58 protein-coding genes and 3 pseudogenes (1 of these 61 cut by a window edge) are annotated in these 54,296 nt (G+C 67.4%); 26 read left to right on the top strand and 35 right to left on the bottom strand.

Going from position 1 to position 54,296, the window contains the following annotated elements:
• Both BKE41_RS07625 and BKE41_RS07620 read left to right on the top strand, forming a co-directional pair.
• Positions 1 to 253, top strand: the end of a protein-coding gene (locus BKE41_RS07625; protein ID WP_070998987.1) for an EVE domain-containing protein. 554 nt of this gene lie to the left of the window's left edge; only the last 253 of its 807 coding nucleotides appear in the window; the start codon falls outside the window, past its left edge; the stop codon is at positions 251 to 253.
• A 131-nt stretch (positions 254 to 384) separates the two neighbouring features.
• Positions 385 to 1,200, top strand: coding sequence for a DUF429 domain-containing protein (locus tag BKE41_RS07620; protein WP_070998985.1), 816 nt, complete (start codon positions 385 to 387; stop codon positions 1,198 to 1,200).
• Here the strand turns inward: BKE41_RS07620 and BKE41_RS07615 are convergent, their stop codons facing one another.
• From BKE41_RS07615 to BKE41_RS07600, 4 genes are all read right to left on the bottom strand, one after another.
• Entirely contained in the window at positions 1,201 to 1,734 is a 534-nt protein-coding gene (locus BKE41_RS07615; RefSeq protein ID WP_070998983.1) for a GrpB family protein, read from the bottom strand.
• Between the two features lies 1 nt (position 1,735).
• Positions 1,736 to 2,248, bottom strand: a complete 513-nt coding sequence (locus tag BKE41_RS07610) for an AAA family ATPase (RefSeq protein ID WP_070998982.1) — start codon at positions 2,246 to 2,248, stop codon at positions 1,736 to 1,738.
• A 33-nt stretch (positions 2,249 to 2,281) separates the two neighbouring features.
• On the bottom strand, positions 2,282 to 2,710 hold the full coding sequence (locus tag BKE41_RS07605) for a GNAT family N-acetyltransferase (protein WP_070998981.1): 429 nt from the start codon (positions 2,708 to 2,710) through the stop codon (positions 2,282 to 2,284).
• Positions 2,711 to 2,771: 61 nt separating this feature from the next.
• The gene (locus tag BKE41_RS07600) at positions 2,772 to 3,437 is read right to left on the bottom strand and encodes a DUF2268 domain-containing putative Zn-dependent protease (RefSeq protein WP_070998979.1); all 666 of its coding nucleotides are present in this window, start codon (positions 3,435 to 3,437) and stop codon (positions 2,772 to 2,774) included.
• Positions 3,438 to 4,250: 813 nt separating this feature from the next.
• Here BKE41_RS07600 and BKE41_RS07595 point away from each other — a divergent pair.
• Together BKE41_RS07595 and BKE41_RS07590 are read left to right on the top strand one after the other, a co-directional pair.
• Entirely contained in the window at positions 4,251 to 4,685 is a 435-nt protein-coding gene (locus tag BKE41_RS07595) for a tautomerase family protein (protein WP_070998977.1), read from the top strand.
• Between the two features lie 24 nt (positions 4,686 to 4,709).
• Complete coding sequence (locus BKE41_RS07590) at positions 4,710 to 5,846, top strand: serine hydrolase (protein ID WP_070998976.1); 1,137 nt, start codon at positions 4,710 to 4,712, stop codon at positions 5,844 to 5,846.
• Positions 5,847 to 6,129: 283 nt separating this feature from the next.
• Here BKE41_RS07590 and BKE41_RS31115 read toward each other — a convergent pair whose 3' ends face one another.
• The gene (locus tag BKE41_RS31115; protein ID WP_159392735.1) at positions 6,130 to 7,008 is read right to left on the bottom strand and encodes a hypothetical protein; all 879 of its coding nucleotides are present in this window, start codon (positions 7,006 to 7,008) and stop codon (positions 6,130 to 6,132) included.
• A 319-nt stretch (positions 7,009 to 7,327) separates the two neighbouring features.
• On the opposite strand from BKE41_RS31115, the gene BKE41_RS31110 reads away from it, so the two are divergent.
• Positions 7,328 to 8,755, top strand: coding sequence for a hypothetical protein (locus BKE41_RS31110; protein WP_159392734.1), 1,428 nt, complete (start codon positions 7,328 to 7,330; stop codon positions 8,753 to 8,755).
• 165 nt (positions 8,756 to 8,920) lie between these two features.
• Complete coding sequence (locus tag BKE41_RS30095) at positions 8,921 to 10,165, top strand: DNA methyltransferase (RefSeq protein ID WP_245295967.1); 1,245 nt, start codon at positions 8,921 to 8,923, stop codon at positions 10,163 to 10,165.
• A 194-nt stretch (positions 10,166 to 10,359) separates the two neighbouring features.
• Here BKE41_RS30095 and BKE41_RS07575 read toward each other — a convergent pair whose 3' ends face one another.
• From BKE41_RS07575 to BKE41_RS07570, 5 genes are all read right to left on the bottom strand, one after another.
• Positions 10,360 to 10,950, bottom strand: a complete 591-nt coding sequence (locus BKE41_RS07575; RefSeq protein WP_070998971.1) for a recombinase family protein — start codon at positions 10,948 to 10,950, stop codon at positions 10,360 to 10,362.
• A 237-nt stretch (positions 10,951 to 11,187) separates the two neighbouring features.
• The gene (locus BKE41_RS31995; RefSeq protein WP_107645335.1) at positions 11,188 to 12,504 is read right to left on the bottom strand and encodes a glycoside hydrolase family 19 protein; all 1,317 of its coding nucleotides are present in this window, start codon (positions 12,502 to 12,504) and stop codon (positions 11,188 to 11,190) included.
• 11 nt (positions 12,505 to 12,515) lie between these two features.
• Positions 12,516 to 13,199 (bottom strand): hypothetical protein, encoded by a 684-nt coding sequence (locus tag BKE41_RS31105; RefSeq protein WP_159392732.1) that lies wholly within the window; start codon positions 13,197 to 13,199, stop codon positions 12,516 to 12,518.
• A complete protein-coding gene (locus tag BKE41_RS31100) occupies positions 13,200 to 14,354 on the bottom strand; it encodes a hypothetical protein (protein ID WP_159392731.1) in 1,155 nt (384 codons plus the stop codon).
• Between the two features lie 90 nt (positions 14,355 to 14,444).
• Positions 14,445 to 15,884, bottom strand: coding sequence for a hypothetical protein (locus tag BKE41_RS07570; RefSeq protein ID WP_159392730.1), 1,440 nt, complete (start codon positions 15,882 to 15,884; stop codon positions 14,445 to 14,447).
• A gap of 519 nt (positions 15,885 to 16,403) precedes the next feature.
• Here BKE41_RS07570 and BKE41_RS07565 point away from each other — a divergent pair.
• From BKE41_RS07565 to BKE41_RS07550, 4 genes and pseudogenes are all read left to right on the top strand, one after another.
• On the top strand, positions 16,404 to 17,009 hold the full coding sequence (locus tag BKE41_RS07565; protein WP_245295918.1) for a transporter substrate-binding domain-containing protein: 606 nt from the start codon (positions 16,404 to 16,406) through the stop codon (positions 17,007 to 17,009).
• An 87-nt stretch (positions 17,010 to 17,096) separates the two neighbouring features.
• Complete coding sequence (locus BKE41_RS07560; RefSeq protein WP_070998966.1) at positions 17,097 to 17,540, top strand: DMT family transporter; 444 nt, start codon at positions 17,097 to 17,099, stop codon at positions 17,538 to 17,540.
• Positions 17,541 to 17,549: 9 nt separating this feature from the next.
• Positions 17,550 to 17,861: pseudogene (locus BKE41_RS07555) on the top strand (IS3 family transposase); the annotation flags it as partial.
• A gap of 401 nt (positions 17,862 to 18,262) precedes the next feature.
• A complete protein-coding gene (locus BKE41_RS07550; RefSeq protein WP_070998964.1) occupies positions 18,263 to 19,033 on the top strand; it encodes a response regulator transcription factor in 771 nt (256 codons plus the stop codon).
• A gap of 602 nt (positions 19,034 to 19,635) precedes the next feature.
• Here BKE41_RS07550 and BKE41_RS07545 read toward each other — a convergent pair.
• Positions 19,636 to 20,127, bottom strand: a complete 492-nt coding sequence (locus tag BKE41_RS07545) for a hypothetical protein (RefSeq protein ID WP_159392729.1) — start codon at positions 20,125 to 20,127, stop codon at positions 19,636 to 19,638.
• 490 nt (positions 20,128 to 20,617) lie between these two features.
• Positions 20,618 to 21,448, bottom strand: a complete 831-nt coding sequence (locus BKE41_RS07540) for a porin family protein (protein ID WP_012318281.1) — start codon at positions 21,446 to 21,448, stop codon at positions 20,618 to 20,620.
• Between the two features lie 479 nt (positions 21,449 to 21,927).
• Between BKE41_RS07540 and BKE41_RS31570 the strand changes: the two genes are divergently transcribed.
• Positions 21,928 to 22,065, top strand: a complete 138-nt coding sequence (locus tag BKE41_RS31570; protein ID WP_175654128.1) for a hypothetical protein — start codon at positions 21,928 to 21,930, stop codon at positions 22,063 to 22,065.
• 520 nt (positions 22,066 to 22,585) lie between these two features.
• On the opposite strand, the gene BKE41_RS07535 is transcribed toward BKE41_RS31570, so the two are convergent.
• Positions 22,586 to 22,816 (bottom strand): hypothetical protein, encoded by a 231-nt coding sequence (locus BKE41_RS07535; RefSeq protein WP_024830639.1) that lies wholly within the window; start codon positions 22,814 to 22,816, stop codon positions 22,586 to 22,588.
• Positions 22,817 to 23,311: 495 nt separating this feature from the next.
• Between BKE41_RS07535 and BKE41_RS30090 the strand changes: the two are divergent.
• From BKE41_RS30090 to BKE41_RS07515, 5 genes and pseudogenes are all read left to right on the top strand, one after another.
• Positions 23,312 to 24,204: pseudogene (locus BKE41_RS30090) on the top strand (IS3 family transposase); the annotation flags it as partial.
• A 68-nt stretch (positions 24,205 to 24,272) separates the two neighbouring features.
• The gene (locus BKE41_RS07520) at positions 24,273 to 25,304 is read left to right on the top strand and encodes an IS110 family transposase (protein WP_070998962.1); all 1,032 of its coding nucleotides are present in this window, start codon (positions 24,273 to 24,275) and stop codon (positions 25,302 to 25,304) included.
• Between the two features lie 239 nt (positions 25,305 to 25,543).
• Positions 25,544 to 25,762, top strand: a pseudogene (locus BKE41_RS30085) (transposase); the annotation flags it as partial.
• Between the two features lie 683 nt (positions 25,763 to 26,445).
• Positions 26,446 to 26,622, top strand: coding sequence for a hypothetical protein (locus BKE41_RS31095; protein ID WP_012318279.1), 177 nt, complete (start codon positions 26,446 to 26,448; stop codon positions 26,620 to 26,622).
• Between the two features lie 213 nt (positions 26,623 to 26,835).
• Positions 26,836 to 27,105 (top strand): hypothetical protein, encoded by a 270-nt coding sequence (locus tag BKE41_RS07515; protein ID WP_024830641.1) that lies wholly within the window; start codon positions 26,836 to 26,838, stop codon positions 27,103 to 27,105.
• Positions 27,106 to 27,563: 458 nt separating this feature from the next.
• Here BKE41_RS07515 and BKE41_RS07510 read toward each other — a convergent pair whose 3' ends face one another.
• From BKE41_RS07510 to BKE41_RS07485, 6 genes are all read right to left on the bottom strand, one after another.
• Positions 27,564 to 28,430 carry a porin family protein gene (locus BKE41_RS07510; protein WP_012318277.1) on the bottom strand — a complete coding sequence of 289 codons (867 nt, stop codon included), beginning with the start codon at positions 28,428 to 28,430 and terminating at the stop codon, positions 27,564 to 27,566.
• Positions 28,431 to 28,742: 312 nt separating this feature from the next.
• Positions 28,743 to 28,937, bottom strand: coding sequence for a hypothetical protein (locus BKE41_RS07505; RefSeq protein WP_070998960.1), 195 nt, complete (start codon positions 28,935 to 28,937; stop codon positions 28,743 to 28,745).
• Positions 28,938 to 29,346: 409 nt separating this feature from the next.
• Positions 29,347 to 29,556 (bottom strand): hypothetical protein, encoded by a 210-nt coding sequence (locus BKE41_RS07500; RefSeq protein ID WP_029359298.1) that lies wholly within the window; start codon positions 29,554 to 29,556, stop codon positions 29,347 to 29,349.
• Between the two features lie 134 nt (positions 29,557 to 29,690).
• Positions 29,691 to 30,011, bottom strand: a complete 321-nt coding sequence (locus BKE41_RS07495) for a polyhydroxyalkanoic acid system family protein (protein ID WP_012318274.1) — start codon at positions 30,009 to 30,011, stop codon at positions 29,691 to 29,693.
• Between the two features lie 99 nt (positions 30,012 to 30,110).
• Positions 30,111 to 30,422 carry a hypothetical protein gene (locus tag BKE41_RS07490; protein ID WP_012318273.1) on the bottom strand — a complete coding sequence of 104 codons (312 nt, stop codon included), beginning with the start codon at positions 30,420 to 30,422 and terminating at the stop codon, positions 30,111 to 30,113.
• An 81-nt stretch (positions 30,423 to 30,503) separates the two neighbouring features.
• Complete coding sequence (locus BKE41_RS07485; RefSeq protein WP_012318272.1) at positions 30,504 to 30,734, bottom strand: hypothetical protein; 231 nt, start codon at positions 30,732 to 30,734, stop codon at positions 30,504 to 30,506.
• Positions 30,735 to 31,177: 443 nt separating this feature from the next.
• Between BKE41_RS07485 and BKE41_RS07480 the strand changes: the two genes are divergently transcribed.
• Both BKE41_RS07480 and BKE41_RS30770 read left to right on the top strand, forming a co-directional pair.
• The gene (locus BKE41_RS07480; protein WP_070998959.1) at positions 31,178 to 31,492 is read left to right on the top strand and encodes a hypothetical protein; all 315 of its coding nucleotides are present in this window, start codon (positions 31,178 to 31,180) and stop codon (positions 31,490 to 31,492) included.
• Between the two features lie 443 nt (positions 31,493 to 31,935).
• The gene (locus tag BKE41_RS30770; RefSeq protein WP_012318269.1) at positions 31,936 to 32,112 is read left to right on the top strand and encodes a hypothetical protein; all 177 of its coding nucleotides are present in this window, start codon (positions 31,936 to 31,938) and stop codon (positions 32,110 to 32,112) included.
• On the opposite strand, the gene BKE41_RS07475 is transcribed toward BKE41_RS30770, so the two are convergent.
• Positions 32,109 to 32,351 (bottom strand): hypothetical protein, encoded by a 243-nt coding sequence (locus BKE41_RS07475; RefSeq protein ID WP_012318268.1) that lies wholly within the window; start codon positions 32,349 to 32,351, stop codon positions 32,109 to 32,111. The genes BKE41_RS30770 and BKE41_RS07475 overlap by 4 nt on opposite strands.
• 31 nt (positions 32,352 to 32,382) lie before the next feature.
• Positions 32,383 to 32,637, bottom strand: coding sequence for a hypothetical protein (locus tag BKE41_RS07470; RefSeq protein WP_012318267.1), 255 nt, complete (start codon positions 32,635 to 32,637; stop codon positions 32,383 to 32,385).
• Between the two features lie 442 nt (positions 32,638 to 33,079).
• Between BKE41_RS07470 and BKE41_RS07465 the strand changes: the two genes are divergently transcribed.
• On the top strand, positions 33,080 to 33,895 hold the full coding sequence (locus BKE41_RS07465) for an SDR family oxidoreductase (protein WP_070998957.1): 816 nt from the start codon (positions 33,080 to 33,082) through the stop codon (positions 33,893 to 33,895).
• A gap of 57 nt (positions 33,896 to 33,952) precedes the next feature.
• On the opposite strand, the gene BKE41_RS07460 is transcribed toward BKE41_RS07465, so the two are convergent.
• From BKE41_RS07460 to rclC, 4 genes are all read right to left on the bottom strand, one after another.
• Positions 33,953 to 35,203: an ATP-binding protein gene (locus BKE41_RS07460; protein ID WP_012318265.1), complete on the bottom strand. Its 1,251-nt coding sequence runs from the start codon at positions 35,201 to 35,203 to the stop codon at positions 33,953 to 33,955.
• Positions 35,204 to 35,322: 119 nt separating this feature from the next.
• On the bottom strand, positions 35,323 to 37,569 hold the full coding sequence (locus tag BKE41_RS07455; RefSeq protein ID WP_070998955.1) for a molybdopterin cofactor-binding domain-containing protein: 2,247 nt from the start codon (positions 37,567 to 37,569) through the stop codon (positions 35,323 to 35,325).
• A gap of 11 nt (positions 37,570 to 37,580) precedes the next feature.
• Positions 37,581 to 38,027 carry a (2Fe-2S)-binding protein gene (locus tag BKE41_RS07450; protein WP_070998953.1) on the bottom strand — a complete coding sequence of 149 codons (447 nt, stop codon included), beginning with the start codon at positions 38,025 to 38,027 and terminating at the stop codon, positions 37,581 to 37,583.
• A 280-nt stretch (positions 38,028 to 38,307) separates the two neighbouring features.
• The gene (gene rclC / locus BKE41_RS07445; RefSeq protein WP_029361143.1) at positions 38,308 to 38,931 is read right to left on the bottom strand and encodes a reactive chlorine resistance membrane protein RclC; all 624 of its coding nucleotides are present in this window, start codon (positions 38,929 to 38,931) and stop codon (positions 38,308 to 38,310) included.
• Positions 38,932 to 39,326: 395 nt separating this feature from the next.
• Here rclC and BKE41_RS07440 point away from each other — a divergent pair, with 395 nt between their 5' ends.
• Positions 39,327 to 40,709 (top strand): mercuric reductase, encoded by a 1,383-nt coding sequence (locus BKE41_RS07440; RefSeq protein ID WP_070998951.1) that lies wholly within the window; start codon positions 39,327 to 39,329, stop codon positions 40,707 to 40,709.
• A 27-nt stretch (positions 40,710 to 40,736) separates the two neighbouring features.
• On the opposite strand, the gene BKE41_RS07435 is transcribed toward BKE41_RS07440, so the two are convergent.
• Positions 40,737 to 43,256, bottom strand: coding sequence for an MFS transporter (locus BKE41_RS07435; RefSeq protein ID WP_029361145.1), 2,520 nt, complete (start codon positions 43,254 to 43,256; stop codon positions 40,737 to 40,739).
• A 321-nt stretch (positions 43,257 to 43,577) separates the two neighbouring features.
• Here BKE41_RS07435 and BKE41_RS07430 point away from each other — a divergent pair, with 321 nt between their 5' ends.
• From BKE41_RS07430 to BKE41_RS07410, 5 genes are all read left to right on the top strand, one after another.
• Positions 43,578 to 44,240, top strand: coding sequence for a response regulator transcription factor (locus tag BKE41_RS07430; RefSeq protein ID WP_012318259.1), 663 nt, complete (start codon positions 43,578 to 43,580; stop codon positions 44,238 to 44,240).
• Between the two features lie 327 nt (positions 44,241 to 44,567).
• Complete coding sequence (locus BKE41_RS07425; RefSeq protein WP_012318258.1) at positions 44,568 to 44,939, top strand: response regulator; 372 nt, start codon at positions 44,568 to 44,570, stop codon at positions 44,937 to 44,939.
• Positions 44,940 to 45,110: 171 nt separating this feature from the next.
• A complete protein-coding gene (locus tag BKE41_RS07420; protein WP_012318257.1) occupies positions 45,111 to 45,851 on the top strand; it encodes a HAMP domain-containing sensor histidine kinase in 741 nt (246 codons plus the stop codon).
• Between the two features lie 246 nt (positions 45,852 to 46,097).
• A complete protein-coding gene (locus BKE41_RS07415) occupies positions 46,098 to 46,391 on the top strand; it encodes a hypothetical protein (protein ID WP_012318256.1) in 294 nt (97 codons plus the stop codon).
• Between the two features lie 73 nt (positions 46,392 to 46,464).
• A complete protein-coding gene (locus BKE41_RS07410; protein ID WP_029361146.1) occupies positions 46,465 to 46,740 on the top strand; it encodes a hypothetical protein in 276 nt (91 codons plus the stop codon).
• Between the two features lie 27 nt (positions 46,741 to 46,767).
• Here the strand turns inward: BKE41_RS07410 and BKE41_RS07405 are convergent, their stop codons facing one another.
• From BKE41_RS07405 to BKE41_RS07370, 8 genes are all read right to left on the bottom strand, one after another.
• Positions 46,768 to 46,980, bottom strand: a complete 213-nt coding sequence (locus BKE41_RS07405; RefSeq protein WP_029361147.1) for a hypothetical protein — start codon at positions 46,978 to 46,980, stop codon at positions 46,768 to 46,770.
• Positions 46,981 to 47,047: 67 nt separating this feature from the next.
• Entirely contained in the window at positions 47,048 to 48,367 is a 1,320-nt protein-coding gene (gene rfbH, locus BKE41_RS07400; RefSeq protein ID WP_029361148.1) for a lipopolysaccharide biosynthesis protein RfbH, read from the bottom strand.
• Between the two features lie 146 nt (positions 48,368 to 48,513).
• Positions 48,514 to 49,053 (bottom strand): dTDP-4-dehydrorhamnose 3,5-epimerase, encoded by a 540-nt coding sequence (rfbC, locus tag BKE41_RS07395; RefSeq protein ID WP_043343568.1) that lies wholly within the window; start codon positions 49,051 to 49,053, stop codon positions 48,514 to 48,516.
• Entirely contained in the window at positions 49,053 to 49,961 is a 909-nt protein-coding gene (locus BKE41_RS07390; protein ID WP_159392728.1) for an NAD(P)-dependent oxidoreductase, read from the bottom strand. The genes rfbC and BKE41_RS07390 overlap by 1 nt, the downstream gene beginning before the upstream one ends.
• Positions 49,946 to 50,716 carry a glucose-1-phosphate cytidylyltransferase gene (gene rfbF, locus BKE41_RS07385; protein WP_024830654.1) on the bottom strand — a complete coding sequence of 257 codons (771 nt, stop codon included), beginning with the start codon at positions 50,714 to 50,716 and terminating at the stop codon, positions 49,946 to 49,948. The genes BKE41_RS07390 and rfbF overlap by 16 nt, the downstream gene beginning before the upstream one ends.
• A gap of 58 nt (positions 50,717 to 50,774) precedes the next feature.
• Positions 50,775 to 51,869 (bottom strand): CDP-glucose 4,6-dehydratase, encoded by a 1,095-nt coding sequence (gene rfbG / locus BKE41_RS07380; RefSeq protein ID WP_012318249.1) that lies wholly within the window; start codon positions 51,867 to 51,869, stop codon positions 50,775 to 50,777.
• 36 nt (positions 51,870 to 51,905) lie between these two features.
• The gene (locus BKE41_RS07375; RefSeq protein ID WP_070998949.1) at positions 51,906 to 52,874 is read right to left on the bottom strand and encodes a glycosyltransferase family 2 protein; all 969 of its coding nucleotides are present in this window, start codon (positions 52,872 to 52,874) and stop codon (positions 51,906 to 51,908) included.
• A 211-nt stretch (positions 52,875 to 53,085) separates the two neighbouring features.
• On the bottom strand, positions 53,086 to 53,424 hold the full coding sequence (locus BKE41_RS07370) for a hypothetical protein (RefSeq protein WP_012318247.1): 339 nt from the start codon (positions 53,422 to 53,424) through the stop codon (positions 53,086 to 53,088).
• A 63-nt stretch (positions 53,425 to 53,487) separates the two neighbouring features.
• On the opposite strand from BKE41_RS07370, the gene BKE41_RS07365 reads away from it, so the two are divergent.
• Positions 53,488 to 53,820 carry a hypothetical protein gene (locus BKE41_RS07365; protein ID WP_012318246.1) on the top strand — a complete coding sequence of 111 codons (333 nt, stop codon included), beginning with the start codon at positions 53,488 to 53,490 and terminating at the stop codon, positions 53,818 to 53,820.
• Here BKE41_RS07365 and BKE41_RS07360 read toward each other — a convergent pair.
• A complete protein-coding gene (locus tag BKE41_RS07360; RefSeq protein ID WP_012318245.1) occupies positions 53,805 to 54,251 on the bottom strand; it encodes a hypothetical protein in 447 nt (148 codons plus the stop codon). The genes BKE41_RS07365 and BKE41_RS07360 overlap by 16 nt on opposite strands.
• Between the last annotated feature and the right edge of the window lie 45 nt (positions 54,252 to 54,296).

The raw sequence follows: 54,296 nt of genomic DNA, 5'->3' as shown, positions 1-54,296 counted from the left end.
GGCGCGCGGCTTCACATGCGAGGCGTGCGGCTTCGCCTTCGGAGACATGTACGGTGACCTAGGCTCGGAGTTCATCGAGGCTCATCATCTGCGCCCGCTTGCCAGCCTGAGCGAAGGCGAGGAGGCCGAATTCGAAATCGATGACTTCGCCGTGCTCTGCTCGAATTGCCACCGCATGATTCACCGCTGGCATGATCCCTCGGACATTGAAGGATTTGCGCAGGCGCTCACGCGTCGATGGCAGGCCCGCTGACTTGGTCCAGTCTGCGGGCGAGAGCTTCGTAAATGAGAGCTTGGCTGAACTGCGTCGTTCCGCGTCGTTCAGATCATCCGGCCTCAACCTATGGATGGCAGAGTAGCGCCTTATCGAAGAAGAGGGACACCGTGCTGCTCTCCAGAGGCTCCGTGCTGGGCATCGATGTGGGGTGTTCCCCGACTTCGAGGACGAGCGCCGTCTGCCGCCTCGACTGGGACGAGACCACCGTCTCATGGACGATCCAGCGCTTCCGAGCAGTGGAGCCGGAACGCTCTGAAACAATTTCCCGTGTCGCCGGTAGCGGCTCCTTGATCGCCGCCGCCTTCGACGGCCCACTTCGGCGAGGTCTCGACATCATCGGCCGATACCGAGCCGCAGAGCGCCTCCTGACCCGCCGTTTCCAGCCACTGATCGGCAAGCCCGGCCAGTCGAGCGCGCCAGTCGGCAGGCTGCTGAACGAGCATGCTAACGCCTGCGCTGAAGCCGTCCTGAAGGTCTGCCACATCGGTCCCACCACGCACGACGTGGGGATCGATGACCGGGCGATCGTTGAAGCCTTCCCGAGCGCGTTCCTGGGGATGCTGATCGATAACCCCGCTGCGCTTAACGCACGTCGAGGGGACCGCTCGGACACGTTCTTCTGCCATCTCGCCGAAACAGCAGGGCTGGAGCGCTTGGTCGAGCACCTCCTGCCGGGCCGCCGCCTTGCCGTGCCGTTGGCCTCGGTCACCAACCACGACGATCGTGCGGCCCTGGTCTGCGGGCTCACGGCGCTCTGCGTGGCTGTCGGCCGCTACACCGCGGTCGGCGATGCGGAGGATGGTTGGATTATGCTCCCTCCGGTTTCGCTACACGCCGCCTGGGTCTGGCCTTTGCTCGACCAGAATGCTGGTGAGGAGCGCGTCGGATGTGTGATCGACGGGGAGATCGCCCTGGCCGCGTGATCATGCACCGGGTAGTTCCGCCAGCGCGGCTGCCTCGACGGCGTCGATGAAAGCGCTCTTGCAAGCGCCATACTGATGCGAGTCGTCGGGGTGTAGTGCATGACACCGAACCTTTTCTCGCTCGTATGCGGCGGCTGTATCCAGCCTTCTTCGCAGATAGTCGCGGACAGCAAGGTGGCGGACGATCTCCGGCGAGCCGATAGCGTAGCAGTGCAGTTGCACGAGCCGCCGTCCGGACCGGGGTTCATCCTTGGTCGCGTAGCGCCGCCCCGGCAGCCCAAACTCGCCCCACCATGTGAATCCGACGCCTTCGAGATCGGTTTCGCGCCGATCCAATCCTCGCAGGCCGCTGACGACGGGCATGAGATCCAGGATGGGCTTCGCCTTCAGACCTGGGACAGCGGTCGATCCGATATGGTGGACGGCAAGCAAGATTGGGTCGAGCGCGGCGTGCAGGATCGCCGCCTCTGCCTCGGCCGCCCCAGCCCAGCGAGGGTCATGCTCGACCAACTCGACCTTGAATGGGGGTGGCATCTCAGACAGCGGAAATGGTGTCGATCACGGCCTCGACCTCGGCTAACGCGGCCTCGGGGCTGAGGAGCGCCGTATCGACCACCAACCTCGGCGAGATCCATGGGGCGTAGTCGTGGGCCTTGACCGATGACCACGAGGGAAGGGTGAACCCCGCTATGTCTGTGGTCCTGGTCGCGACCCGGTGCTCGTGCTCCCGCTCATCGCTACAGATGACCTCGACCTCTACGAAGCGCACCGCCGCTCCTCGCGCCACGTCTCGCCAACCCTGGCGGCTCTCCGGAACCGGATTGACGCTGTCGGCAATCACGAGATTGCCGAGCTTGAGGTTCGAGGCGGCGATGGCGAAGGCGACGATGTAGCCCGCCGGTCCGATGTCATGGCTCAGGCCCGTGGCGCTTCTCAGGGCATGCTCGATCTCGTCCACGCGGACATAGGTTCCGGAACGTTTAGAGGCCAACAGCTTCCCGATGGTAGTCTTACCCGTACCGGGCAACCCGCTGAGGACGACAAGCATGTAATCTCCTCGGCGTAGGGCTAAGGGGCGAAGTCAATCCGCCAGTGTCTTGATCATCCATATGTACGCATGGCCGGGAGGGACATCGAGCAACCGACACTCCTCCGCATATTCAAACTTCCTGTAGAACTCTGGGGCCTGAAACGTCATTGTCGCCAGCCGGACTCTGCGGCACCCATGATTGCGCGCCGCGTCTTCGGCCTCTCGTAACAGACGGCGTCCGATCCCCTGCCGCCGCTTGCCCTCCTCCACCCAGAGCATCAAGACGACGAACCAGTCCCACTGCATTAGGCCCTTGAGGCCCCCCGACACGTTTCCCTGCTCGTCACGGCATATAAGCCATAGGGGCCTGGTTTGGTCGGGGCCATTGTGAAGTTCGTTGAAGCGGTCTAGCCCATCCTCGACAATCTTCGCCGTTTCCGCATCGACCTCAGCGCTGACCGTGATGCGTTCGGGCGTCATGTGGGCAGCCTCCGGGTTGGATGGGTCGCCGTAGGGAGGTGCTGAGGCCCTGGCCTTGGCGTCAGATGTTCGACAACGTGCGCCCGCGCGCAGCGTCGATGACCTCGTGCGCGGGCACGTTGACCCAGGTGTCGCCACTGATGCTCGACCTCGCCGCCAGCCAGTCGCTCACAATGCGGTAACCGAGGGTGTAGCCGAGCCAGCGCGGATACCGCCCCCCGATGCCGTAGAACCACGCACGGTGGTCGTGGCCGTTGCTCACCAGCGTGGCATTGTCCGGTAGGTTGGCCGCCACCACCGCATCGGTGACGGCGCACTCCCAAGGCTCGGGAGGCGAGCCGAACAGGTGGCCGACGAACCGGCCAGCCAGCCCCTCGCTGACCAGGGCTTCGCCCAGCGTCCAGCCGTAGCCGGGTCCGGCCATGCGCAGGCAGTGGTGCGCCTCGTGCGCCACAGTGCGACGCAGGTCGCCGACGCTCAGCGAACGGGCGAAGTTCGGGTTGTCTGGGTCGAATGTGAGAGAGAACAGGCTGGCCCGATGGGCCCGACCCATCGTGCCGGTCTCCGGGATCACGGCGCCGGGGCCGCGCTCAACGAGGATGTCCAGGGCGGGCACCGGCAGCACGCCAGCGATGGCTGTCCGCGCGATCTCGATCTCTGCGGCGATGGTCTCGCGCCAGGGGCGCAGGTCGCCGGACGCCTCAAGCCAGTGCAGGTGCCATGTCATTGGGGGTGCCTTGCCGGACCTCTCAATCAGATTTTGTCGCCCGAGCGGCAGCGGGGCAACTTCGCCTACAGGTTGAAAAAATAGCGACCGAGAGGCGGCTTGGCGCTCAAGCTCTTACCAACGCTGACGCAGACCAACCGTTCGAGCAGCGCAGGAAGTTCAAGCCCAGCGCCATGAACGATGCTATCTTGGCGTTGTCCTTGCCGTAGCTATGTCCTCCGCTCGACGGCTCGTAGACCCGGACCTGACCCAGTCCTCGTTCTCGCTCGCGACCAACGCGTCGAGGTCGAGCAAAGCCTCCCAAGCGGGATCCCCGGCGCGATAAGCCGTCTGGTCCGTCCGCCTCCAGTGACCGCGAGGATGTTCTTCGTGCCGCCAGAAATTGCAGAGCAGGCTGCCGCGACGGCTCACGAACGGGACGCGGGCGGGCCGGTCGAGTAGGCCCCGCGCGCGGTCGTAGTCTCGGGTCTAGGCGGCGTCGCCGTAATGGGCCCGCGTCTCGGCGGTTCGGACGCTGACCCAGGCGATGGCGTCCGCCGTCGATTTCCTCCGGCCAGAGATTGGGGGTCGTCATCAGGCAGTATGCGGGCGGGCCTTGGGTCGAAAAGTGTCGCGGTCAATGCGCTCATGCCGATCAAGGTAGCCCGAGCGCCGGTCGGTCACGAATGGGGATCGGTGCGCCTGACGCGCAGCATCTGAATGAAGCGGCCCGGCATCTGCGCTCCGATCGTTATCAAACCGGATCCGGCTCGATCAGTTGCGCTGGCGCGAAATCGTCATCACCCTGCCTGCATCCAGGACCGGAGCACGGCGATGCCCACCTACGCATTCACGACGATGAAGCACCTGTCGCCAGAACAGCGCGGCAAACTGGTCGAGACCGTGACCACCATCCATCAGGTCGAGGCGACCGCGCCGCGCTACTTCGTCCAGGTGGTGTTCTACACGGTCGAACCCGGTTCAATGTTCATCGGCGGCGAGGCGGCGCCGGACGACCACGTTTGGGTCCGAGCCGATATCCGGACCGGGCGCACACGCGAGCAGAAGGCCGCGATCCTACACCGGATCATGCGGGAGACCGGCGAGATCCTCGGTGTCTCGACTGAGAGCGTATGGGTCTACATCTCGGACATCCCGGCTGAGGGTGTCGCGGAGTTCGGTAACGTCCTGCCGCAGCCCGGCGGCGAGGAGGCGTGGCTTGCGTCGCTGCCGAGCGCGTTGCGCGAGAAACTGATCGCAGCGTCCTGAGCGTCACACGAGGCTCACACGATCATGAGTGACGACCGCGTCGAACCTCCTGACGACAGCGCTGCCGCGCTGGAACGGCTCTTCCGAGAGACGCCCGTGCGCTCGGACTGGTTCACCGCCGCTTTCCTTGCGGGAGCGTCAGTCGCCGCGGTCACCTCGATCGTGGTGAAGCTGATTGATCGGTACGGCCCCTACCAGCACACGACCAAGGTCAACGATGGTTGGGTCGTGCGGCTACGAGACGCCGAAGTGCCCGTGCGATGCGCACTTGATGGGCACGGCAGATTCGCGGGCCTGCTGTTCCAACCCGCAGTGCGGACGACGGGCACCATCGAGGATCATGTCCGCACCATCGCGGCCTTGCCCGGACGATCGGCCGTGCTGGTGGCGACTGATGGGGGAACCCGTTTTGAGCACGAGTCGGCTGTTCCGCTGGCCGTCGGCTCCACGTTCAAGCTCGCCGTGCTGCACGCGGTCGCCATGGCTTGTGAGGGCGGCCAATTTTCATGGGATCGCGTCGTGCCGCTCGATCCTGCTTGGCTCTCTCTCCCGAGCGGCATCCTTCAAGACTGGCCTGAGGGAACACCGCTGACGGTCGCAGCGCTGGCCAATTTCATGATCTCGGTGAGCGACAACACCGCCACTGACGCCCTCATCCATCTCGTCGGCCGCGCGAACGTCGAGGCGATCTCGGCCCGCAACACGCCGTTTCTCTCCACACGCGAGGCGTTCATCCTCAAGGGTAGCGACAACGGCGCAATCCGGCGGGACTGGTTGGTGGCCGATGCGACCGGCAAGCGGGCCCTCCAATACCACCTCGCCGACATGCCCTTGCCCCGCACAGATGGGCTGGCTCGGGAGGTGACAGCGGAGGTGGAGTGGTTCTTCACCGCGCAGGAACTCTGCGCCTTGCTGCAGGCGACGCATCACCTACCGCCGTTTCGGATCAGCGCCGGGATGGTGCCCGGTCGCCAATGGAGCAGCGTCGCCTACAAGGGCGGCTCTGAAACGGGAGTTCTCAACCTGTCGGCCCTGGTGGTGACTCAGAGCGGCCAGCGTCACTGCGTCGTCGCGACTTGGAATGATGCCGAGTCTCTCAACCCCGAACGCCTGCTCGAACCATTCCGTGGCATCCTGCGTATCCTGGAGGACGAAGGCTGACGCGACCTGATGGTGGCTGTGACCCGCACGCTGCTCGACTGCATGTGTCACGTCATGAGCCCATAGCATCTAAGTTGATGAGTGGCTGAAGATGCTGCGGCATGGGCCTATCTCGTCGAAGCGGGGCCATATACCGCGTGATTAAGCCGAGGAATACTTCGGCGAGCGCATCGGAGGAGTACACGTCCGCTTGGCGTTGATCATCAGCTTTTTCGTAACAGAAAGTGGAGCGCTGGCGAAATGCTCACCCCGAGGGGCGAGCATTTCTAATGTACGGACGCGATCAGATGCACATCCGAACTGCAACGAGGTCGCTTGGCGTGTCAGCGTAGATATCCACACCCCAGCGAGATTCTCCAAAAATCGGCGGGACATCGAAGTGCAGGTTGGCGATGGCATCCCTGACATATTCCTCCCTAGCCCACACCCTCATTTTGAAGCGCCGCTCAACATGCGTGATGATTTCGACTTGTCCGCTGATAGCAAGACGAGGGTGAGCCAGAAGCTCGGTGGCGATAGTGTTGATCTCGCGAAATCGACCGCTGCCGTAGTGAAAATGCATCATGGCATCCTCGCCCTTCCAGAGTACCGGCAACTTGAACGCAGAATAGAAGTAACCATCATACGCAATCGGAGCTTCGAGGCCGTTAGGGAAGATCCTCACGCCGCAATCGACAGTGCGAGCCCGCTTCCAAATCTTGAATTTCATGGTGAAATGACTTTCTGGCAATCGCCAAGCCCAACAATTGGGCTGGCTTTCTCTTGATGCCAGATGCTGCTCGTTGAAGTCGAAATTATTCTTCGGTTGAAAAAACGCTGAGAATCGCGCGAAGGGCGAATGGGCTGAGCGTCCGGCTGAGATTCCCGTCACGAAGCCGGAGTTCATTTGGCGCTCTGGGATCTTACGGACGGCAAATACGTCCGATGCATGCCTGAGCGCGCCTGCGGCGCGTCGGGTTAAAAGAGGCGGCGAGATGAGCGATGAGGTAATTGGCGAGAAGGCGTGAGGTGTTGAGTTGACACCTCGACTTATGGAGATCTCGCTTTCAGGCCACGCCGCGAGTGCAGAGCGGGTGGGGCGAAGACCCAGCCGTGATGAGCGACGCGGCGAGAGATCCTGATGCGGCGCAGTCTGCGCCGCCTCGGGATTGATCCCCGACATGATTGCTACCCGCTGTGACAGGGCGGGCCCCGCCCGCCGCTGTACGCGCTCGTCCTTGCGCGCACGGGCGTAGCCCGCACCCGACAAGCACGGCGCGTTTTGAGAACAACGACTACCTCGTGGAAGTCAATATATTTCTCAATTACCTCATTACGGATGGATGCATGTAAATTCTGTCCAGTAATTTTATACTGGTTTCTTAAGCATGCATCGGACACATTTAATTTCGAGCGGCGCAAACGGTGCCGCTGAGGATTTCACACTCATCCTACTCACCAGCGCCCCCGGTGGAGGCAAGACTGAGACGATCATTAAGGAGATGGCCACAACGACCGCCATCTACCTGTTCGTGTTACCCCGTATCGACCTCATCAAGGAACAGGCTGCCCGGCTTCGAGCTAGGGCTGCGGCAGCAGGGCAATCGCCAACGGTCGTGCCGATCCACTCCGGCCTTCCCGGCGTGAAGCGTGGCGTTGTTCGCGCTCTGCGGGAAGCCATCGACAATGCCGCTGCGCCTCACACCGTGATGATCACCACACACGCCGCCGCGATGGGGCTTCATCCGGAAGAGTTCCAGGGACTGCACGTGCGCTGGGACGAAAGTCCCGAGGCTGCGACACCGTCAGGGACCATCGGCCTCGCGACCTCCTGGCCCGCGATGCATGCACGCTACACCCTTTCACCCAGTGAGGAGGCCGGGTGGTTCCGTGTGAGTCCGCGACCGGGCGCAGAACCGATCAGCCTGGGCCAGATCCGCGGCGATGTCGGTAGCGCCAAGCTCACCGAGTTTCACCGCCTTGCAAGCTCGGGGAGCCGAGTAGTTGAGGTTGATATCGCCGCCTGGGAGAATGCGGGTGTGCCCGGAGCGCCGCGTGTTCGGTGGCGGTCGATCTGGTCTCTCGCCGCGCTCGCCCCTGCTGCTTCAGTCAAGGTAGCTGCGGCCGGATACCGTGGCAGCCTCGCCGATCATGCCGTCCGGCGTGCGGGTGGCGTGCGCGTTGAAGCTGTTCGCGTCGGGGGTTCGCGCACCGGCCAGCCAAGGATCCGGATCCACTACTACACGCAGCATCCTGGCTCGACAGGCTGGTGGGCAAAGAAGGAAGGCCGCTCCTGCCTCGTGGCGATCTCCCGACACCTGGAGGCAGCCAAATTTAAGGGGTTCTGGGCCTCGAACTCCGACATTGAGAACTTCTTCTATGGCCGCTTCGACGGGGCAGATCAGGGCAGCCCGAAGATGGCCGGGACCAACAGCCTCCGCCATCACACCGCCTGCGCGATGATCTACTCCGCGAAGGCGACGCCGGATGACGAGGCCATCATCAAAGCTCTTAGGCTGGACCGCGATGACATCCGCGCCGTCCGTGAAGATGAGGACGTGTACCAATTCGTCTGCCGTGGGGCGATCCGGGACCCGAGCTACGCGGGCGGCTACACCGTGTACGTCTACGACATCGGGCAGGCGGAGCGCCTCAAAACCCGGTTGATCGAGGGCGGGTACACGGACGTGACCACTGAGCCAGTCGCTGAGGCTGGTATCCTCGATGTCGTGCGCCCGCTTGCCTCACTCGATGGGAGGTTCACCACGGAAAAGGCGACCGAGACGGCGACCGAGCGGGAGGTTCGGCTGAAGGCGCAGGACGCGCAACGGAAGCGCGACAGCCGAGGCGCTGTCAAAGCGGCTAAGATCGCGAATGGGACCTACAAGGGTAAGGGGCGCCCCAGGAGTTCTCCTAAGCCTCGGTCCTAATCCGCAGCCGTCCGCGCTCAGCGCCCTTCCGAAGGGTGCTGGCCGGGTCGCACCCGGACCCGCCTCCGTGCCATCCGGTGTATCCCCTATGTCGATCTGCTCTATATTCCTTGACCAAAATATGTGTGAATGCGTCCCATTTCGATCAAGATATCTGGGGTGAACATGACCGCCATTGGGGCTGCGATCGGCGCGATCCGTACCGAACTCGGTCACTCTCAAGAGGACCTCGCTACGCTGTCGGGCCTCAGCCCAAACACGATCGCTGGCCTTGAGCGAGGACGAGGCACCATCACCTCGCTCGACAAGGTGCTGCGGGCCACCGGCTATAGGCTCAAGCATCACTACGACGCTGCGATGAGCCTGGGGCAGCACGTAGCCACCCGGCGAGCGATGTCCCAGGAGAAGGTATCGTTACAGACGCTCGCCCAACTCACCGGCAAATCCAAACCCACGCTGATGAACGTCGAAAAGGACCGTGGCCGCATCGAGAGCCTCGCGTCCGCTTTGACCGCTCTCGGTCAGCCGATCGCCTTCGTCAAAGCCGCTCCGGAATGGCTGGCCGAGGCGGAAGCGCCTGTGAAGCCGCGATCGTCCATTCGACGCGTGATCGAGGGTGACTGCCTCAGCATCATGGAAACCCTGGATCCGGGCTCGATCGACCTCGTACTCACGAGCCCGCCGTACAATGCAGGCAAAGAGTATGAGAAGCGCCTCACCCGCCAGGGTTACGAAGATTTCGCGCGAGAGTGGACTTGTCACTTGCCCGGTCTGCTCAGCGACAAAGGCGCTGTCTGGCTAAATCTAGGCTACATGCTGGACGGGCGAAAGCTGCATCCGCTTGAATACATCTACCACCCAATCATGGAGGAGCTAGGCTTTCATCTCGTCCAGCCTATCACCTGGAGTTTCCGAGGCGGCATGACGTACAGGCGTCGATTCGCACATCGCACCGAGCGCTTGCTGTGGTGGGTCCGGGATCTTGATAATTACGAATTTAGGCTCGACCATGTACGTGACCTCTGCGAGAGAGTGACTGCCGATAAACGCAGCAACCCTCTCGGCAATAACCCTACCGATTTGTGGCCAGTCAAGCGTGTCGCCGGAGGTCCAGCCGCTGGTCCGGACAAAGTGCATCCTTGTCAGATGCCTGTTCCGATAGCGTCTCGCATTATAGAGACGAGTACGCGGGTCGGAGCCACCGTACTCGACCCTTTTGCAGGTTCGGGAACGACTGCTGTGGCGGCTCACGAGATGGGTCGTGGGTACATTATGATAGAACAGGAGAAGCGCTATATCCGCAAGATGAAAGATCGTCTTGCAAAAATCGAAGCGCAACACGATCCTTCCATGGCAATAAATACTCCTGTTGAAAAGGAGACCGATTGTGCGGATCAGGGAACTCGTTGAACGTCTGAAGAATCCGGCCCATCTTCCGGCGGCGAATGAAGCGCATCTTACCGTGCACGTCGATGACGAGTTTGTCCTGGACGACCTGCTGCGTACCCGCGGTGACGGTGAGATTGTCGAACGGCAGTCTCATTCCCTCGAAGGGCTCTCGACCGTCTACGTGCGCTGCGCCAACAACGACAGCGCGGGGCAGCTTATGGCTGCGTGGGTGCCTTATCTGCCGTATCTTCCACGCCTGCCCTCTGAGCTAATAATCGGAAGACCGACCGCTCGCTCATGCCGAGTTCGGCCGCGATAGCCGTTTTCCGAATGCCTCGATCAGCCAGCGCATAAACCTGCTCGGCCTTCCGGCGCGCAGTTGGGGCGCGGCCTTTGTAGCGCCCTTCGAGCTTGGCTTTGGCCACGCCCTCACGCTGCCGCTCCAGCATCATCTCACGCTCCCACTGCGCGATGGAGGCAAGTAGGTTGAGCATCAACTTTCCGGTCGGGTTGGCGGTGTCGAGGCCGAGGTTCAGCACACGAAGTTCGATCCGCTTCGCTGCGAGGCGCGCTTGGATACGGCAGAAATCAGGGACGCTCCGGGCAAGGCGCGAGAGATCGGTGATCGTGAGGGTATCGCCTTCGCGGCCGAACTCGATCGCAGCCTCAAGCGCCGGGCGCGGTCCGACAGAACTCGTCTGCTCGACAAACAGCTTCTCGACCCCGGCAGCGGTGAGCGCACGCTTCTGGGCGTCGAGCCCGGCCTCCTGTTCGAGCGTCGAAGTTCTCGCGAGGCCGATGAGCATGCGCTTCCTGCTGACACAAGGTTCAATGGGATTGTGACACGACCCTGCCATAGCTCGAAGGTGAAGCTTGTGGCAGGGTTAAATCCGCCTATTGGCGGCGCGGCGAACTCCGCCACTGAAGCAGGGTTCAATGGCGGTAGTCTGGAAAGACCGCAGCATCGCGTTGCCGGTCTTGCGAAAGAAGAGCGAATAATCGCCATAGTCGGGTTAATTCACGATGGATCAGGCTGTAAAAATTCAAGCTACGTCGCTGTTTTTGTTTGCCAACATTGCAGCTAGGCCATCGTTGTATGCTTTCTCAAAGGTCCGTAACCCGTTTTTTCCACCGTTTATAACCCTTCTGACGGCTTCTAAATCGTCGGTTTCGAGAGCTACTCGTATGCGCTTTTCATGGGTTTTCAAATATGCCGCGAGTAAACGACCGGCCGTTTCCGGCTCATTTGCAAGCTCAGGGTGATTGATTAGATCAATACCGATCATATCGCCATATTTTTTATAATTGCCGCGCCCGGTTAACTGAATAAAGCCGCGCCCATGAAACTTGCTCCCATCACCATCATAAATGTTACCTAAGTCTGCTCTGAACTCGTAACGGTCATATGGAAAAAACCGACTGTTAGACTCTCCTGCTACCTCATCTATAGGACGAAATGACGCCGTTTCAGTTCGAATAGTTCCGAGAGCTACCAGAGTCATTTTGTCATCATCTAGGCCGAATTCTTTCAAGCCGGAGGTGATGTGGGGCAAATATTTTTCAGCATTTGGAATGCTTTTATTGGAAAATATGCTCGCGGTTAATTCCATGGCAGAGTTGATAATATCACCTCGATCGGTAGGCGCTGTCAGAACGACCCCGTCTTCGATCTCCGGAGTTCCGACTAATTCTGCACTCTTCTCCATCCACCTCAGGTGACCGGAAGGAAGTTCAATTTTTAGATCTGAGGATTCGGCGTGATCTAAAATTGATCCATTCACAATCTCTCCGATGCGATGGAAAAAATCGAGTATGCCGGATAAAACTTGTTCAGATCCGAGCTTTGTCGGTGCGTTATTGAATATTCCAGAATCAAATTGGTCCGATTTTCCAAACAATGAAGTGATTTTATTAGTTGAAAATTCCTTTCTGAAAACATTATCCAGTTCTTCTTCGGAATTTGTCAGAGATTTTAAGTCTTCAATCGCAGAGTTCACGCTTAAGAAAGTTTCCTTTGCATAAGAACTGATACCGTCGGCAAGTTCTGTCGCTTCGACATTTAAATTCGCAGCGATGGCCGCGCTTGCTTTGACGGAAGCTTCGACGGCGGCATCTAGACCGTCTTTAACCGCCTTTATTGGGTCGCTTGCTACCCTTATTACCTCTCTGATGTTCTCTAGGTCTGCCCACGCATCTTTGGCGCGCTCAATTTCTTGTTTGGTCCATTCCAGCGCCTCAATTGTTGCATCGCTGTTCGCAATGGCTGCGCCTGCCGCCAAGCCGCCCACGGTACCAAGAGCGACCCTTACTCCTCCGCTGTTAACCTGAGGCCGAGCAGGTTTGGTTATGTTCATCGCCATGTCATTTCTCCTCACTTGTGTTGCGTCTTTTCAGTTTCCCAGGAATCTCCAGCCCGTTTGTTCGGATCTAACAGGCGTTTCTCTATAGCGCTTACTGCCCAGTACAAATACACAGAAAATATAATGTTGCAAATCACGCAAGTTAATGCGACTAAAGACAAAATATCTGACTGTGTCCTGTCGCCAAAGATTGAATGTGTTGGTGAAGTACTTTTTACGACCTCTGGATTTTCAAAAGGGATGACTTTGTTCGGCTCTAGATCGATCTTTAGTGGCGATGTTTGATGCTGATTGTCCGGATTTTCGGCAGTATGGATGCCCCAGCTTTTCAATATTTCGGCTTCAATTCCGATGAAATCGGACCTATATAGCGAAGTTTTTTCAACGAGACTCTGATCAGATGATGAAATCTGACGTGTCAATATGCCTACGCAGAATCTTAGCTTTCGACTACCGTCCTTAATCATCTCACCTGTCGCTGGATGCAGCATTTTTGTTATTTTATATGCGGTCTTAAATCTACTTTGGGACAGGGAGGATCTAGCAACATGTAGCTGATCATCGGCATTTTCCCACTCTGCATTTATTATGTCCTTGAGGCGGATTAACTCGTCATCAGTGAAAGAATCGGGACGAAGCACAAATCCATATTCACCTCCCTTGGGTTTTGCAATTACGAATGGGCAGCTTTCCATTTAACTCTCCAAATATTTCGCTAAATTGTTTCCGGGCATAAACTTATCGAGATTAGCTACCATTTCGCGTTGAACCGCGAGAGACTCGAGAAAAGCCTCCCGTCGGTTGGTCACTGCGGACTGCATTAGGTCAACTCGACTTTGTCTCGCCATTTGGCGCTGCTCTAAATATTGATCAATATTTTCTAGTATCTTCGTTAGCGCAAATTTTCCAGATCTGCGCCAGAAGATTATGCTCGGGACATTCTTGATGCGGGGCAATAGGTATCTCGGAGCAACTCGCGCAGCCTCCATGAGAGCGAGCACCATTTTGCTATCGTCAATCAGTTTCTTGACATGCTCGTGTTGCTTCTGGGAGGCCCTCCAAAAATGATCATGTATAGCAAGTGATAGGGCGAACTGGACGTTATGAGGGTTTATTGACCCCCCAGAAATTTTTTGCACTTCTGTGCCGTCTTCGGTTAGCTTGGCGAATTCAAATCCCACGGAGCTAATGGGTATCATTCTTACCATCGTTTCGTAATGTTTTTGAGCTTTGATGTAGTCTTTAAATGGCCTATAACCAAATAGTAAGTCTTGAATATCTGATAGCTGCTTATTGCCACCAGGGAGCAGGTCGGACTTTGATATCAAAAAATGAACAGGCTTGTCTGTGCCAATTATCAAGTTTAGGAACGGTAATATATAACTTAGGTCTTTGAAAATATCATCGTCTATAGTTTTTCCTTCAAGGGCCAGGCGAATCTTGCGGCCGTCAAGAAGGACTAGGATTGAATGCGCTTCTCTAACTCGCTTTTCGAGGGCGACATCTTTGAAGTCGCCTGCCCCACGCATTGCTGCTCCGAAATAGTCTAAATAATTGAATTTGCAAAATGTGATCGATCCATCCTTGGTTGGATGTAGGGCATTGAAAACATACTCGGTATGCTGCATGCTTCCGGCGGGCCAGTCAGTTTCTGGTCTAGAAATCCGATTGTACATTGCCGTAAGGTAGTATTTCTGGCTTTCATCTTCACACTGAAGTGAGAAGCCGTATGAAGGATTGTAAACTGAAAATTTATTATAGAGAGCGGACAGAAAAACTGTCTTTCCGGCCTCGTCTAGTCCCAAGGAAAGTATATTAAGAACAGGGATATCAAATTTCCTGTCGTCCATGGCCATTCTCGATCAGCACGCTATTGGTTTGGGCGTGACGTTCGCCGCTGCTGCATAATGCTGGCGTTGTTCGTGGATCGCAAGCTGCAGTTAGCGGACGATTACAGCCTGCTTGCTGAGATCGAATTCGAGCTTTGGAACCTCCGTGCTCGACGACGAGGAGTTCCTGAGGCGCAGCGGATTCCGGGCATCGGCAGGCCGAAGCGCGCCTCGGATCTGTTCCGCGCGAAGATGGTTGTAGTGGCGGCTGATCATTTCGACCGAAGTGCCGCAGTTGATAGCCAGGATGTCGGAGGTGACACCCCGCCGCAATCGCTCCGTCAGATAGGTGTGACGACAGACGTAGAGGGCTTTGCTTGAGGCCGTCTTTTGGAAACCGAGGCGCCGAAGGACCGATTTGAAGCTCGTACCCATGTCGCGCACGACAACGCTACGGCGCGAGGGCCAAAGCGGCGCACGCCCCATGGTCGAAAAGCCAAACTCGATCAGAAGCGCGCGCAGGTCCGACAACACGTCCACTGCCTCAGGATCACAATTCACAATCCTCGGGCCTGTCTTGCCGTCGCCGCAAGGATCAATCACGACGATATCTTCGCCATGCTCGTTACGGATCTGTCTGATCCGATCCCAGGTCAGTTCGAGGATCTCGGCGCCGGGGCGCATTCCCGAGCACAGCAGAAGCCGCACATGCAGCGCCATCAGGCGACGGTCATAGTTCTTGCGCCGACCGCCCTCCCCCAGCTTCTTAACGCGCGTGCGTTCGGCATCCTCAACGCGGTCGAACTCCGCAAGAAGGGCGGCGACCTGCGCGCGCGAGAACGCATCGCGCCGGTCCTCAGCGGACCTCTGCTTCTTGGTCTCGCGCGGACGCGGTAGATGGCGGAGTTCGTGAACAACCTCGTCGCTAACGAGGGGCGTTGGCCGGTCGCTTGCCCACGCCATAGCCCGCACGAAATACTGCTTCTCGCGCCGAAGGGTCGTGGCAGACGGCGGCTGGAGGCTGCGTCCGACCGACACCGTCCGATCTCCGCGCCGATAGGGCGCGATGGCGGTCCCCTTCCCGCTCTGCTCCAGACGCCAGCGTTCCCAGGCGTAGAACTGCTGCCGACCAAGATCCGCCAGCGGCACCCGCTGCCAGAACGGCAGGAAATTACGGCGTATGACCGAGATTTCCGGTCCGAGCTTCCGCTCCCCGGCATTGAGGCGACGAACGAGGTCCTCAAGGCGGCGTTCGAGAATATCACCGACGCTCGGTCCGGTCAGAGAGATGGGCTGACCGGCCTTCACGCGGGCTTCCAGCGCCTTGCGGCGGCGATTCGCAACCGTCGCCGCCATCGCGAGGTCGGTCGTTTTGGTTGATTCGCGCACTCGATCGTTGGGGCCGAAGCGGTAGTCGGCGTAGATGAACTTCGAACGCGGGTGCCGATAAAGATTGACGCCGTGTCCAAGATCGAGACGCCCGAAGCGCTCGAAGGTGTCGAGGCGCTGATCGCGCAGGTGCGCACGGGCCGAAGTGCGAGGTGAAGGCATGAAAATCGTGAGCTTCGCGGTAGGTGTGCCAAAGGTGTGCCAAGCGGCGGACGCGCTGTACGGCGGCGGCCGAGTTGAGCGTTCCGGGCGGAAAAACGGCGGCTGACGCCATTTCCCTTGCGGAACAACACCTTGGTAACGACTGTCGCGCCACGATGCATTATTCGCGAGCGCTTGGACTGGCTAGTAAAAATCTATGGCGTACACTCCGAAGGCAAAGGTCACACGTTCGAATCGTGTCGGGTGCGCCAATCTTCCCAATGACGTAGTAAGGGTTAGGCCCCAGGCGGACATCGCCGGGGTCACCTTGGTCTCGCCCTCGCGATCCCGTTGCGCGTCGCTTCTCTGCCCCCTGCTCGCTTCCCCCTTCTCGCCCCTATGACGATTTCCCGCCCCGCGCAGGATGCTTCCGCGAAAGCGGAGCTGGCGCCGACCGGCACGCTCCGGGTCGGTCTCGTCGAGGCGCCGTCCGCCGGCCTGATCTTCGTCTGCCGCGCGGCCGATGGAGGGCTCGATGGCGTGACGGCCGATCTGGGCGCGGATCTCGCCCGGCAGGTCGGCCTGCCGCTGGCCGTCACCCTGTTCCCGAACTCGGGCGCCGCGGCCGCCGCCCTCCAGGCCGCGGCGATCGATGTCAGCTTCATGCCGGTCGACGCGACCCGGCGCCAGGTGATCGATTTTGGGCCGGGCTACTACGATCTGGAGAGCACTTATCTGGCCAGCGCCGAGTCGGGCATCACCGACGTGGCGCAGGTGGACCGGCCGGGACTCCGGGTCGTGGCGATCGAGGGCACGACGACGTTCCGCGCCTCCGCCCGCACGCTGACCCGGACGCAGCCCCTCCCCGTCCCGTCCGTGGCCGAGGCGGTCGCGCGCATGCGCGCCGGGCAGGCGGACGCCTTCGCGCTGTCCCACGACACGTTGCGGCCGGTGGTCCTGCAGGTCCCGGGCTCCCGGATCGTCGCGGGCGGCTTCCAGCAGACGCAGGTCGCCGTCGCCGTTCCGAAGGGCCGGCCCGCCGCCCTCGCCCGCGTCACGGCGTGGATGGATGAGGCGAAGCGCGCCGGGGTCGTCCGGCGCATCTTCGATGCCCGCGGCTTCCACGACGACGCGGTCGCGCCCTGACGAGCCGACCCACGCGAGGCGTTCCAGGGGACGTGGAAGAGACGCAGATAGCCCTACCTAGCGAGATCTCACCGATTGGATCTCGACATGTGGTACCTGTACGGCGCTGTCCTGCTGGCTGGGATCGCGAACGCCATCCAGCCAGGCCAGAACAGCACCCTCGCCAGAGGCTTCTCTCAGCCGCTCGTGGCGGGTCTGATCGTTGGAATCGGCACCGCCCTGACCGTCCTAATCATCGGCCTCATATCCCGTCGCTTGGCATGGTCGACAACCCAGGAGCTGTCGCAGGTGCCGTGGTGGGCATGGGGCGGCGGCTTCCTGGGCGGCGGAGTCGTGATCGCGCAGCTGCTGATTGCTCGGCACGTGGGAGCTGGGGCGTTTCTCGGGCTTCTGGTGACGGCGGGCGTCGTGACCTCCATCCTGCTCGACCATTTCGGCTTGGTCGGCTTTGAGGTGCATCCGGCCAGCCTCTGGCGGATCCTCGGTGGCCTGCTGATGGTGGCCGGTGTCGCGCTCGTCGCGCTCTTCTAAAGGCGGTCGCGTTTCTCCCGCACGGCTCGCGCCACCTTCGTGCTCGACGGTCTGGAGCAGGCCCTGCACGAGCGCCGGCCCCTCCAGGTGAGCGGGCTCGCGCACCACAGCGACAGGGGGAGCCGATACCTCGCTCGGCGCGACACGGAATGGCTGGCGGAGGCGGGCGTCGAGCCTTCGGTCGGCAGCGTCGGATACAGCGACGACAACGCCTCGGCCGAGACGATCAGCGGTCTGTTCAAGGCCGAGGTGATCCATCGGCGCGCGCCGTGGCGCAGCTTCGAGGCGGTGGCGTTCGCCGCGCCGGAAGGGGTCGATTGATCCTCTCGATCAGAAGGGTCCAAAGCCGGCCGGTCAGGTCAGGAGCGGCCGCGGAAGCGGGTCGGGCTCGGCGGGACGGCAGATACAGATGGGTCGCCCGCCCCGCGACATTCAACCACACACGCAGTGCCTAACTTGAGCTGTTTCCGGCCGAGCGTGTTGTTCAATTCGACAATTGTATATGGATCTAAACCGCTCTATCGCCAAACATTCACTTGAGAGCGACATTTGTGCTTTGGCTGAATGGCAATGATCGCCTTCGTGAGATCGTCGTGCGCGTTATGTCTGGATATCGGCTGAGCCATATATGGCGGAACGCAAGAAACATTTAAAAACTCCTCGCAAACCTTCTTCTGATCCCGGTTCGGCATATCGAACTGAGAGACAAAGGGTGCGAGGTCATGAGTACGACCGTCGGGGTCCTGATCCTGGATGACGCGCAGGACCTGAGCGCTGCCGCCCGCGCTGCTTTGGATCACTTGCCGGAGATCCGCCTACTCGGCGAGGCATGCCTGGACGAAGCCGAAGCCGAAGCCGATGTCGAGGTTGAGGTCGCTGTGGTCTGTCTCAGCTCGGACAAGCTCGCGGAGGGAATCGCGCGTGTCACCGGCCTGAGGGAGTGCCGGCCGAACCTGCGCATCCTGGTGACCTTCGACGCGCTGACAGCGGACCACTTCGAGTCTCTGCTGGATGCGGGTGCTGACGCCTTCGTCGGGCGCTCACATTCGCAGCAGGAACTCAGTGCGGCGCTGCTTGCCCTCGTGAAGGGAGCGGCTTGCCTCGTTCCTCCGAAGCGGCTGGGCGCCATCAAGGCGGGCCAGAGCTGCAACTTCGGTCTGTCCCCCCGCGAGATCGACGTCCTGCGCTTCCTCTGCGCAGGCTTCAGCAACAAGGAGGTCGCCCGGCGCTTGGCGCTGAGTGTGCGCACTGTGGAGACCCATCGGCTCAACCTGCGCCGCAAGACCCAGACCGGCCGTTTGAAGGAGCTCGTTTCGCTCGCCCACCAGCTTGGGCTGCCGCTCCCGTCTGCTGACGAGTGGGCTTCGCATGCCGACAAACGGTTCGCGTCAAAGGGAGGCTCTCTTTTCGAGGCCGTGACCGGCCCGGAAGGGCTTTCCGTCCGTGCCGACGTCGCTGGCCGTGCAGGAGCGACTTCCTTGAGGAAGCGTTAACGGCGCGAGGCGGTCGCTACGGATGGTGGCGGCAGCTCTCCTGCGCGTACTCTGCAGCGTCGCTACGGCTTCTGACAGGCGAAACCGAACGGCAGGCGGGCCGGCCCCTAGAGGGCTCGGCCCGCGCCTTTCGGGCCAGTGTGAACTGTTGCGCCGATCCTGACACTTCCGCCGTCTCGGGCAGGGACCCGGAACGACAACGGCGCAGCAACCCTGGAGGTCACTGCGCCGCGGGGTCGGGCTACTGAGGGGGCGATAGCAGCCACGAAGAAGGGCTGCGCGCGACGCTGCTACTGCGAGGTGCGCCTGAACACATCCAAGAGCATGTGGCTCGGCAGCGACAGAGGTCGGCCATCGCCTGTGGACAGCGCGAAGCGCCCTCGATCCGTCAAGGTTCAGGCGCGAGGGTGCTGACCCCTCTTCCGATCCGGCCTGCCATGTTCGCCAGCCCTCACGCTTTCGTCCTGCATCATCGCGAGCGTCTCGCCGTGCTCCTCTCGTCGGCCCTGTTCCTGGCCGGCGCGCTCCCGCTTTTCTGGGCGGTCGGGTGACGACCGCGGCGCCCCGTTAGTAGCAGCCGGCCGATGGCCGCTCAGGCGGTGTCATCCGATGACGGCTTGCGGCGCTCCGAGCCCGGCGGACGTGGCGTTGTGTTCGTCCAGGGCATCGTGCCATCCGGTCGCCGGAGCATCGACCTTGCCCTTCAGGTCGCCCTTCCGCTCCGGGCGGGGGGCCTTGCGACCGCCATCGCGCCATACCCGGAACTTGCGGCTGTCGACCCACTCCCTTCGGCCGTGCTCGGCGCGGACGATGATGTCGGCGATCACCCGGTTGGCCTCGTCCTCGTTGAAGAACGCCGACGCGAGCCGTCGGGTCGCACAGCGCCGCAGGGCCCGCGCCTCTCGAATGGCGGGACGTTCTTGCGGAACCCGCAACACCGCATGAGCATCGCCCGACCCACATCGTCCCGCTTCGGCGTGCCGGTCTTCAGGCGGTTCTGACGGCACTCGCACCAGGTCTCGACGCTGGCGTCGAGGCTGCGCTTCGGGCGCTTCGACATGCCCTTGCGGGATTTCCGGGCCGCAGGTGTCCAACCTGGACGTCTCGCGTCGAAGTCGGGGGGCTCGTTCTCGTCCGACAGAGGTGCGCCTCCATGTGAGGAGCCCCCTATCCATACCGGATCGACCCGAGACACAAACGGCCGAGCGGCGGCAGCGCCCTGGCACCCTCATCGGCTGATGCGGCCGGGTCATCGGATGATGACGGTCCGGTCAGCAGCCGGCGCTCGATGCGTTGAGAATTCAACTCGCCATGACCGTCACGCGCGTTGCGACGACGTCATGGCGAGCCATGGGTTGGGATGGGATCGGATCCGCTCGGACGGCCCTTCCAGAACGAAGAAACACCCCGGGAGCTTGCGCTCCCAGGGTGCTGCCGACCTCGCGGCCAGTTTGATCGGGCTGGGGATGCGAAGGTCAGCCGATCGGCTGCTCTTCGGCGGCGGAGAGCGATGAGGAGGACCAACTACCCCTCGCCCGCCGCCGCATCTCCCGGCACAGCCGCCGGGAGCAGCGCGACCGGATCTCAGTACGAGCCGAACTTGTAGTTCAGACCGGCGCGGACGACGGCGAACTCGTCGTCGCGGCGGCCGATGGCGCTGTAGGCGACCGGGACGAGGTTGGCGGCGTTGACCACCAGGGCGCCCTGGTTGCGGGTGCCGCGCTCCAGGTTCACGTACAGGCCTTCGACCTTCAGCGTCACGGCCGAGGAGCGGAAGAAGTTCAGGAACGAGTCGGTCGGCAGCGCGTACTCGATGCCGCCGCCGACGGCGTAGCCGGTGCGGAAGCTGTCGTTGCCGGCGTAGCCGCCGAAGGAGCGGTCGGCGCTGCCCGAGCCGTAGGCGAAGCCGCCGGTGGCGTACACGAGGGTGCGGTCGAAGGCGTAGCCGAGGCGGCCGCGCACGGTGCCGAAGTAGTCGAGGCTGGAGAGGCCACGCGGGTCGGTGACGTAGTAGCCGGGGGCGACGGCGCCGGAGATGAAGGCGTTGTTCCGGTTACGGCCGAAGTCGAGGTACTGGGCGTCGGCCTCGAAGCCGATCACGACACCCGAACCCGGGGTGATCTGCCAGTTGTAGCCGATCTGCGCACCGCCGGAGAAGCCGTCCTGGCTGCGGTCGCGGAAGGAGGCGACGGTGCCGGGGGCGGCGTAGGGGAAGGGCACCGCGAAGGTGTTGTTGGTGCGGCTGCTGGCGTCGAAGGCGTAGCCGGCGTTGATGCCGAAGTAGGCGCCGGTCCAGGTGAAGACCGGGACGGGGGTGAACACCGGCGGCGGGGCGGCGCGGCGCGGCAGGTCGGCGGCCGAGGCGGCGGCGGTCAGGGCCGTGAAGGCGGCCAGCGAGGCCAGGAGCTTGGTCATAACGGAAGGTCCAAATTTCGATCTGGGTGTATGGCTACCGGTCCGTGATGGAAATAGCTGTAGTTTTACGGACACACCATGCGATGATGAGGTAGGGCGGCTTAGTAAACCGAATATGAACGCACCCGAGATCGGCAAAATACATCGCCTGACACTCAGCCGGTCGCCACAACATCTCAGATGCGTTTTGGTTGCAGTCTGCCGCCACGTCGCTTGGTAGCTGTGGCCGCAGGGCTACAGGACGGGGTCGGCGGTTCGCTGCAGAGTAGGACCCTCACTGGGTTTTCAGCCCCACCATGCCGATCCGGCCCGAGGACCGCTACTTCTGTCCCGTCGATTGGGCGTAGCTCTCGGCCGTGATCCGGTATCGGCCAGGATCACGGCGCCGCGGCGCCGACACACCTATCCACCGCGGAACATAGCGCCACCGGAACAAGAACCGGATCTCGGCATTGGCGGCTCACATTGTGGAGACGACGATGACTGAAAAGAAGGGCAACGGTAGCGCGACAGCCAAGAAAGCGAATGCCAAGGCGAGCAAGGAGGGTAAATCCAACCCTCGTAAGTCGTCGGCGGCACAGGCCGAACTCGGCAAGAAGGGCGCTAAGAGCAAATAAGCGAAGCCTTCACCCCACTTAGACGGGCGCTTCGAGGGCTGGCAGCCCCCGGGGCCGGTGCCCCGCGGTCTCCGGTCTTGCCGCCTCGCACCGACCCTCGCACGACTGCTCGACCTGGGCTTCGCGGGGTAGATGCGGAGATCTGTCTGCACCAGCCTGTCATCGCGCGCCCGCCGGCAACAGCACCGTGTGGTGTCGCGAACGCCTCGGGCGCGTCGGCAGGGGGAAGCGTTACCGTAGCAGGTGTTCCGCGCAGAAAAAGGCCGCTCCCGAAGGAGCGGCCCGAAGTCTTGGGAGGAAACGCTCTCGGGGAGGGCTGCGAAACTGCGGCGCCGTCGCGGTCTCACGTGGCCCGCCTCAGCCTGCGCGGTCCGGCGCACAACTGCGGTCTGGCTTCGTCTCGTGCATAAGTGGCGCTAGACGCCCGCTCAGGTGCGCGTCCGCGCCGTGGCTCGGGCGCCCGGAACGTTCCGGGGCCGCGTCTCACCTAGCTTCGCGGGAGACGCAGTCGTGTCGGCCGTCAGCGGGCCAAAGCGTCGGCCGGGCCACCGGCATGCTGGCCCGAGTACCGGTAGGCCGGGGCGGTGCGATAGTGGGTCACTGAGATGTCCGGCAGGACCACCGAGGCGTTGCCGACGTAGCCCGGGTAGGCCGAAGCCGGATAGGGGCTGTGCCTGCTGTCGATGCCCTGCGCCAGGGCGGGCGTGGCGACGGCGACCAGGGCGGCCGCGGCGAGCAGATGCAGCTTCATGACGATCTCCATGCGGGTTCGTTCGACTTCACGGGGAAGCCATCCGGTCAGTCGGGGCGCGTGAGGAAGATCGTCGGTGCGGCGGTCTCGATCGCGGCGGCTGTGCTTGGCCGGCTGTGACCTCTCAACGGCGTATTCCGCCGATCGTTCGCCGGGTTTTGTGCGCCGCCACACAGGGGGCGCACCGAGACGGGCGATCTGTCCGTGGCCCCTCCCCGCCAATAACCCCCGACAAATCCCGACCGAGGTCCGAGGTTGTGAGCGGCTCGCTGCGCAGGCGCACGCCAGGATCAAACACCAGGATCAAGCATCCCATTGTTGACGAGGGCGTTGCGCGTGTAGCTGTGCCTCGGCTTGCTCGCGCTGCAGGATCTCATGGCGGAGCGCATCGTTCACGGATCGAAGTTCGCGGGCGCGATGCCGGTCGGTCCGAATGACCAGCCGGGACCAGAGGAGTCGGACATGCGGCGAGGTTAGAAGACGAGCGCGGAGCAGGTGGTACTGAAGCTGCGCCAGATCGAGGTGCAGACAGCACAGGGCAAGAGCTTGGCGCTGGCGTGCAAAGAGGCGGAGATCTCCGAGCAGAGCTATTACCGCTGGCGCAAGGAGTACGGCGGCCTCCAAGTCGATCAAGCCAGGAAGATGAAGGAGCTTGAGCGCGAGAACGCGCGGCTGCGGCGGCTCGTGGCCGATCTTTCCCTGGAGAAGCAGGTGTTGGCGGACGTGGCGGCGGGAAACTTGTAGTCCCCGAGCGACGCCGGCAGGCGGTTGCTGGCATCCGGGAGAGGTGCGGCCTCTCGGAACGTCACGCCTGCAGGATCGTCGGCCAGCACCGGGGGACGCAACGCTACGTGCCTACCGTGCCGGCCGACGGGGATGCGCTGACCCGAGCCATCGTCGCCCTGGCGTCCGAGTATGGGCGCTACGGCTACCGCCGCGTCACCGCGCTGCTGCAGGCAGACGGCTGGCCGGTGGGCAACGATCGGGTTCAGCGGATCTGGCGTCGCGAGGGGCTGAAGGTCCCGCAAAAACACCGGCCGCGCAGCCGTCTCTGGCTGAACGACGGCTCTTGCGTGCGGCTGCGTCCGCTCCACCGTAATTACGTCTGGAGCTTCGACTTCGTGCAGGCCCAGACCCCCGACGGCCGGAGCCTACGCATCCTGACGCTGCTCGACGAGCACAGCCGAGCCTGCTTGGCGTTGAAGGTGGCACGGCGCATCAACAGCCTGGGTGTGATCGAGGCGCTGGCCGACGCGATGTGTCTGCACGGCATCCCGGAGAACATCCGCTGCGACAATGGCCCTGAGATGATCTCGAAGGCGCTGCGCAAATGGGTCGCCAAGACCGGCTCGCAGATCCAGGACATCGCGCCGGGACCACCGTGGGAGATGGCGTAATCGGTCTTGAGTCGCGCAAGCTCGCCAGACCGATCCAACGATCCGGAAGGGCTGCTACCATGCTCCACTATGTTGGCCTCGATGTCTCCCTCGACCAAACCAGCCTGTGCATGCTCGACGCGACCGGCCGGATCGTGCGCGAGACCAAGATCGACACCGATCCCGACGTGATCGCCGCCTACCTCGGGCAAACTGCTCTGACCGTCGAGCGGGTTGGCCTGGAGGCGGGACCGCTCTCGCAGTGGCTGCACGCCGGCCTCGTCGCACACGGGCTGCCGACGATCTGCGTCGAGACCCGCCACACCAAGGCGGCGCTGGGCGCCATGCCGGTCAAAACCGACCGCGGGGACGCACGCGGCATCGCGCAGCTGATGCGTACCGGCTGGTTCAAGGCGGTACACGTCAAGACGCAGCAAGCGCAGGAGTGGCGCCTGCTCCTCACCCAGCATCGCCTGCTCGTCAGCAAGCTGATCGACGTCGAGGCCGAGATCCGCGGCACGCTACGCGGCTTCGGGCTGAAGATCGGGCGCGTGGGGCGCGCCGGGTTTGCGGTGCGCGTGCGCGAGTTGCTCGCTGACCGGCCAAGCCTCCTGCGGGTCGTCGAACCCGTTCTGCTCGTGCAGGCCGCGCTGCTGGCGCAGCGTGAGGCCCTGCATCGGATGGTCTTACAGACGGTCCGCGAGGAGGAGGTCTGCCGGCGGATGATGACGGTGCCTGGCGTCGGCCCGATCACGGCGCTGGCCTTCCGTGCAACGGTCGATCAGGCCGAGCGCTTCACCCGCTCGCGCGACGTGGGCGCCCACTTCGGTTTGACGCCACGCCGCTACCAGTCCGGCGAGACGGATCGTTCGGGCACGATCACCAAAACCGGCGACGCGCTCACGCGTCACGCACTGTACGAGGCTGCCACCAGCATGCTGGTACACGCCACAAAACCCTCGTCCTTGCGCCACTGGGCTCTGGCAATCGCCAAGCGCCGCGGGCTGCAGAAGGCGCGCGTCGCCCTCGCGCGCCGCTTGGCGGTCGTGCTCCACCGGATGTGGCGCGACGGCAGCGTGTTCCACCCGCAGGGACGACCTGCCATGGCCTGATCCGGCTGCCGACGAGATCCGCGCGCGTCGCGGAATGGTGTCCCCGTGGGGACGAGGGTTAGGCAAGGACGGACCCGTTCCTGTGCCCGGCATCTGCGGATGCCAAGGCCGCGTAAGGGAGATTGGTCCCGCCGCCCTTCAGCACCCCATCCTGAGGCGGTTGCATACCGACCTCGAAGAGAAGCATGAGATCCACGGGGGATCACCGCGTCCATTGACATGCGCGATATCGATTAGAGAAGAACGGGTACTGCGAAAGCTTCAACGGCAATCTGCGCGACGAGTGCCTGCGCCAAGAGATCTTCTACTCGCTCGAGGAAGCTCAGATCGTGATCGCTCTTTGGCAAAACACATACAACCGCGTCCGGCCGCACTCGTCGCTGGGCTATCGGCCGCCCGCGCCTGTCCGCTGCCCAGATCTGGCCTTCCGGCTACCCATGGCAGCGGTCATGCAGTAGCCTCTCACTCGGCTCGGTCCAAAATGCCGGTCAGGTCAGTCTCGGCTCCGGTCGATCCTCGAGGAATGACGACCTTGCGATCAGTGCCCGTTGTGTTGGGCTGAAGCTGGATGGCTGCGCCGCCTGATCGCGAAGTGCCGCCAAGCGCGATCGGCTGAGCTGACGCCATTCCTGAAGCCGTTGTCGCAAGCGAAGCGATCGGGACGGTCGACATGGCGCGTGTTGGTCGTCCTTTCAGGCGCGTTTCCTGAAGAAAGTCGTCGCTGGATCGAACTTTCCGGGCAAAAGCTCAGATAATATACGCCATATGAGAACGGCGGGTCGCGCGGTGATCGATCGCGCGGTGCATCCCTCGGTTAAAGACCGCAGGGTGCTGCTGGGGGCTTACTCTCTCACGCACCCGATCGGCCGGTCGTGGACTTCGAAGAGATCCCTCCGTCCATCAGTCAACTGCCGCGGGCAGCGGGCACGAGAAACCGCCGCGTCCATTGCCAACGGCACCGATGCCCGCCACCGATCCGCCCGGCCGGAGACCGGCGACCGACGGACACCCCGCGACGAACCGCGTTCGGCCGCGCGACCCCGGATCCCTGTCGGCGTCCGGCCGGTTTACCGGGGAGAGGGGCCGCGGGCCGATCCAGTCCGGCGCGCAGACCGCTCGAGGCAAGCCAAGAGGAGGCTTCGTGGACGGATCCAGGGAACGGGAAAAGCGCGACCTCAAGCCTCTGGTGATCGCGCTCGTCGTCGTGGGGCTCGTCTTCGCGGGGGCCATCGCGGGCTACTGGACCTGGCAGACCGGCAGCCAGCAGCATACCGCCTCGCGGCAGAGCGACGGATCGGCGACGGCTCTCCCGAAGTGAGCGGGCGACCCAGGCCATAGGTCGGGCGAACACCGTCATCGTCGGCGCGGTGGGCGCCTGAGCAGGTGGATCGGCAGTATCGCGGCGGGACTTAAAGGAAAGCTCCCGCGATACGGGCAATCAAAGCGGTCCGTGACACCCGGTCTTCAACGGAACCAGGTATTCGGGCAGCGCCGACGGAGGTCGGCTCCGCCAAGACCTGGAGATGGGTTGATGCTCAAGTCACTCGCCGCCGCGGCACTGCTCACCGTCGGCATCGCCGTGCCGGCCTCGGCGCTGCCAGTCCCGGGGTCGCCGCTCCCCGCCGCGCAGGACGGGCTGATCCAGCACGTCTACGGCGGCTGCGGGCCCTACGGCCACCGCGGGCCGTACGGCGGGTGCCGCGCCGGCGGCCAGTGGGGCGGGTATGTCGGTCGGGCCTGCCCGCGCGGCTTCCACCTCGGTCGCGGCGGGCGGCGCTGCTGGCCGAACCGGTACTGGTAGCGAGCGTCCCCGGCCCGTGTGGCGCGGCCGCGACACGGGCCGACGGACCCCTGTGGACGTCGCGCGCCGCCCCCGATCCGTCACGGTTCGGGGGCGGGCCTGACGTCCTCGCCCCCGCCCCCGGCCGTGCCCTGTTCGCCCGTTCCCGCGCCGTCGTTCTCGAGCACCGCGAGCGCCTCGCGGTGCTCGTCTCCTCGGCTCTGTTCGTGGCCGGCGCGCTCCCGCTGTTCTGGGCGGTCGGCTGATCGCCGCGGCACTCCGTACCGGAACGCAGGAACACCCCGGGAGCGTGCGCTCCCAGGGTGCTGCCGACCTCGCGGCCAGTTTGATCGGGCTGGGGATGCGAAGGTCAACCGGAAGGCTGCTCTTCGGCGGCGGAGAGCGATGAGGCGGACCAGCACCCTCGCGCCCGCCGCCGCGTCTCCCGGCACGGAGGCCGGGAGCGGCGCGACCCGATCTCAGTACGAGCCGAACTTGTAGTTCAGGCCGGCGCGGACGACGGCGAACTCGGTCTTGGCGGCGGCGCCGTTGAGGTAGGCGATGCCGTTCGGGGGCAGGAGGTTGCCGTAGAACACGCCGCCGGCCGAGTTCTTCTGGCGGTCGAGGCTGACGTACAGGCCTTCGACCTTCAGCGTGACGGCCGAGGAGCGGAAGAAGTTCAGGAAGGAGTCGGTCGGCAGGGCGTACTCGACGCCGCCGCCGGCGGCCCAGCCGGTGCGGAAGCTGTCGCGGAAGCGGTTGCCGGCGAAGTTCTGGTCGTCCTGGCCCGAGCCGTAGGCGAAGCCGCCGGTGCCGTACACGAGGGTGCGGTCGAAGGCGTAGCCGAGGCGGCCGCGCACCGTGCCGAAGTAATCCAGCCCGTTGCCGCTCGTGGCGACGAAGGCCGGCGGGTTGCTGAAGGCGACGCCGGGGAAGCCCAGGAAGCTGTAGTTCTGGGTGGCGTTGGCGCGGCGGGCGAAGTCGACGTACTGGGCGTCGGCCTCGAAGCCGATCACGACGCCGGAGCCCGGGGTGAACTGATAGTTGTAGCCGATCTGGGCGCCGCCCGAGAAGCCGTCGTTGTTGTTGCGGTTGCTGACGCTGACGACGCCGGCGGTGCCGGGCGAGTTGATCAGCGAGCCGCCGGGCAGGGCGTAGCTGGTGGTGTTGCGGCTGTTGGCGTCGAAGCCGTAGCCGGCGTTCACGCCGACGTAGAAGCCGGTCCAGGTGAACACCGGCACCGGCGTGAACACCGGCGGCGGCGCGGCGCGGCGCGGCAGGTCGGCGGCGGACGCCGCGGCGGTCAGGGCAGTGAAGGCGGTCAGGGAGGCGAGGAGCTTGGTCATCACGGGCGATCCGGGTTTCGATCTGGTGATAAGACTACCAAGCTCTGAGCAGAATAGCTGTAGTTTTACGGACACACAGCTTCGTCGTGTCGGAAAAATCGTGGTAAATGGCCGATTAACTTCAGTCGACTCGGTTAAATACTGGTGAAGTTCTGGCCGTATGCTCGGGGGCGTCCGGGCCGCGAGGCGGCCGCGTCGGCCTCCCGGAGCCGGACTCCGATGGGCGGGAGCGACGCGCAGACATTCGTCGGCGCGCCGCTCTCGGCCACTGGGGCGGGAAGGGTTCGTCGTCGCGGCGTCCCGCGCGCCGCCCTACCCCGTCCGGTCGCGCCGGGTGATGTGCTTGACCAGCTCGGCCAGCCTCTCCTCGGCCTTCTTCAGCGCCACGCGCGAACCGTGTCCGGGCGGCGTTCCGTCGGCAGCCGCGCGAAGCTTCGCGATGGTGGCCTGGGTGTCCTCGACCTCGGCATCGAGCGCGGCACGCTCATCGGATCTATCGATGGCCATATCGATCCTCCAGGTGTTCTGCCCCTGGCGGCCGCCAGGGCGCCACGTTCTGAGGTAGGCGGCAGGCCGACCCTGGCGAGCCTCGCGGGCGGTGCCGAGACCGGGCTCCCGGTCCGATCCGGGTTCGGCGACCCCGTCGCCGCCCGTGCGCCACGGCACGCCGCGGCGTGATCCCGGCGCCCTGGGCCGGCGTTCTACCGGCATACCCACCGGAGACGGCCGCCATGCTGATCCTCAACCCCCTCACCGGCCAGACGGTCGACGTGCGCGTACCCCGCCCGCAGCCCAGGAAGGCGTGAGCCCGCCCGGCGCGGGGTCTCGCCGAGGCACCCTCCCCGGTCGCGCCGCGGCCTCGGGCTCGCCCAGCCGCACGATCCCGGCACGCCGGGCCGCCGTGCGGCGCGACCGCTCACACGGAGCGCGGGGGCCGGCGCGCCAGTCGCTCGGCCTCCGCCTGCCACGCGTCGCGCTCGGCCTGCAGGGCCTCGATGCGGGCGTGGAGGTGGCCGGCGTCGATGGCGGTCTCCATCAGCATGTCCTGCGCGGTGGCGAGCTGCTGGCGCAGCTCGGCGTTCTCGGTCGCGAGCGCGAGGAGCAGGGCCGCCACGTCATCGCTCATCCTGGCCCCTGCGCCGCCACCGAGCCGGCGCGTTTAGCCCCGGCGCGACCGGGCCACAACCGCCCCGCCGGCGCCCACGGACCGGTCGCCGTCCCGGTCGGCTCCGCGCGGTCGAGCGATTGCCGCGTCGCGCGTCAGGCGGCCTCGTCGGACAGGAGGCGCCCGACATAGTGGCGCCCGACCGACTCGATGACGGGCGCGAACAGGCTCGCCATCCAGGGCACCAGCGCCTCGACCTCCAGCGCGTCGTCGGCCACCTGGATCGCGACGCGCGCCGTCTGCCCGTAGCCGCTGCCCGAGAAGGCGCGGCGATTGCCGAGCCAGTCCTCGGCCTCGACCCGGATCTTCTCCGCCTCCAGGCGCCGGAAGGCCCAGTCCATGTGCAGGTCGATGCGGCGCCGAACCTCGGCGGCCCCGAGGGCGTGCGGGACGGTGATGGTCAGGCGCTTCGGCACCGGGATCTCCTCGCGAGCAAGGCCCGTGAGGTGCGGCCGGACGGTTAACGATCGGTGATCGGCGCCGCCCGATCGACCCGTCGGGTGGTCCGTCGGCGCTCAGTACCGGACGGTGCGGACGCCGCCGGCCCCGCCGCCCACGACGCTCCGGATGACCTCCTTGGTCGACGGGCTGATCCCGCCGTCTCCGCGCAGCCGGCGCCCGTCCGCCCGCTCGAGGCGCGCGACGTCGTCGGAGCACCGGTCCAGGGCGTGGCGGACCTTCGCCGACAGCGGGCCGCCGCGTTCCGCCTGGGCGCCGCCCATCTCGAACCGCAGGCAGGACGCCAGGTAGCCTTTCAGGTCGTCGAAGGCGGCGGCCTGGGCCCCCGACGTCAGGACGATGAGCATCAGGGCGGATCGGGCGAGCATCACGCGCTCCAGGGCAGGCGGTCCGCGCGGATAACGCGCGAGCGGGGCGTTGGTCCCCGGGGCGGCGTCACGCCGCCACGTTCAGCCGCTGCGGCGCGGTGCCTGGGCGGCGTCGCGCCGCTGATCCTGGGTGCCCCGACACTGCACGTATTCCGGCGTTCCCGGCTCGGCGCCGTAGCTCCGGCAGATCGCGTCGTCCTTCGCGGCGATGTCCGCCTCGCTCATGAAGAGCTCGCCGCGACCGGGCCGGTTCGCCGCGTTGCAGGCCGTCAGGGCCGTGGCCGCGATCGCCAGAACGATGATGTGCTTCATGGGACTCCTCGCCGCCGATCAGCACCACAGCGCCGCGACGCTGTCGATGACGCCGCCGCGGCATCCACAAGCCGGCGGTCGCCATGGTTATCCAAGGATGGCCAGGGTTTAGCGCGGCGCCACGGTCCGGGCCGCCCGCCGCACGGGGCGGAGCTGTCCCGGCATGCAAGCGTAACGCCGTCGTGACCGGCAGTGCCCGCGTGGCCGGCATGTCGTGTCGCCGGTGCAGCCGCGGCGCAACGCCGGCTAAGCATCCGCCCCTGCATCCTCCCGAAGGCAGACCCACCTTCAGCCCCGCCGGCAGCGCCGCGCGGGGCTTTTTCGTGCGCCGGGCGCCGCCGGGCACGAAGGTGAGCGGCGTCGGAAACCCGGATCGCGCGCCCGCGTTCGGGCACGGAGGCCCGTGCGCGCGGCACAGTCAGGGCCGGGATGCCAAGGAGCACATGATGCGTCATGCCCTCTTCGCCATCTTCGCGCTGGTCGCGGCGTCGCCCGGTTCGGCGCAGACCGGCACCGGTCCCGCACCGATCCGACAGCCCGGACCGCCCCAGCCGGTGACGCCGGGCACCCCGGCCGGAACCGTCGTCGTTCCCGGCGGCGGCCAGAACAGCGGTCCGGGCAGCACCGCCGTCGTCGCGCCCACCGGGACGGGAACGGCGACCGTCACGACGGACTCGGCCGCGGGCGGAAATGCCGGCCAGCCGGAGCGCGGCGTACCTCAGGTCGGCAAGGGCGGCGAGGCCGGCGGCGGCAGCTGATCGCCGACTCCGCTTCCTGAGAGTCCATCCCGGCCAGGTCGGGGCGGGCCCGTGCGCCGTCCCTTCGCCGGTGTCCGGATGCGGCGGGCGACGGCGCGCGTGCGGGCACCGGGACGTGAGCGCCGCGCCGTTGACCCGCCTCGGAGCGGTGCGCCGACGCCGCCTTCAGTTCAGATGTCGGGCAAGTTCATGGCCGACCATCGAGTTCTGACCGCTCTCGCTATGTCAGGTTCTGAAATCAATCTAAAATAATCATAGACGTCCTTTCCATTGGTGCATTTATACCAGTAAAATTAAATTACAATTCGTTGATGCAGTTCTCGAATTGGCGCGCTATAGAGATGTCAAAGATTTGGCGCGACGACGCCGTGCGTCTGCCGGAGATTGCGTTGGCGGATCCAGAATTCGAGGATGAGAGAGGTAGGCCGAACGACAAGAGATCGATGCTCCGGCAGATCGCGCACGCCCTCGGAACGCCCGAAGACGCCTTTCTCGACGAATCCGAGGCGTTCGCCACGGTCGAGATGACGGGGGACTTGCTGCGCGTCTGGTCCGCGCTCACCCTGTCGGACCGCCGCTTGCTGCTGGAGATGGCGCGCGGGATGATCTCCCGCGGCTAGAACGGCCACGGCTCCTCCTGTGACCCCTTCCCTGCCCGCTCGCCCGGCGCCACGAGGTCCACGATCTCGTCGAGCGGCTGCGTCACCCGGATGGTCCGACCCGCCGCGGTGATGAAGGTCTCGTTGCGCATCAGGTCCGTGTCGCTCAGCGCCTGGACGCTGGTCACGCGCAGCAGGTGGCGGCAGCCGTCGCCGTCCTGCACCTGGAGGAAGTTCCCGACCCGCCGAACCGCCGACATGGCGCTCTCCCACCCCGCTGGTGATCTGGGCCTAGGCGCCCTGCAGGCTCTCGGCGAAGTCGTCGGGGATCTCGCCCCACTGGCCGAGGATCGTGACGCCCTCCAGCTCGCCGGTCTCGTCGTCGGCCACGACCTTCAGCGCCGCCGCGCCCGGCATCCGCTTGGCCATGTTCTCCGCCTTCTTCACCGCCCCGCTCTCGGTCTGCGCCGGCTCCTGCCGGGCCGGTCGCAACCGCTTCCGGTGCACCTCGAAGGGCTGCACCACGAACGCCGTCCTCATCGCCATCGCCGTCCTGTCCCCCGGTTTGTCACAGGTTCTCCACCGACCCTACCGGCCGGCCAAGGGCCGGCCGCGACAGGTGTTTTCGCGCCGTATTCACATTCGTCCACCGGCCCGGAAGAAACTTCTCGCCCGCAGATTGTGCCCGGCCCGCACCTGTGATTTGTTCCGCTTTCGTTCTAGCACGGCGAGGCGGCGGGCGCACCTCTCCCGGATCGGCGCGGCGGGGCCGGCGTGCCGATGCCGTCCGCGTGCCGCCGATCGGGCCGGGGTTGCGCCGGCCTCCCCGCGCCCGTTGGCGACCGCCCGCCGACGACTGCCTGACGCGCGCCGGACCGGCCGGCCAGGTCATACCAAGGTATGGCGTCGCCCCGCGTCGGTATAAATGTCCGGCTCCGTCCCGGTCGCTACACTTTCCGTCATCCAACAGCGCAGACGGAGAGTTGTCATGACGGATCGTGCCAAGGGAATTGCTCTGATCACCGGCGCTTCGGGCGGGATCGGTGCGATCTATGCCGAACAGCTCGCCGCGCGCGGCTACGATCTCATCCTGACCGCCCGGAACGCGGATCGCCTGGAGGCGGTCGCGGAGACGGTGCGTCGGGCCTCCGGCCGCACCGTCGAGGCGCTCGCGGCGGACATCAACGACCGGGCCGGTCTTCGGCGCGTCGAGGACCGGCTGCGGGGCGACGCGGCGATCACCCTGCTGGTCAACAACGCCGGCTTCGGCTCGGCGGCTCCGCTGCTCCAGGCGGATCCGGACGAGATGGAGCGCATGATCGGCGTGAACGTGACGGCCGTGACGCGCCTCGCCTACGCGGCGGCGCCGGCCTTCGTCGCGCGGGGGCACGGGGCGATCATCAACGTCGCCTCGACCGTCGCCCTCAATCCCGAGCTGCTCAACGGTGTCTACGGGGCCAGCAAGGCTTACGTCCTGGCCTTCACCCAGGCGCTGCAGCACGAACTCGCCCCCAAGGGCGTCCGGATCCAGGCGGTCCTGCCCGGCGCGACGGCGACGGAGTTCTGGGCCGTAGCCGGCGTCGGCGGCTACCGGAACCTCCCGGCCAGCATCGTCATGACGCCGGCCGATCTGGTCGCGGCCGCGCTGGCCGGGTTCGATGCCGGCGAGGTCGTCACGATCCCGCCCCTGGAGAACGGCGCGGCCTGGTCCGCGCTGGACGCCGCGCGCCTCGAACTCGCCGCCCAGCTCGGCGCGTCGGCGCCGGCGAGCCGGTACCGGAGCGCGCGCGCCGTCGCGGCCTGAGGCGCCCGCGGGGACGCCCCGACCGGGGACCCCTGCCCGCTCCCCGCGGCGGATCGGTCAGGCCCGGGCGAGCGGCAGGCGCACCGTGAACCGGGCGCCCGGCGCCCCGTCGCGGGAACGCGCGTCGATCGAGCCGCCGTGGGCCGCCACGATGGTCCGGCAGATCCGGAGGCCCAGGCCGAGCCCCTCGGGCCGCGTCGTGAAGAAGCCGTCGAACAGCCGGTCGACGGCGTCGGGATCGAGGCCCGGCCCGTTGTCGACGACGTCCACCGTGATCGATCCGTCCCGGCAGGTGGTCTCGACCGTGATCTCCGGCCCGGGCGTCCGCGCCTGCCGATGGATCTGGATGGCGTTCATCAGCAGGTTGACGAAGACCTGCTGCAGCTGGATCCGGTCCGCGGAGACCTGCGCGGCCGCGTCGGCCGGGACGACGGTGAGCCTGATCTTGCCGCGGTTCAGGTCGTGCGCCACGAACTGCGCGGCCTCGGTCAGGATCTCCGCCACGGAGACGGGCGCGCGGACGCTGTCGCGTTTCGCGGCCATGCGCCGGGTGCGATCGATGATGTCCCCGGCCCGCGTGACCTGATCGACGATGCGCTGGCATTGCCGCCGGAGCAGGTCGCGGTCGAGATCCGCGCGGTCGAGCAGGCGCAGCATCGCCCCGGCGGTCATGCCGATCGACGACAGGGGCTGCCCGATCTCGTGCGCGATCGACGCCGAGAGTTCGCCCAGCGTCGAGATCCGGGAGACGTGGGCGAGCTCGTCGCGCAGGACTTCCAGGGACATCTGCCGCTCGACGTGCTCGGTGATGTCCACGAAGGAGGCGAGCCACAGGCCGGAGCTGGCGCCGTCCGCCCGGGGGACCACGCAGAACAGCGTCTCGAAGCGCGAGCCGTCGAGCCGGACGCTGTGCGCCTGCTGCTGGAACGCGGTCGCGCCGGCCGCGAAGGCCCGGGCGGAGTTGACCTGGGCGGTGCAGAGGGGGTCGAAGAAGCGCTGCGTGCGCTGCCCGATCATGTCCGCGCGGCCGCCGGCGCCGAACATCCGCACGGCCGCCTCGTTGACGTCGAGGATGACCATCCCGTGCCGCAGGCGGTCGGCCACGTCCGGACGCGCGTCGAGATGGCCGGCGATGTCGGTGATCCCGGCCGCCCGGAGCGCGTCCAGGGTGGCGACCCGCTCGCGGGCATCGACGACGACGAAGCCGATCGTCGAGACCTTCATGCAGACGAGGTACCACGCGTCGTTCCAGTCGGCCTCGCTGGCCACGACGATCCGGTCGTCCGTCGGCGTCAGACCGATGCTCATGTCCACGGTTCCCGGGGCCGGCCCCAGTGCTAGCCCGCCGCACCCCCGGTATACGGCATGCGAAAATCCCGCTTCCAGTCGCGAAGCGGGACTTTCGGGGGGCGGCGGCCTCGCCGGCGTCAGGCCCCCGAGAGGGTCTCCTTGGCCAGGGGCAGGCTGCGCAGGCGTCGGCCGGTCAGCGCCGCCACCGCGTTGACCACCGCCGGCGGCACGCCGGGCAGGCCCGGCTCGCCGATGCCGCCCATCGGCGCCCCGCTCTCGACGATCGCCACGTGCACCCGCGGCATCCGCGCCCGGTCGAGGATCGGATAGGCGTCGAAGTTCCGCGCCTGCCGCTGCCCGCCCTCGTAGACCACCTGCTCCAGCAGCGTCGACGAGAGGCCGAGCGCCGCCGCGCTCTCGACCTGGCGCTTCACGATTGCCGGGTTGACCACCCGGCCCGGATCGATGGCGATCCAGAGATCGTGCACCCGGGCCTCGCCGTTCTCGAGCGACACCTCGGCGATCGTCGCCGTCTCCGACCCGAACGGCGAGGCCATCGACACGCCCCGCGCGCGCCGCGTGCCGTCCGCCGCCTGGAACGGCCCGCGCGTCCAGCCGCCGGCGAGGTCGGCCACCGCCTGCAGCAGGGTGCGGTGGCGGGCGCTGTCCTTCAGGAGCGTCATCCGGAGGGCGAACGGGTCCTGGCCGCCGGCCTGCGCGATCTCGTCGAGGAAGCTCTCGTAGAAGTAGTCGTTCATCGAGTGCCCGACCGAGCGCCAGAACGCGATGGTCACCGGGTGCGGCACCTTCACGTAGGTGAGCCGCCGGTTCGGGATGGCGTAGGGCTTCTGGTCGAGGCCCTCCACCACCGAGGAATCCACCGGCCCCTTGAACAGCGCGCCGAACCAGCGCCCGATCGGGCCCTCCCCCACCGCGGTGGTCTCCAGCGCCACCGGCATCCCGTCCGGCCCGAGGGCCGCCTTGAACCGGGCGAAGCTCAGGGGGCGCAGCGCGTCCATGCCGAACTCCTCCTCCCGCGACCACAGCACCCGCACCGGCCTGCCCGTCGCCTTCGCGAGCAGGATCGCCTGCGGGAACGGGCTGGCCGGCCCGTAGTGGAAGTGGCGCCCGAAGAAGCCGCCGAGCATCGGCGAGTGGATGCGGACCTGATCCGGCTGCAGCCCGGCCGTCTTGGCGGCGACCTGCTGGAACAGCTCCGGCATCTGGTTCGGCACCCAGAGGTCGAGGCTGCCGTCGGGGGCGAAGCGGGCCACCGCCGAGGGCGGCTCCAGCTGCGCGTGCGCGAGGTAGGGGGCGTCGTACGCGGCCTCGACGACTCGGGTCGCGCCCGCGAAGGCGGCGTCCGGATCGCCCGCCTGCTCGGCCGGAACGCCGGGGCCGGGCGCGTCCCGGAGGGCGGCCAGCATCGCGGCCGAGGAGAAGCCTGCCGAGACGGTCGCGACGCCCTCGGACGCCGGCCGGCTCCAGGTCACCTGCAGGGCCTCCGCGGCCGTGCGGGCCCGCCACCACGTGTCGGCCACCACCGCCACCGCGCCCGGCAGGCGCTCGACCGCCTGGACGCCCGGCATCGCCCGGACCTCCGCCGCGTTGGTGATCGCCTCCGGCTCGGTGCCGAGATGCGGCGCGTGCCGGATCGCGGCGTGAACCATGCCGTCGAGCCGGATGTCGATGCTGTAGACGGCCCGGCCGGTGGACTTGTCGCGCATGTCGAGGCGCGCCACCGGCTTGCCGATCCAGCGGAAGTCCTTCGGATCCTTCAAGGCCACGTCGTCGCGCGGCTGCAGCGCGAGCGCCGCGGCGGCGAGGACGCCGTAGCCGAGGCTCCGGCCCGAAGCGGCGTGGATCACGCGGCCGTTCCCGGTGGTCAGGCTGGCCTGCGGCACGGCGAGTTCGGCGGCCGCCGCCCGCAGCAGCATCTCGCGGGCGGTGGCGCCGAGGCGGCGCATGGCCTCGAAGCTCGAGCGGGTGGAGAAGGATCCGCCGGTCATGCGCAGGCCGTTGACGACCGCGTAATCGGGGCCGGGCGGGGCGCATTCCACCGCGAAGCGCGCCGGGTCGAGGTCGAGCTCCTCGCCGATCGTCTGGGCGAGGCCGGTGTTGATGCCCTGGCCACCCTCCACGAAGGGGCTGAGCAGGCGCACGCTGTCGTCGGGGCGGATCTCCAGGAACGCCGCCACGCGGGTCCCGGGTTTCGGGGCGACGGCCGCCGGGCCCTCGGCGCGGGTCTGGGCGGTGGCCGGCGCCAGCCGCAGGCCGACCCCGAGGACCAGCGCGCCCGACGCCGCCCCCAGGAAGCCGCGGCGGGAGAGGTTGCGGACCGGTTCGCGGCGGGCCGGGCGGGTGCGGGGCGAGCGGTCGGTCATCGTGCGCCTCCTCAGGCCGCGGCCTGCCGCACGGCGGCGGCGATGGCGTTGTAGGTTCCGCACCGGCACAGGTTGGTCATGGCGCCGGCGATGTCGGCCTCGGTCGGTTTCGGGGTCTGCTTGAGCAGGCTCGTGGCGGCCATGACCTGCCCGGACTGGCAGTAGCCGCACTGGGGCACCTCGATGCCGACCCAGGCGGCCACGACCCGGGCGCCGACCGGATCCAGCTCGATCGCCTCGATCGTGGTGATGGCTTGGTCGCCGACGCTCTCCAGCGGGACCTGGCAGGAGCGGGTCGCCGCGCCGTCGAGGAGGACCGTGCAGGCGCCGCACTGCCCGATGCCGCAGCCGTACTTCGTGCCGGTCAGCCCGAGGCTGTCGCGCAGGACGAACAGCAGCGGCGTGTCCGGTTCCGCGTCCACCGTGTAGCGGCGCGCATTGATCGTGAGCTGGACCATCGTTCGACCTCGTGGAATGGGGGACGGCGCGACGTGTCTCGGCGTGCGAACCGGCCGGGCGACGTGTGTCCGGGGGCGGCCGAAGGCGCGGCCTGTGTCGTGTGCTGTATCGCGAGAGGTACAGCCGCTCCCGGCCGCGCGGAATCATACGAAGGTTAGGGGTCGTCACCCGAAACGGTGCCTCTCTGCGGCCGGATCCGAGATCAGGGTCGGCCGAAGACAGTCCATCGTCCCGGGTCTCGGTCCTGAAAGCTTCCCGCGGCCGCACGTGGGCGGCCGTTCACGCCTTCGCGGCGAGGGCGGGCGCCGGGGCCCGGGCCGCCGGCGCGGACGCCTCGCGCAGGACGGCGCGGGCGCTGTCGGCGAGGACGAGCCAGGCGCCGGCCATGAGGGTGACGTCCTTGAGGACGAGGCGGCCCGCGCCCGACAGGTAGGGGAAGCCGTGCTGGGCATCGCCGAGCGCGGCGACCCAGGCCTCGGGGGTGGTGACGAGGAACGACAGGGTCACCACCGGGGTGAGGAAGGCGAGCACCGCCCCGGCCAGGCCCAGCCGCCGCGACACTAAGCCGGCGAGGACGAGCAGGCCGATCAGCAGCTCGACCGTGCCGAGGCCGCGGGAGAACGCGTAGGTGTGGTTGGCCGTCTGCCACGCGCGGGCGGCGAGGTTGAGCTCGCCCTCGTGGGTGAGGTGCTGGGCGTACCGGTCGGGGTGGGCGTAGAAGAACGCCATGACCGGGCTGTTGGCGACGAAGGGCGTGATGCTGTCGGCCTCGTAGGGCACGAACTTGAGCGCGCCGATCCAGAGGAAGACGACCGCGATGGCGACCCGCATGGCCTGGAGGCCGAGGCGGTTCGAGCCCGGCCCGGAGACGAGGCCGAGGACGCGGCGAACCTGCGTGTTCATGGATCTGTTCCTTCGAAGCTGAGGGCGCGGGACGGCTTGAGGCCTCCCTGCAGAGGCGCCGGCCGGGACGGATGATCGCGCGGCGGCGATGGGAGGAGCTTCGATGATGGGCCGATCCGGCTCAATCATACGCAGGTTTGGGTCTGATCATCCGATATTCGTCCGGAACGCGGCCGCGGGTTCGGCAAGACATCTGTGTTCCGAGGTCGAGCGCAGGCATGCGCGTCCGTGATCGACTTGCCGCCGGAAGCGATCGCGCCACGCGGCGCGGCCGCGGGCGCACCAAATCTGCGCGCCGGCCGGTCAGGGCCGGTCTATCATACCGACGCATGATATCCGGCCGATCGCGATGCCTTTACGTGTTTCCGAAATCTCGGATCCGCGGAGGATGGACGATGGACGACCACTACGATGCGCTCGTGATCGGCAGCGGCGAGGGTGGCAAGTTCCTGGCCTGGCACCTGGCCAAGGCCGGGCAGCGGGTCGCGGTGGTCGAGCGCCGCTGGATCGGGGGCTCCTGCCCCAACACCAACTGCCTGCCGAGCAAGAACGAGATCTGGAGCGCCGAGATCGCCCATCTCGCCCGGCACGCCGACCGGTACGGCATCGAGACCGGCCCGGTCGCGGTGGACATGGCCCGGGTGGTCGAGCGCAAGCGGGCGATGGTCCGCGGCCTCGTCGACATGCACCTCGACCGCTACCGCGACAGCGGCGCGGAGCTCATCATGGGAACGGCCGCCTTCACGGGTCCCAGGGCGCTCACGGTCGCGCTGAACGCGGGCGGGTCGCGCGCGCTGACGGCCGAGCGGATCTTCCTCAACCTCGGCACGCGCCCGACCATCCCCGACGTCCCGGGCCTGCGCGACGCGGAACCGCTGACGAATATCGAGGCGCTCGAACTCGACGCCGTGCCCGCCCACCTCGTCGTCCTCGGCGGCGGCTACGTGGGCCTCGAACTGGCCCAGGCCTACCGCCGGTTCGGCAGCGCGGTGACGGTGATCGAGCACGGGGCGCAGATCGCGGGCCGCGAGGATCCGGACGTGGCCTCCGCGCTCGCGCAGCTCCTCGAGGCCGAGGGGCTGGCCATCCGCACCGGCACGGAGGTCGTGCGCGTGCGCGGCCGTTCGGGCGACGCCGTGGAGATCACGGTGCGCGGCGGCGACGGCGAGGCGGTCATCGCCGGAAGCCACATCCTCGTCGCGGCGGGCCGGGCGCCGAACACCGACGGGATCGGCCTCGACCGCGCGGGGGTGGACCTCACCGAGCGGGGCGTGATCAAGGTCGACGACCGTCTGCGGACGAGCGCGCCGGGCGTCTGGGCCATCGGCGAGTGCGCGGGCAGCCCGGCCTTCACCCACGCCTCCGCGGACGATTTCCGCGTGATCCGCGACGATCTCGCGGGGATCCCGCGCTCGACCGCGGGGCGGCTGATGCCCGCCTGCCTGTTCACGGACCCGCCGCTGGCGCGGGTCGGATCGACCGAGACCGAGGCGCGCGCCCGCGGCGATGCCGTCCGGGTCGCCAAGCTGCCGATGGCGGCCGTGCTGCGCACGCGGACGACCGGGCAGACCGAGGGCTTCATGAAGGCCGTCATCGGACCGGACGATCGGATCCTCGGCTTCACGATGCTCGGCGCGGAGGCCGGCGAGGTCATGGCCGCGGTCCAGGTCGCGATGCTCGCCGGCCTGCCCTACACGGCCTTGCGCGACGCGATCCTCGCCCACCCGACCACCGCGGAGGGGCTGAACAGCCTGTTCTCGGCCGTGCCCGCCCCCTGACCCACTCCCTGACCCGCTCTCCGCGGTTCAGGCGCTCGCCGCGGCGGGTTCCGCCGCGCGGCTCTCTCGGTCCGGCTCGGCCGCCGGAAGATCGACCGCGAAGGTCGCGCCGGGACCGTCGTTGTTCCGGGCGGTCAGCGTCCCGCCATGGGACTCGACGATGGTCCGGCAGATCGCGAGGCCGATGCCCATCCCGTCGCGCTTCGTGGTGAAGAACGGGCTGAACAGCTTGGGCAGCTGCTCCGGATCGATGCCGGTGCCGCTGTCGGACACCGCGATCCGAAGCCGACCGGGCGCGGGAGCGCTGAGCGCGATCCGCAGCTCGCGGCGGGTCTCGGGCGCATCGCGCATGGCGTGCAGGCCGTTCGTCACGAGGTTGACCACGACCTGCTGCATCTCGACGCGATCGGCCAGGACGCGCGCCTCGGTCGCGGCGATCCGAGTCCGCACCGTCGCCCCGGCCGCCAGGATCTCCCGATCGAGGAGCGCCACGACCTCCGCGAGGAGGGGCTGAAGGTCGACGATCTCGGGCTGGCTCCGGTCGCGGCGGAGCTGCTCGCGCGTCCGCTGCACGATCCGGCTCGCCCGCATGCCGTCGCGGACGGCGCGCTCGGCCGCCCGCGCGGCCGCCTCCAGATCCGGCGTCTCGCGCCGCAGCCAGCGCAGGCAGGCCTCGGCGCTCATCACCATGGCGCCGATCGGCTGATTGACCTCGTGGGCGATGGAGGCGGAGATCGCCCCGACGGTCGAGACCCGGCCCGCGCGGGCCAGCTCGGCCTGGGCGGCGAGCAGCGCCTCCTTCGCGCGCTCCCGCTCGGTCACGTCGATCATCGCGCAGGCGACGCGGTCGAAGGCCGCCGGGTCGTCCGGCAGCGCCACGACGAGGATCACGGTCACCTCCCGCCCGTCGGCGCGAACGAGGCGGCCCTGCGCCTCGAACCGGCCGCCCGCCCGGTCGAGCCGCTGCAGGAGCGGCAGGACGAGATCGTTGCCCGGCGGCAGGAAGCGGCTCATCGAGCCGAGGACCGCGTCGCGGGACCGGCAGCCGAGGAGCTGCACCGTGGCGTCGTTGACGTCGACCAGCGCGATCTGCCGCGCGCAGGCGGCGGCGAGCGCGGCATCGGCCTGCCCGCGGAGGTCGGTCCCCGGCCCGGCGGCCCGCGCCTCGGCGAGGTGGGCCTGCGCCCCGGAGAGATCGACCTCGCACAGCGCGACGTGGCTCTGCTCGAACAGCGCGCGGTAGCGCCGCTCGCTCCGCGCCAGTGCCCCCAGCGCGCGCTGGCGGGCGCTCGTGTCGAAGGCGATCAGGCTGATCCCGCCGGTCAGCGCGAGGTAGAAGCCGACCGCGGTCAGGCCGCTGCGCTCGGCGAGCGCCTGCGCGATCATCGGCGAGAAGGCGCCCCCGATGATGCCGCCGACGTTGAACGCCACGGAGGTGCCCGTGTAGCGCACCTGCGGCGGGAACAGGCTCGGCAGCCACGCGCCGAGCGGCCCGTTGACGAAGCCCATCACCCACAGGGCGAAGGCCAGGAAGACGAAGATCGTCGCGAGGGAGCCGCTGCCGAGCATCGGCGCCAGCAGGATCCCGGAGGCGATCGTCCCGGCGCAGCCGACGATCAGGACGCGGGCCGGGTCGAGCCGGTCGGACAACCAGCTCGCGACGACGATGGCGGCGGCCATGAACAGGATCGCGCCGAGCTCGACCGTCAGGAACGAGGCCCGGGAATAGCCGAGCGTCGTCGTGCCGTAGCCGAGCGCGAAGGCGGTGGCGGTCCAGAACAGCGAGAAGCACGCGACGACGCCGAACATCCCGGCGACGACCTGCCCGGCATGGTGGCGCATCAGCGCGACGAAGGGGACGCGCGGGGGCTGCGCGTCCTTCACGGCGGCGGCGAACTCCTCGGTCTCGCCGAGATTGGTGCGGACCCAGAGCCCGAGCCAGACGAGCGGCACGCTGAGCAGGAACGGCACCCGCCAGCCCCAGTCCGCGAACTGCTCCGCGCTGAGGGTCAGGGTCAGGACGAGGAACAGGCCGTTGGCCACGAAGAAGCCGAGGGGCGCCCCGAGCGGCGCGAACATCGCGTAGCGCGCGCGCCATCCCGGCGGGGCGTTCTCCAGCGCCAGCAGGGCGGCGCCGCTCCACTCGCCGCCGAGCGCCAGCCCCTGCCCGAACCGGAGGAGGCAGAGCAGGACGGGCGCGAGCCAGCCGGCCAGCGCGAAGGTGGGCAGCAGCCCGATCGCCGAGGTCGAGAGACCCATCAGCAGGAGCGAGGCGACAAGCGTCGCCTTGCGCCCGACCCGGTCGCCGAAATGCCCGAAGACCGCGCCGCCGATCGGCCGGGCCACGAAGGCGAGGCCGAAGCTCGCGTAGGCGCTGATCAGCTCCGCCGATTGCAGCGCCGCCGGGAAGAACAGCGGCCCGAAGATCAGGCTCGCCGCCGTGGCGTAGATGTAGAAGTCGTAGAACTCGACCGTCGTGCCGATCAGGCTCGCGAGGAGGACGCGCGCCGTCTTTTGTCTGGGAGGCGCGTTGCTCACCGCAATCATCTCCGCGCCTCGCTCCGCAGCCTGCCATACGGGTGCACGGCCGGACGGGTCGCCCGCGAGCCGGGACATGCTGATCGCGTTTGAGGTTGAGCCAGTCCCGGGGGCAGTGCAACCGCTCATAGCCACAAGCTTGGCCGCAAGTCGATAGGTTCGGCCGGGTGCGGCCCCTGCGTCCGGCCCCTGCGCCCGGCCCCTGCGTCCGACCTCTGCGGACCGGCTGCGCCGTCCGAAGACGGTCGGCTTGATCGGGCGCGGATTCAACCTGTAAGCACTGTCCTCGCGGACAGCCTGGCAGGGGCGCGCGGGGGCTCGTCGATCACGATGTCAGGCAACGTCCGGGGTGGCGCGGCGAAAGCCGGCGCCGACACGGCCTCACCGCTGGTTGTCATCGTCGAGGACGACGAGGGCGTCCGGGAGGGGCTCCAGGATCTCCTGCGCTCCGTCGGCCTCGACACCCTCGCCTACGGCGCGACGAGCGAGCTCCTCGCGGCGACGCTGCCGGACCGCCCGGGCTGCCTGATCCTCGATGTGCGGCTGCCGGGATCCAGCGGTCTCGACCTGCAGGCGAAGCTGGCCGCGATGGGCAACCGCATGCCGATCATCTTCATGACCGGCCACGGCGACATCCCCATGACCGTCCAGGCCATGAAGGCGGGCGCGCTCGACTTCCTGACCAAGCCGTTCCGCGACCAAGACATGCTCGACGCCATCGCGGTCGCGATCGAGCGGGACAGGACCCGGCGCGCCTCGAGCGCGGGGGTCGCCGAACTCGAGGCGCTGGCCGCGACCCTGACGGCGCGGGAGGCCGAGGTGATGGCGCACGTCGTCAAGGGGCTGCTCAACAAGCAGATCGCCTACGCCCTCGGCATCAGCGAGATCACGGTCAAGATCCACCGCGGCAACGTCATGCGGAAGATGGAGGCCGGCTCCGTGGCCGACCTCGTGCGCAAGACCGAGCTGCTCAAGGCCCGGGCGACCGTCTGAGCCCGAAGCCCCCCGCAGCCGCCGGCCCGGGCCGGGCCAATCGGCGCGGAACGATGCCGGGTATCACCGCGTTGGCACCCGCACGGGACAGATTTCGTCGGCACGTTCGAGTCGGGCGTCGACGGAAAAGTCCCGACTAGATTCGCCAAACCCATGTCTACCGGCTCGCGTCGCGGCGCTCCGAGGCCTGCTTTGCTGTGGCGGGACTCGGTTCATCAGGATGTGCGTCCGTCGCGCGCATCAAACCATCGTATAATATCGTCGGCGCGGCCGCTGGCCCACACAGGTGGGATCGACGCGCCTCCGAGAGGCTCCGGAGGGAGATTCGTGCCGGTCGGGAAGAAAGCGGTCGCGGTCGTGGACGACGACGAGGCGGTTCTGGACGCGACGTCCAGCTTCCTCGAAGCGTTGGGCTACGACGCGCGGGCCTTCAACTCGGGCGAGGCCTTCCTGGCCTCCATGGCCGGCAGCGACGTCTCGTGCCTGCTGACGGACGTGAACATGCCGGGGATCAGCGGCATCGAGTTGCAGGACCGCGTCCGGCAGCAGCGCCCTGCCCTGCCGGTCATCATGATGACGGCGCTGACCGACGACGCGCTCCGGCGTCGGGCCCTCGCCGGCGGCGCCCGCGATCTCCTGCGCAAGCCCCTCGTGGCCGACGAACTGATCCGCTGCCTGGAAGAGACGATCGGCGCCTGAGGATCGGCCGCCTGAACGTCGGCCGGGCTGCGCGCGGCCGTCACGCGCGTGCGCGCCCGGACGATCCGATTAGGACATCAAACCTCCGTATGATTCCGGCGCGAACGGCCACGGTGCAAGGTCGCGCCATGGAAGGGGCGCGCCGCACGCGGGCCGGACGAGGAGGTGGGGATGGGACTGACGATGGCGAGCCGGAGCGGTGCGGGGTCGGACGAGGCCGTGCTGCGCGCGGAGACCGCCCGCAGCGCCATGGCCCGGCTCCTCGCCGTCGCCGGACACGATCTCAAGCAGCCCCTGCAGGTGGCCCTCATGGCCATCGACCGCGCGGTCTCGGACGGCGTCGGCCCCCGGGCCGCGGCCCGGCTCGGCCTCGCCAGCGACGCGCTGGTGCGGCTGGGCCGCGAACTCGACGACTTGGCCCGCTCCTCCCAGACCGGCGCCGTGCCGCCCCGGCTCGGTCCCGTCGCCCTCGTCCCGCTCCTGGAGGCGGTGGCGGCGGAGTGGCAGCCCTACGCCGACGCGGTCGGAGTGCGGGTGCAGGTCTGCGCCACGGCGCTGACGGTCCAGAGCGAGGCCGCCATGCTGACGACCATCCTGCGCAACCTCGTCGGGAACGCCGTGAAGTATGCGGGCCCGGGCGGCCGCGTCGTCGTCGGATGCCGCCGCCGGCAGGGGCGGGTCACGATCGAGGTACACGATGACGGTCCCGGCATCGCGCCCGAACGGCTGGCGGGCATCTTCGACGCCTTCGACCGCGCCGGGCGCCGGGACGGGGCCGGTCTCGGGCTCGGCCTGCACATCGTCCGGCAGACCGCCGCGGCGCTCGATCACCCGATCACCGTGCGATCCCGGCGCGACCGGGGCTCCGTCTTCGGCGTGACCGCGCCCCGTCACTGTCCGGCATCCGCGTAGATTTCCCGGGTCGATCCCGACGGCGCTGCCGCCGCGGAGCAGGTCCGCCGTCCCGGCACTGGAGGCCGCGAAACGCCCGGACCGCGTGCGCAGCCCACCGAAATCCGCGGCGTCCACGGCGACGCAGGCGTGCCGCGCCCGCACGGCTTGCTCGCCAGGGTTGCTTGTGGAACCGTGTCGGCCTGAGACCCCGAAGAGGCGACGGATGCTCCGCACCGTGCTTTCGCAGACGGAGCGTGACCTGACATGACGGCTGGCGATCCGCCCAACAAGATGGCCGAAGTCGCCGGACTGGCGGCCGCGATCGCCGACCACATCCTCGCGCAGCACGAGGCAGGGACGACGATCCCGCCGGACCAGTTCCGGATGCTGGTGAGCGCCGCCCGGATGCTCCTGGACAACGGCGTGCCGTGGCCGCCGTCGGTGACCTACCTCGTCATGGAGGTCGCCCGGCGGGTCGAGGAGGCCGAGCCGCCGCCCAAGGGCGACGAGGTCGTGGAACAGCTGACGCAGGCCCTCGACGCGGCCAGACCCACCTGAGACCCACCTGAGGCGGACCGTCACGCCGCGGGCGCGCCGATTTCCCGCGGGATCCGCGCCCTATATGGGCCCTATGCCCACACTCGGCCTCAAGCTCCCGCTCCGGATCTGCGTCCTCGAGAACGCCGCCTGCGTCGAGGATGCCGGCGGCCGGCGCACCGGCTACGTCTACTGGGACGAGGGCCGGCCGGGGGGCGGCGACAGGCCCTTCACCCGCGCCGAGGCCATCGAGCAGGTCCGGATCATCGCGGGCGCCTGGGCCGGCGCCCTGGTCCACAGCGGCACCCTCGACACCGGCCCGGCGCCCGAGCCGGGTGCCGCCGCCGCCGAGCCGTCTCCGGAAGGCTGACCCGCCCCTCGCGGGGAGGGATCGCCGCTACAGGCCGGTGCCGCTCGCGTACGGGACCGGCGCGCCCGGGCCCGAGCTCGTCGCGGAGGCCGCGACGGTGGCGGCGATCCAGTCCCCGTCGCTGGTCCCGGACACCCGGCACGCCCGCGCCAGGGCCCGCACCTGGCGGCGCCAGAGCCAGAGGCGGAGGGTGTGGATGAGGTCGTACATGGTCGGCCCCGCGCTGTCGCTCTCGTCCATGTGGGGCCCGCGCGCGGCCCGCTCAAGCGCGCGGCCCGCGCGCGCGGCCGCCGTGGCCGGAGGGGCGTCAGCCGGCGCCGAGTTCCCGCGTCACCGCCGCCAGCGTGTCGGCCATGTAGTCGAGCATCGGGTCCGTCAGGCCGGGCCAGACGCCGATCCAGAAGCTGTCGCGCATGATCTTGTCGGTGTGGGTCAGCGCGGCGTGAACCCGGTATGTCACGTCCCGGAAGGCGGGCTGCCGGGTCAGGTTGCCGGCAAACAGCAGCCGTGTTCCCACGCGCTTCTCTTCCAGGCGCGCGACGAGGGCGTTCCGATCGATGCCGACGCCGTCCCGCACCGTGAGGAGGTAGCCGAACCAGCTCGGCTCCGAACCCGCGGTCGCCCGCGGCAGATGGAAGAGCCGGTCGAGGCCGCGCTCCCGCAGGCGCTGCTCCAGGCCGACGAAGTTCGCGCGGCGGCGCGCCACGAAATGGTCGAGCTTGGTCAGCTGGCTCACCCCCAGGGCGGCCTGCATGTCGCTGACCTTCAGGTTATAGCCGATGTGGGAGTACGTGTACTTGTGATCGTAGCCGCGGGGCAGGTCCCCGAGTTTCCAGCCGAAGCGGTTGCCGCAGGTGTTGTCGGTGCCGGGCTTGCAGTAGCAGTCCCGCCCCCAGTCCCGGAACGACTCGACGATCTTGGCGAGCGGACCCTTGTCCATCAGCACCGCGCCGCCCTCGCCGGTGGTGATGTGGTGGGCCGGATAGAAGCTCAGGGTGGCGACGTCGCCGAAGGTCCCGACTCCCTGCCCGCCGATGGTCGCGCCGAACGCGTCGCAGCAATCCTCGACCAGCCAGAGGCCGTGGCGGCGGCAGATCTCGGCCACCCGGACCACGTCGAAGGGATTGCCGAGCGAGTGCGCGATCATCACCGCGCGGGTCTTCGGCGTCACGGCCGCCTCGAGCAGGTCGACATCGACGTTGTGCGTCTCGACGTCGACGTCGACGAAGACCGGCACGCAGCCGTGCTGGACGATCGGCGCGACGGTGGTCGGGAAGCCCGCCGCGACGGTGATCACCTCGTCGCCCGGCCGCAGGCGGCGCGCGCCGTGCTTCGGCGAGGTCAGCGCCGCGAAGGCCAGGAGGTTCGCGGCCGAGCCAGAGACGGTCAGCCGCGCATGCTTCCGTCCGAACGCCGCCGCGAGTTCCCGCTCGAACCGGTCGGCGTAGCGCCCGGCCGTCAGCCACATGTCGAGGGAGGCGTCGACGAGGTGGGCGCAATCCTCCGCGTCCATGACCTTGCCGGAGGGCGGGATGTAGGTCTCGCCCGGCACGAAGGCCGGCCTCCCGCGCGCCTCGAAATGCGCCCGGGCGAGGCTCAGGATCTCGGTGCGCAGGGCATCGGTCATGGGGGCGAAACACCGTTGTCCGGTCGGGGGGCTCCGGCAGCTATACCGCCGGATCCGCCGGGTGTGAGACTGCCATCGGCGACGAGGCCCGGCACGATCGGGGCCGCCGCCCTGTCGAAGCGCCTGTCGTCGACCGGGCCCATGGCTCAGAACGGCGTGGCGAACGCGTCGAGGCCGGGATGCAGGCGATCCCGGTCCGACAGGGTCGGGTGCGGGATGCCCCAGTCGAAACCGAAGCTGTCCCAACGGATGCCGGCATCGGCGGCGGGGGCGTGGACCGACGTGACGAGGTAGAGCAGCGTCGCCGCGCCGGAGCGCACGGCGAAACCGTGGGCGCAGCCCTCCGGGATGTAGACGCCGGCGGGCGCCTCCTCGTCGAGGTCGAAGGCGACGGCGCGGCCATAGCCGGGCGAGTCCCGGCGCAGGTCGAGGACGACGTCTGTCACCGCGCCGCACAGGCACCAGACGAGCTTCGCGTGCTGGTGGGGCGGCACCTGGAAATGCATGCCGCGGATCACGCCCCGCGCCGAAGTGGAGCAGTAGACCTCGGCGAAATCCGTCCTGAGACCAGCGGCAGCGAGGCTCGGCGCGTGCATCAGCTTGTGGAAGCTGCCGCGGGCATCGCGGCTGCCGGGCGCGCGGAGGGCCAGTACACCCGGAAGATCGCTGGTTCGGATCTCGAACATCACTGGGCCGCTATCAACTCGGTGAGGCCGCGATCCAGGCCGATGGCGGCGGACCAGCCGGGCAGGAGCGATCCGATCCACGGCCGCATCACCTCCCGGGGCCTGTAGGGCCGCGCGCCCCAGGCGACCGGGACGGGCCGCGCGCCGAGGCGCTCGATCCGCGCCACGAGATCGCGCAGCGACAGCGTCTCGGGGCCGCGGAGGGCGAAGGCCTCCCGCGTATGCGGCGGCACCGCGCGGATCCAGTCCAGAGCGGCGCGGCTGCCCGAGAGGACGTCGTCGACGTGGAGCAGGTTGAGGGTCTGCTCGCCCGGGGACAGGTCGAGCCGTCGTCCCTCCCGCTGGGCTTGGAGCAGGGCCGAGACGAGCTTGCCGCGGCGATCCGCCGGTCCGTAGGTGTCCGTCAGCTTCAAGGTCAGGACCGTGAAGCCCTCCGCCTCGGCGTAGTAGGCCGCTATGTCCTCGAAGGCCTGCTTGGTGGCCGCGTAGAGGCTCGCCGGATTGTAGCGATCGTCCGCGAAATGCTGCCAGCTCGTGCCGAAATTGACCATGTGCCGGACCCCGCAGCGCGCCATCGCGTCGAGGAGCTGCGTGCCGAACAGCAGGTTGGCCTGGATCAGCGGTGCGACATGGTCCGGCCCGTGCACGCCGACGAAGTGGGTGGCGGCGTGGATCACCGCCTCGGGCGCGAAGGCGCGCATCGCGGCGTGCAGCGTGTCCGTCGCGCCGTCGTGGCGCAGGATCGTCGCGCGCGGGTCGAGGAACGCGGTGGCCGAGCCCGCCCGCACCAGGGCGCCGACGGCGATGCCGGCCTCGGCGAAGCCCCGCGTCAGGCGTCCGCCGACGAAGCCGGTCGCGCCGGTGATGAGCAGGCGGCCGAAGGGCGGCGGCGCTACCACGTCTTCCACGGTGCCCGTCCCGACGCCCAGAGCGCCTCGAGGTTGGTCTTGTCCCGGAGCGTGTCCATCGCCTGCCAGAAGCCGTCGTGGATGAAGGCCTGCAGGTCGCCTTCCCGGGCCAGGCGCTCCAGGGGCTCCCGCTCCCAGACCGTCTCGTCGCCCGTCACCGTGTCGATCACCGACGGCGCGAGGAGGAAGAAGCCGCCGTTGATCCAGCCGCCCTCGTTGTCGGGCTTCTCCTCGAAGGCCGTGACCCGGTCGCCGTCGAGGGCGAGGTAGCCGAAGCGCTTGTCGGGCCGCACCGCCGTCACGGTGGCGCGCTTGCCGTGGGCGCGGTGGAAGGCGATCTGCGCGGTGACATCGACGTCGCTGACGCCGTCGCCGTAGGTGAGCGCGAACATCTCCTCGCCCTCCAGGTGATGCCGGACGCGCTTCAGGCGGCCGCCCGTCATGCTCTGGTCGCCCGTATCGACCAGCGTCACGGTCCAGGGCTCGGCGGTCTTCCGGTGGATCTCCATCCGGTTCTCGGCGATGTGCATGGTCACATCGCTCATGTGTAGGAAGTAGTTCGCGAAGTATTCCTTGATGATGTACCCCTTGTATCCGAGGCAGATCACGAAGTCGTTGATGCCGTGGTGGCTGTAGCCCTTCATGATGTGCCACAGGATCGGCCGGCCGCCGATCTCGACCATCGGCTTCGGCCGCGTGGCGGTCTCCTCGGACAGGCGCGTGCCGAGGCCGCCCGCCAGGATCACGGCCTTCACCGGCCGTTTCCCCGGCCCGCGGGGCGGGAGCGGAGGGAGGGGCGACGTGCGTGCATGATCAGGCGCTGTCCTCGTCTGCGTGGCCGGAAGCGGCCGCGATCCGGGCGTATTCCGCGATCTGGGCCTCGACGAGCGCCCGGGCGTCGGTGGGACGCGCGCTGTAGTCGCGGTACCACTCCATGGTCAGGCGCACCGTGCGGGCGAAGCCGAGCCGGGGGCGCCAGCCCAGCTCCGCCTCCGCCTTGGCCGCGTCGAGCTTCAGGATCCCGGCCTCGCGCAGGGCCGAGGCTTCGATCTGGACCGGGATGGGGTCGCCGCCCCAGGCGGCCAGCGCCTGCTCGACCAGCCGCCGCACCGCGACCTCGCTGGCGCGGGCCGGGCCGAAATTCCAGGCGCCGACCGCCGCGTCGTCGGCGGCGAGGAGTCGCGCGCCGAGCAGCAGGTAGCCGTGCAGCAGTTCGAGCACGTGCTGCCAGGGCCTGACCGCGTCCGGGTTCCGCAACACGAGCGGCGCGCGGCTCCGGATGGCGCGGACGAGGTCGGGCACGAGCCGATCCTCGGACCAGTCGCCGCCGCCGATCACGTTGCCGCCGCGGGCGGTGGCGAGGCGCAGGCGCGATCCCGGCATCAGGGCCTGCCGGTAGCTGCCGGCCACGATCTCCGCGGCGGCCTTGCTGGCGCTGTAGGGATCCTTGCCGCCCAGCGGGTCGGATTCGCGGTAGCCCCAGACCCATTCGCGGTTCTCGTAGCACTTGTCCGACGTGACGCAGACGACCGCGCGGACCGAGTCGGTGTGGCGCGCCGCCTCCAGCACATGGGCGGTACCCATGACGTTGACCGCGAAGGTCTCGAGCGGGTCGGCGTAGGAGCGCCGGACCAGCGCCTGGGCCGCGAGGTGGAAGACGATTTCCGGACGGAACGCCGCGACGGCCTCGCGCACCGCCTCGGCGTCGCGGATATCCACGACGGCGGACCGCATCCGGTCGGCGAGCGCGAGATCGCGGAACAGGCTCGGCCTGTCGGTGGGGGGAGCCAGGGCGAGGCCCATCACCTCGGCGCCCTGGTCGAGCAGCCAGGCGACGAGCCACGCGCCTTTGAAGCCGGTATGACCCGTGACGAGGACACGGGTGCCGCGATAGCGCGCGAGGGTCATCTCAACGGTCCGGACCGGTTGGGCATCGATCGGGGCTCACGCGACGGCCGGATCCGCCGGCCGCATCTGGGCCAGATCCGGCGGCCCCGCCGCGCCGGCCTCCGGGGGTGAGGGACGGCTCAGCGCGTCCCAGAAGAACCCGTACAGGTCGGGCGCGCTGATCTTCTGCTCCGTCGCGAACGGACCGCACGCGTTGAAGAACATCATCAGGACATACCGGATGAGCGCGGATTTGAGCGCGTCCGAATGGGCAAGATCGCCGAGCTTCGGCTTCAGCTGCTCGAAGAACTGGAACATGCCCGCATAGGCCTGCTTCGCCGCCGCGGTCGCCTGATGACTCTCCTGATTCTGGTGCAACCGATACAGGAAGACCGCCTCGGGCGCGTAGAACACCTTCGACGCGCGGTTGAGAACGCCGACGAACGGGATCGTGTCGGAGAAGTAGGAGCCCGACAGCGTCGGCTGCCCGCCGGCATCCAGCCAAGCGGAGCGCCTGTAGAAGGTCGAGAAGACGGTGTTGATCTGGGTGTGGGCCGTCGGACTGGCGAAGTACCGCGTCAGCCACGGCTCCGCGGCCTCGATCTGGGCGCCCGCGGAGAGCGGCTCCGCCTGATGCAGGATCTGGCTCGCGCCGTCGATCAGGACCCGGCGCCCCAGCCCGACCTGAATCGCGTCGTCGGCCTCGAACGCCGCCACCATCGTCGAGACGTAGGTGTTCGAGATGAGATCGTCGTCGCTCAGCAGCAGCATGTACTTGCCGCGCGCGTGCTGGACCGCGTCGGTGACGTTCGCCTCCATGGGCAGCGTGAACGACCGGGTGAGGACCGTGAGCCGGTCGTTCCGGAGCTGCGCCAGGAAAGCGCCCGTGGCATCGGTGCTGGCGTTGTCGCTGATGATCAGCTCCAGGTTGCCGTAATCCTGCGCCGAGACGGAGCTCAGGGTCTGCGCCAGCAACTCGAGACGGTTCAAGGTCGGCACGATCAGGGAAACGAGCGGCAGCGGCATCGAACGGCTCTCTGACTGGGTCGACCGAGGCGCCGGGGCCGGGCGGCTCGGCTGCGCGCCGCGCGGTTCGGACGGATCAGACCGGGAACGGCGTGACGCTGGGCAGACCTGCCAGAATCGAAGACCTGTGTCGATCAGGGCGCATGGATTCCGCCGACCCGGGGCGTGATCCTCCATCGGCCGGCGCCGCGCTCCTTCGGGGGACGAACCCTCACGCCCCCGCCCCGGGCAGCCCGGTCCAGGCCTCGCGGACGAGCGCGAGGCGCCGCTCGGCCCGCGCCGCGTCGGCGTCCGCGACTTGGTGGAGGACCGCCTCCAGCGCCTCGGACCCGCCGAGCGCCGCGGCCGCCTCGCCCTGGCGGCGCATCGCGGAGCGGTGCGCCCGCATCGCCGGTCCCGCCTTCGGCCCGGCCTCGATCGCCTCCAGGGTGGCGATCAGGGCGGCCGCGAGCGGGGCGACGTCGCGCCAGGACGCCGCGGGCGCCGATTCGGGCGGGCGGGCCTGCTCCGGCGGCGGCGCGGAGAAGCTGGTGGTGAGCGGGCGCTTCATGACGAACCTCCACGGGCGCGGTATAGGGGGCCATCGGCCGGCGCGGAGCTGTACGAGGAGCGCATGGCCGAAAGGCGGAAGGCCACCGGATCCGGCGAGGATAGCCTGTCGCGCCACATCCTCCCCAGTGCCGGCACGATGGTCGGCGTCTGCACCACGCTGATCGGCCTCGTGAAGATCGCCGAGGGCTGGATCGGGCCGAGCCACGTCGACGAGGCCGCCGCCCTGACGGCGATCCTGTTCCTGGTCAGCGCGATCGCGTCGTACCTGTCGATCCGCCTGGGCGACGGCGGCGACCTCCCGGTCAGCCTGGAGCGCTGCGCCGACGTCTGCTTCGTCATCGGGCTGATCGGCCTGACGCTGATCGCGGTCCTGTTCGCCTACGAGACGATCTGACGGCGCGCCGCGCGGCGCCGGTCGGGCAGGGCTTCGCGGTCGGTCAGCGCCGCCGCGAGGACCGAGAACAAGCCGAGATGCAGGCCGAGCGCCGCCGGCCCGGGATCGCGCAGGGACCACAGGCCGGCCGCCCCGAGCGCCATCAGCGGCGGTCCGGCCACGTAGACGAGGCTGCGCCATCCGGCGGGCCGGCCGAGACGCCAGAAGCAGCCGGCCAAAGCCGCCAGGGCGAAGCCGCCCTTGAGCAGCGCCATGAAGCGGATCACCCGCGCGAGGTCGGGGTCGACGGGCGCCGCGGGGACCCGCCCGGCCGCGAGGAAGGCCAGCGGAAGCGCGAGGATCGTCAGCGCGGCCAGCAGCAGGCGCGCCGGCGGGGCGCCGCGATGCGCGCGGCCGGCCGCGGCCGGGATCGTCATCGCCTGAACCCGCATCGGCTTCCTCCTGCGCGTGCCGCGACGGGGCCGAGTCTAGGCCCT

Source organism: Methylobacterium sp. C1 (genome assembly GCF_001854385.1).
In the GTDB taxonomy this organism is placed as follows: domain Bacteria; phylum Pseudomonadota; class Alphaproteobacteria; order Rhizobiales; family Beijerinckiaceae; genus Methylobacterium; species Methylobacterium radiotolerans.
The sequence above is the reverse complement of the archived record's forward strand: the minus strand, read 5'-3'. Positions and strand labels throughout refer to the sequence as shown.

Coding starts and splice junctions, on each gene's coding strand:
- BKE41_RS07535 (WP_024830639.1), bottom strand. CDS start 22,816: ATGAAGCTGCATCTGCTCGCCGCGGCCGCCCTGGTCGCCGTCGCCACG.
- BKE41_RS07540 (WP_012318281.1), bottom strand. CDS start 21,448: ATGACCAAGCTCCTGGCCTCGCTGGCCGCCTTCACGGCCCTGACCGCC.
- BKE41_RS31110 (WP_159392734.1), top strand. CDS start 7,328: ATGGCCACAACGACCGCCATCTACCTGTTCGTGTTACCCCGTATCGAC.
- BKE41_RS07435 (WP_029361145.1), bottom strand. CDS start 43,256: ATGATTGCGGTGAGCAACGCGCCTCCCAGACAAAAGACGGCGCGCGTC.
- BKE41_RS07365 (WP_012318246.1), top strand. CDS start 53,488: ATGGCCGAAAGGCGGAAGGCCACCGGATCCGGCGAGGATAGCCTGTCG.
- BKE41_RS07440 (WP_070998951.1), top strand. CDS start 39,327: ATGGACGACCACTACGATGCGCTCGTGATCGGCAGCGGCGAGGGTGGC.
- BKE41_RS31105 (WP_159392732.1), bottom strand. CDS start 13,199: ATGGAAAGCTGCCCATTCGTAATTGCAAAACCCAAGGGAGGTGAATAT.
- BKE41_RS31115 (WP_159392735.1), bottom strand. CDS start 7,008: ATGTCGGGGATCAATCCCGAGGCGGCGCAGACTGCGCCGCATCAGGAT.
- rclC (WP_029361143.1), bottom strand. CDS start 38,931: ATGAACACGCAGGTTCGCCGCGTCCTCGGCCTCGTCTCCGGGCCGGGC.
- BKE41_RS07595 (WP_070998977.1), top strand. CDS start 4,251: ATGCCCACCTACGCATTCACGACGATGAAGCACCTGTCGCCAGAACAG.
- BKE41_RS07450 (WP_070998953.1), bottom strand. CDS start 38,027: ATGGTCCAGCTCACGATCAATGCGCGCCGCTACACGGTGGACGCGGAA.
- BKE41_RS07375 (WP_070998949.1), bottom strand. CDS start 52,874: ATGCCGCTGCCGCTCGTTTCCCTGATCGTGCCGACCTTGAACCGTCTC.
- rfbC (WP_043343568.1), bottom strand. CDS start 49,053: ATGTTCGAGATCCGAACCAGCGATCTTCCGGGTGTACTGGCCCTCCGC.
- BKE41_RS07605 (WP_070998981.1), bottom strand. CDS start 2,710: ATGACGCCCGAACGCATCACGGTCAGCGCTGAGGTCGATGCGGAAACG.
- BKE41_RS07550 (WP_070998964.1), top strand. CDS start 18,263: ATGAGTACGACCGTCGGGGTCCTGATCCTGGATGACGCGCAGGACCTG.
- BKE41_RS07465 (WP_070998957.1), top strand. CDS start 33,080: ATGACGGATCGTGCCAAGGGAATTGCTCTGATCACCGGCGCTTCGGGC.
- BKE41_RS07485 (WP_012318272.1), bottom strand. CDS start 30,734: ATGAAGCACATCATCGTTCTGGCGATCGCGGCCACGGCCCTGACGGCC.
- BKE41_RS07500 (WP_029359298.1), bottom strand. CDS start 29,556: ATGAGCGATGACGTGGCGGCCCTGCTCCTCGCGCTCGCGACCGAGAAC.
- BKE41_RS30095 (WP_245295967.1), top strand. CDS start 8,921: ATGACCGCCATTGGGGCTGCGATCGGCGCGATCCGTACCGAACTCGGT.
- BKE41_RS07470 (WP_012318267.1), bottom strand. CDS start 32,637: ATGGCGATGAGGACGGCGTTCGTGGTGCAGCCCTTCGAGGTGCACCGG.
- BKE41_RS07475 (WP_012318268.1), bottom strand. CDS start 32,351: ATGTCGGCGGTTCGGCGGGTCGGGAACTTCCTCCAGGTGCAGGACGGC.
- BKE41_RS31100 (WP_159392731.1), bottom strand. CDS start 14,354: ATGGACGACAGGAAATTTGATATCCCTGTTCTTAATATACTTTCCTTG.
- BKE41_RS07590 (WP_070998976.1), top strand. CDS start 4,710: ATGAGTGACGACCGCGTCGAACCTCCTGACGACAGCGCTGCCGCGCTG.
- BKE41_RS07560 (WP_070998966.1), top strand. CDS start 17,097: ATGTGGTACCTGTACGGCGCTGTCCTGCTGGCTGGGATCGCGAACGCC.
- BKE41_RS07415 (WP_012318256.1), top strand. CDS start 46,098: ATGACGGCTGGCGATCCGCCCAACAAGATGGCCGAAGTCGCCGGACTG.
- BKE41_RS07455 (WP_070998955.1), bottom strand. CDS start 37,569: ATGACCGACCGCTCGCCCCGCACCCGCCCGGCCCGCCGCGAACCGGTC.
- rfbG (WP_012318249.1), bottom strand. CDS start 51,869: ATGACCCTCGCGCGCTATCGCGGCACCCGTGTCCTCGTCACGGGTCAT.
- BKE41_RS07430 (WP_012318259.1), top strand. CDS start 43,578: ATGTCAGGCAACGTCCGGGGTGGCGCGGCGAAAGCCGGCGCCGACACG.
- BKE41_RS07515 (WP_024830641.1), top strand. CDS start 26,836: ATGCTCAAGTCACTCGCCGCCGCGGCACTGCTCACCGTCGGCATCGCC.
- BKE41_RS31570 (WP_175654128.1), top strand. CDS start 21,928: ATGACTGAAAAGAAGGGCAACGGTAGCGCGACAGCCAAGAAAGCGAAT.
- BKE41_RS07410 (WP_029361146.1), top strand. CDS start 46,465: ATGCCCACACTCGGCCTCAAGCTCCCGCTCCGGATCTGCGTCCTCGAG.
- BKE41_RS07520 (WP_070998962.1), top strand. CDS start 24,273: ATGCTCCACTATGTTGGCCTCGATGTCTCCCTCGACCAAACCAGCCTG.
- BKE41_RS30770 (WP_012318269.1), top strand. CDS start 31,936: ATGCTCCGGCAGATCGCGCACGCCCTCGGAACGCCCGAAGACGCCTTT.
- BKE41_RS07420 (WP_012318257.1), top strand. CDS start 45,111: ATGGGACTGACGATGGCGAGCCGGAGCGGTGCGGGGTCGGACGAGGCC.
- BKE41_RS07505 (WP_070998960.1), bottom strand. CDS start 28,937: ATGGCCATCGATAGATCCGATGAGCGTGCCGCGCTCGATGCCGAGGTC.
- BKE41_RS07480 (WP_070998959.1), top strand. CDS start 31,178: ATGATGCGTCATGCCCTCTTCGCCATCTTCGCGCTGGTCGCGGCGTCG.
- BKE41_RS07405 (WP_029361147.1), bottom strand. CDS start 46,980: ATGGACGAGAGCGACAGCGCGGGGCCGACCATGTACGACCTCATCCAC.
- BKE41_RS07490 (WP_012318273.1), bottom strand. CDS start 30,422: ATGCTCGCCCGATCCGCCCTGATGCTCATCGTCCTGACGTCGGGGGCC.
- BKE41_RS07615 (WP_070998983.1), bottom strand. CDS start 1,734: ATGCCACCCCCATTCAAGGTCGAGTTGGTCGAGCATGACCCTCGCTGG.
- BKE41_RS07510 (WP_012318277.1), bottom strand. CDS start 28,430: ATGACCAAGCTCCTCGCCTCCCTGACCGCCTTCACTGCCCTGACCGCC.
- BKE41_RS07600 (WP_070998979.1), bottom strand. CDS start 3,437: ATGACATGGCACCTGCACTGGCTTGAGGCGTCCGGCGACCTGCGCCCC.
- BKE41_RS07360 (WP_012318245.1), bottom strand. CDS start 54,251: ATGCGGGTTCAGGCGATGACGATCCCGGCCGCGGCCGGCCGCGCGCAT.
- BKE41_RS07570 (WP_159392730.1), bottom strand. CDS start 15,884: ATGCCTTCACCTCGCACTTCGGCCCGTGCGCACCTGCGCGATCAGCGC.
- BKE41_RS07370 (WP_012318247.1), bottom strand. CDS start 53,424: ATGAAGCGCCCGCTCACCACCAGCTTCTCCGCGCCGCCGCCGGAGCAG.
- rfbH (WP_029361148.1), bottom strand. CDS start 48,367: ATGACCGATGCCCTGCGCACCGAGATCCTGAGCCTCGCCCGGGCGCAT.
- BKE41_RS07610 (WP_070998982.1), bottom strand. CDS start 2,248: ATGCTTGTCGTCCTCAGCGGGTTGCCCGGTACGGGTAAGACTACCATC.
- BKE41_RS31995 (WP_107645335.1), bottom strand. CDS start 12,504: ATGGCGATGAACATAACCAAACCTGCTCGGCCTCAGGTTAACAGCGGA.
- BKE41_RS07575 (WP_070998971.1), bottom strand. CDS start 10,950: ATGCTCATCGGCCTCGCGAGAACTTCGACGCTCGAACAGGAGGCCGGG.
- BKE41_RS07460 (WP_012318265.1), bottom strand. CDS start 35,203: ATGAGCATCGGTCTGACGCCGACGGACGACCGGATCGTCGTGGCCAGC.